Below are 50,559 nucleotides of genomic sequence, written 5' to 3' on the forward strand. Positions count from 1 at the left end.
CACTGGCGGCGCTGACGGCCGGCTGCTTCCAGCCGATGTATGCCGAGCGCAGCGACGGCACCCCGGGCCTGCGCGAGAAGCTGATGGGGGTCGAGCTGCCCCCGATCAACAAGCCCAATGCGTCCCGCGAGGCCCGCGTCGGCGTCGAAATCCGCAACGCGCTGGCCTTCAAGCTTTACGGCACGGCGACGGGCATGCCGCCGACCCACCGGCTCGACATCCGCTTCACCACCAGCCGCTCCTCCCTGATCGTCAGCTCCGCAACGGGATTGCCGACCAGCGAAAATCTCGGCATCGACGCCCAGTACAATCTGGTCGAAGTCGTAACCGGCAAGTCTGTGATGACCGGCTCGACCTTCTCGCGCGTGTCCTATGACATGCCGGGGTCCTATCAGCGCTTCTCGCGCACCCGCGCCGTGCGCGATGCCGAAGACCGGGCCGCCAACGAGATCGCCGAGAACATCACCACCCGGCTCGCCTCGTTCTTCACCGCGGGAACGTAATACGCTTCCGTCATTTCGGATTCGCCTTCTGACGAGGCATTCCGGAATGACGAGTATCGGACGATATGGTCGCACTGCGCGGAAAAGAGATCGACGCCTTCCTCGCCCGCCCCGATGCGGGCCGTCCGATCATCCTGCTCTACGGTCCCGATGCCGGCCTCGTGCGCGAGCGCGCCGACGCGCTGATCGCGTCCGGCGTCGACGATCCCAACGATCCGTTCTCGCTGGTCAAGCTCGACGGCGACGAGCTCTCCGCCGAGCCTTCGCGCCTCGTCGACGAAGCCATGACCGTGCCGCTGTTCGGCGGCCGACGCGCCATCCGCGTTCGCGCCGGCTCGCGCAGCTTTGCCTCCGGCATCGAGACCCTGGCCGAGATGAACGTGAAGGATTGCCGCATCGTGATCGAGGCCGGCGAGCTCCGCCCGGAATCGCCGCTGCGCAAGACCTGCGAGAAAGCCAAGACCGCCGTGGCGATCGGCTGTTATCCCGACACCGAGCGCGATCTTGCCAAGCTGATGGACGACGAGCTGCGGATCGCGAATTTGCGCATCGCGCCGGACGCCCGCGCGGCGCTGATGTCGTTCCTCGGCGGCGACCGTCAGGCCTCGCGTAACGAGCTGCGCAAGCTGACGCTCTACGCCCATGGCAAGGGCGAGGTCACGCTGGATGACGTCATGGCCGTGGTCGCCGATGCCTCGGAGCTGAAGCTCGATCCGATCGTCGACGGTGCCTTCGCCGGGCGGCCCGACATCGTCGAGACCGAGTTTGCGAAAGCGATGATCGCCGGGACCTATCCTGGCGTGATCATCTCGGCCGCGCAGCGCCAGGCCGCGTGGCTGCACAAATCCGCGCTGGCGATTGCAGACGGCACGCCTGCCTCCGCCGTGCTCGACGGCGGCTTTCCGCGCCTGCATTTTTCACGAAAGCCCGCGGTCGAAACCGCGCTGCGCAATTTCAGCCCGGCGCGGCTCGCCGCTGTGATCGAGCAGCTGGCGACCGCCGCCCTCGACACGCGCAAGCAGTCCACCCTCGCCGCCGCCATCGCCCAACGCGCGCTGATGGCGATCGCCGCGAATGCGAAACGGCGGGGCTAGACCTCCGCTCTCTCCACGTCATTGCGAGCGCAGCGAAGCAATCCAGAGTCCCTACGCGGAAAGATTCTGGATTGCTTCGTCGCTTCAGCGCAAAATTGCTTCGCAATTTTGTCGCGAGCTCCTCGCAATGACGCGTGGAGAGAGTGGTGTGAAAATGGCTCTACAGCGCGCCCTTGGCCAGCCGCTTCATCACCTCGTCGAGCTGATCGAGGTTGCGGTAGTTGATCTGCACGGAGCCGCCGGGATCGCGGTGATTGACGGTGACCTTGAGGCCGAGCGCGTCGCTGACGCGCTTCTCCAGATCGATCGTGTCGGGGTCCTTCTCCTTGCCTCCGCTGGCGCGCGCCTTCTGCGGCTTGCGCTCCGGCACGCCCTCTTCATGCGCAAGCGCCTCGGCCTGGCGGACGTTGAGACCTTCCTCGACGATGCGCTTGGCGGCGGCGAGTGGATCGGGCACGCCGATCAGCGCGCGGGCGTGGCCGGCCGTCAGCTCGCCGGTCGCGATGAAGGCCTGCACTTCCGCCGGCAGCTTGGTCAGCCGCATCATGTTGGCGACGTGACTGCGGCTCTTGCCGACGACCTTGGCGATGTCCTCCTGGCTGCGTTTGAACTCGTTGGCGAGCGCATGATAGCCCTGCGCCTCTTCCATCGGATTGAGGTCCTCGCGCTGCACGTTCTCGACGATCGCGAATTCCAGCGCATCGCTGTCGCTGATGTCGACCGGGACGATCGGCACCTCGTGCAGCCCGGCCATCTGCGAGGCGCGCCAGCGTCGTTCGCCGGCAATGATCTCGAAGCGGTCCTGCGTGCCCTTCACCGGACGCACCACGATCGGCTGGATTACGCCATGCTGCTTGATGGACTCCGAGAGCTCCTTCAGCTCGGTGTCCGAAAAGGTGCGGCGCGGGTTGCGCGGATTGGCCTTGATGAATTCGATCGGCACCTTGCGCTGCGCGCGCGGACGATCGACATGCTGAGCCTCGCCGCCGACGTCACCGATCAGACTTGCAAGACCCCGGCCCAGTCGCGAACGCGCTTCGTCGGCCATCGCCAGCTCCCTTGGATTCACGGTGCAGCACTCCAGAACTGAATTATCGTAGGGTGGGTAAAGCGAAGCGTGCCCACCGATTGTGTGCGGAAGACGGTGGGCACGGCGAAGACGCCTTTGCCCACCCTACGGCATTGTCAATGCGTGGTGCGCAACTCGCGCTCGCGCTGGATCACTTCGGTGGCGAGGCGCAAGTAAGCTTCGCTGCCGACGCATTTGAGGTCGTAGACCAGCACCGGCTTGCCGTAGGACGGCGCTTCCGAGATGCGCACGTTGCGCGGGATCATGGTCTTGTAGACCTTCTCGCCCATGAACTGGCGGACGTCGGCGACGACCTGGTTCGACAGGTTGTTGCGCGAGTCGAACATGGTCAGCACGATGCCGTGGATCGACAGATTCGGATTGAGTGTCGAGCGCACCTGCTCCACGGTCTGCAACAATTGCGACAGACCTTCGAGCGCGAAGAACTCGCATTGCAGCGGCACCAGGATCGCATCCGAGGCCGCCATCGCATTGACCGTAAGCAGGTTGAGCGAGGGCGGGCAGTCGATCAGCACGTAGGTGTAGTCGGCGTCCGGCGAGACGTTGTTGTTGAGCGCGCCGATCGCATCGCGCAACTTGAAGGCGCGGCCGGGCGTGGTGCCGAGCTCGAGCTCGAGGCCGGAGAGATCCATGGTCGATGGTGCGATGTGCAGCCGCGGCACCGCGGTCGAGACCACCGCCTCGCGCAAGGCGGCTTCGCCGATCAGCACGTCGTAGGTCGAGCAGGAGCGGTTGCGGCGATCGATGCCGAGGCCGGTCGAGGCGTTGCCCTGAGGATCGAGATCGACGATCAGGACGCGCTCCCCGATCGCCGCGAGCGCCGTGCCCAAGTTGATCGCTGTGGTTGTTTTCCCCACCCCGCCCTTTTGATTCGCCAGCGCGAGGATGCGCGGATGGCCGTGGGGGACCTCGTCGGTCTTTTGGGCCGTCTGTTCTTGCTGCGGTTCGTCAATCACGCTCATCGCAATTCCCCACTCACCCCTCAACGCCTCAGTTGCGCCGTTCGGCGGCATTGAGCTCCACGATCCAGCCGTCGCCCGTGCGGCTTTGGTGGAGCTGCGGCCGAATATTCCAATATTTAGCGGCTTCGGTCAATTCAGCCTCTACATCTTGACCCTTGGGAAACAACGCTTTTGCGCCCTGGCTCATCAGCGGCTCCGCAAAGCCGATGAGTTGATGTAGCGGAGCCAGCGCACGCGCGGTGACGCAATCGACGGGGCCGGTGATTCTATCCACATTATCCCCGATCTCAGCGAGATGTACGACTCCCGGAGATGTGGTGACGCGGATCGCTTCGCGCAAAAAAGCGGCCTTCTTGGCGATTCGCTCGACCAGATGGACGCTCGCGCCAGGCGTGCCGGCCATGACGCAGGCGAGCACGACGCCGGGAAATCCGCCGCCGCTCCCGAGATCAGCCCACCGTTTTGCAGCCGGTGCGAGATCGACGAGCTGGAGCGAGTCAGCGATGTGCCGGGTCCAGAGGTTTGGCAAAGTCGATGGCGCGACGAGATTGGTCTTGGCCTGCCACTCCCGGAGTAGCGCGATGTAGCGATCAAGCCGCTCCTCGGTTTCACGTGAAACGGGAGCGAGCTTCATAGCGGCGGTCTTGTCAGCGGCGATGATCGAATCGAGCACCTTGTCGTTGGCCGCGGCCTTGCTGATCTTCGGGCCGGCCACTCCAGGTTCACTTCGCTGCCCGGCGCCCTCACCCGCTCCGGGTCTTCGCGATGGCGGTCGATCTCCGCCCGATCCGCGCTGTTTCACGTGAAACGCCTATGCGATTGGCTTTATGCGATTGCTTTGGAAGTCTTCCGTGCCTCGCGGCGGAGATAGGCCGCGAGAATGCCGAGCGCCGCCGGCGTCATCCCGTCGATCCGGCCGGCCTGGCCGACGGTGAACGGTCGTGCCTTCTCCAGCTTGGCGCGCACTTCATTGGAGAGACCGGGCACGAGCTGGTAATCGACATCCGCCAGCACCATGCCCTCGTCGCGCCGGAAGGCTTCGACGTCGGCGCTCTGGCGCTCCAGGTAGACGTCGTACTTGGCGTCGATCTCGAGATGGGTCGCGATGAGGGGATCGATGGCCGACAGCTCAGGCCAGATCGCGCGGACCTGGCTCCAGCCGATCTCCGGATAGGCCATCAGCTCGAACGCCGAGCGGCGTTGGCCGTCCCGGTTCAGCGACAGCCCGTGCTTGATGGCTTCGTTCGGGGTGATGGTCAGGGACTTCGACAACGTCCGGGCAGCGTTCAGGGCGTCCATCTTGGCGCGATGATGCCTGATGCGGGCGCTGCCGACACATCCCAGAGCGATCCCTTTCTCGGTCAGACGCTGGTCGGCATTGTCGGCCCGCAGGGTCAGCCGGTACTCGGCCCTGGAGGTGAACATGCGATAGGGCTCGCTGATCCCGCGGGTTACGAGGTCGTCGATCATCACACCGAGATAGCCGTCGGCACGGTCGAACACGGTGAGCGCGGCACCGCTGGCCGAGAGCGCGGCATTCAGGCCGGCGACGATGCCCTGCCCGGCGGCTTCCTCATATCCGGTGGTGCCATTGATCTGCCCGGCCAGGAAGAGACCACGCAGACGCTTGGTCTGGAGGGTCGGATCGAGCTCGCGGGGATCGATGTGGTCGTATTCGATGGCGTAGCCGGGACGGACCATCCTCACCCGCTCCAGGCCGGGGATGCTGGCGAGGATCGCGAGCTGGACCTCTTCGGGAAGCGAGGTCGAGATGCCGTTGGGATAGACGGTCGTGTCGTCGAGCCCTTCCGGCTCCAGAAAGATCTGGTGACCGTCGCGGTCGCCGAAGCGGACGATCTTGTCCTCGATCGAGGGGCAATAGCGCGGTCCGGAGCTCTTGATCTGGCCGGAGTACATCGGAGAGCGATGGACATTGGCCCGGATCACCTCATGGGTCGCGACCGTGGTCCGGGTGATCCCGCACTGGATCTGCGGCGTCGTGATCCGCTCGGTCATCACCGAGAACGGCTCCGGCGGCTCGTCGCCGGGCTGCATCTCGACTGCGGACCAGTCGATGGTAGTGCCGTCGAGACGCGGCGGCGTCCCGGTCTTGAGGCGTCCGAGGGTAAAGCCGGCACGCTCGAAGGAGCTGGAAAGGCCCATTGCAGGTGCCTCGCCGACGCGGCCGGCGGGCCAGTTCTTCTCACCGAGATGGATGAGACCGCGAAGGAAAGTGCCGGTGGTGACGACAACGGCCCCTGCCCGGAGCTCCCGGCCGTCGGCAAGACGCAGTCCCGTCACCCTGCTATCGGTCACGACTAGCTCGTCGGCTTCGCCCTCGATGACGGAAAGGCCTTCGGTCTGGCGGATCGCCGCCTGCATCGCCGCCGCATAGAGTTTTCGGTCGGCCTGGGCTCGGGGTCCACGTACAGCAGGACCTTTCCGGCGATTGAGAACGCGAAACTGGATGCCGCCGGCATCGCTCACACGGCCCATCAGGCCGTCGAGCGCATCGACCTCGCGGACCAGATGCCCTTTGCCGAGCCCGCCGATGGCGGGATTGCAGGACATCGCGCCAACGGTCGAGAAACGGTGCGTTACCAGAGCGGTCGTCGCACCCATCCGGGCAGACGCAGCCGCGGCCTCACAGCCGGCGTGGCCGCCGCCGATGATGATGACGTCGAAGCTCTCTCGCTCTGTTCGCATGGACGGACTTCTAGCTTAGCGGCGAGAAAGCCGGAAGTAGAAACTCTGCGGGCCGTGTTTCACGTGAAACAAGCGCGGGCCCAGGGCGGCAGCACTTTCGCGAAAACAACCCCATGCACAGTAGGAGGGGCATTGAGCCACATCGCGTTTCACGTGAAACGGAACGGGGCCTAATTCCACGACCATCGAACACAACCCCCGATACGTCCCATTGTCTCTTTGGCGGAGCTGCCAGTCGAACGCGGGGCAACCGCGTCATACTCCGTCATTGCGAGCGCAGCGAAGCAATCCAGAGTCTCGCGGCGGAGACAGTCTGGATTGCTTCGTCGCAAGGGCTCCTCGCAATGACCAGACTCGAAGCACGGCCGTCGCCTCGGCGCTCTCGCTGTAGATGGGAACGGCCGACCGACACGGGCCCCCGGCGCTGTTTCACGTGAAACGACCAGAAACCACCGTGCGGAACCGGAACCCCCGTTTCACGTGAAACAGAAGAAATGGAACAAGGGCCAGTTCTACAATGAAGAACTAGCGCTACTTTCCGATGCAGAACTTCTGGAAGATGGCCCCAAGGACGTCCTCGACGTCTACCCGGCCCAAGAGCCGGCCCAAGGCATAGGCGGCCGCCCGCAGCTCTTCGGCCGCGAGCTCCTCACCGTGTTCTACAAGGTCCAGACTCCGGCGCAAGCTGGCTGAGGCCCGGCTCAACAATTCGCGCTGGCGCGCCCGGGTCACCATGGCGCCCTCGGTGGTTCCGAAGAACTCCGAAGCGAATTTCACCAGGGCCTCGACCAGCTCAGGCATGCCGTCGCCCCGGCTTGCCGAGATCCCGAACTCGCTCGGCCTGGCTCCTTCGCCACCGCCGAGATCGATCTTGTTGCGCACGATCCAGACCGAGCCGCCGGGCGAAGCAGCGCCGGCCGCCGATGTCCAGCGCGAGCGCGTTGTATCAGGATCGACGGCTTGTCCGCCCTCCACCAGCCACAGCACCAGGTCGGCGTCCTCGGCGCGCGCGCGGGCGCGGCGCACGCCTTCCTGCTCGACCGGATCGTCGGTCTCGCGGATGCCAGCGGTGTCGATGACCGTGACGGGATAGCCGTCGAGGTCGAGCTGCACCTCGATGACGTCGCGCGTCGTGCCGGCATGCGGCGAGACGATCGCGACCTCGCGGCGCGCGAGCTGGTTGATCAGCGTCGACTTGCCAACATTCGGCTCGCCGGCGATGGCAACGACAAGGCCCTCGCGCAGCCGTTCAGAATGCCCCTGTGCCGCAAGCACTTTCGCGATTTCATCGTGAAGCGCTCTGATCGCTTTCACCGCCGGCGCCCGCAGCTCCGCCGGCACGTCGCCTTCATCGGAAAAATCGATGCCGGCCTCGATCAGCGCGGAGGCCTCGATGATGCGCTCGCGCCATTCGCGCGCGCGGTCGCCAAGCAGGCCCTGGAATTGGCGCAGCGCTTGGCGGCGCTGGCGGTCGGTGTCGGCGTGAATGAGGTCGTCGAGCCCCTCGGCCTCGGTCAGGTCGAGCTTGCCATTCTCGAAGGCGCGGCGCGTGAACTCGCCGGGGTCGGCCGCACGCGTATTCGGGATATCGGAAATTGCAGCGAAGAGCGCCGCGAGCACCGCCCGGCCGCCATGAACGTGAAACTCGGCAACATCCTCGCCGGTGGCGCTGGCCGGTCCTGGAAACCAGAGCACGACCGCATCGTCGATCGGCTGGCCCGCCCCGTCCCGGAGTAGCCGACGGCTCGCTTGTCGCGGCGCCGGCAGCCGGCCCGCAAGCGCCGTCAGCGCGGCGCCGGCTTGCGAGCCGGAGACGCGGACCACGGCGATCGCGCTGGGCGCCCGCCCGGATGACAGCGCGAAAATGGTCTGGTCTCGCGGATGCATAGCCTATTTGTCCGGCTGCGGCCGAAAACGCAAACGTCCGTTTCTCGCGATCGAGAGCACCGGATTTGCTGCACCAGGTTCTGCAGCAAATCGATTTTGCACCGCAATATAACCGCAGCATTGTGCTGCAGTTGGCCTGATCGCAGGAGGAGGCCGACTAGGATTTCAAGAATTACTTTTCAATATCAACAGTTTAGTGAGAAACCTAGGTCGAGCACCGGCTGCCGCTCATGCTGCACCTTCGCTGCAGCAAAACCGCAACAAAAAGGGCGCCCGAAGGCGCCCGGAAGTCTTTATTGCAGTGCACTCAGGTGTTCATGGAGTCGAAGAACTCCGAATTGCTCTTGGTCGAGCGCAGCTTGTCGAGCAGGAAGTCGATCGCGTCCATCGTCCCCATCGGATTGAGGATGCGGCGGAGCACGTACATCTTCTTGAGCACCTGCGGATCGGTGATGAGTTCCTCCTTGCGGGTGCCGGAGCGCGAGATATCGATCGCCGGGAAGGTGCGCTTGTCCGAGACCTTGCGGTCCAGGATTAGCTCCGAATTACCGGTGCCCTTGAACTCTTCGAAGATGACTTCGTCCATGCGGCTGCCGGTATCGACCAGCGCGGTCGCGATGATGGTCAGGGAGCCGCCCTCCTCAATGTTGCGGGCCGCGCCGAAGAAGCGCTTCGGACGCTGCAGCGCGTTGGCGTCGACACCGCCGGTCAGCACCTTGCCGGATGACGGCACCACGGTGTTGTAGGCGCGGCCGAGGCGCGTGATCGAATCGAGCAGGATCACGACGTCGCGACCGTGCTCGACCAGGCGTTTTGCCTTCTCGATCACCATCTCGGCGACCTGGACGTGGCGCACCGCCGGCTCGTCGAAGGTCGAGGACACGACCTCGCCCTTCACCGAGCGCTGCATGTCCGTGACTTCTTCCGGACGCTCGTCGATCAAGAGCACGATCAAATAGCATTCGGGGTGATTGTGCGTGATCGAATGCGCGATGTTCTGCATCAGCACGGTTTTACCGGTACGCGGCGGTGCCACGATCAAGGCGCGCTGGCCCTTGCCGATGGGCGCGACGATGTCGATCACGCGTGCAGACAGGTCTTTCCGCGTGGGATCGTCGATCTCCATGCGGAAACGCTGATTCGGAAACAGCGGCGTGAGGTTGTCGAAATTGACCTTGTGCTTGGCCTTTTCCGGATCCTCGAAATTGAGCGTGTTGACCTTCAGCAGCGCGAAGTAGCGCTCGCCCTCTTTCGGGCTGCGGATGTGACCTTCGATGGTGTCGCCGGTGCGCAGGCCGAAACGGCGGATCTGCGAGGGCGACACGTAGATGTCGTCAGGACCCGGCAGATAATTCGCGTCGGGCGAGCGGAGAAAGCCGAAGCCGTCGGAGAGAACTTCGACGACGCCCTGGCCGACAATATCGGTCTCGGCGAGCGCCAGCTGCTTGAGGATGGCGAACAGCAGCTCCTGCTTGCGCATGGTGCTGGCATTTTCGACCCCATTCTCCTCCGCGAACGAGACGAGCTCGGCCGGCGTTTTGGACTTGAGGTCTTCGAGTTTGATTTCCCGCATTGGGGTGGTCCTGTGGGGTAACCTGAAAAGAAGGGGGTGCGAGGAGGCTCTGAAATGCGGACGCGAGCAGGTGCAGGTAAGGTCCGCAGGTCTGGCAAGGTGAACGCCGGTGAGGCTTCAATCCTGATGCGGGGTCCGGCCTCTGGAAGGCTCGGACACAACCACATCCGCCTGCGTTGGGTGGGATATCGATAATATAGAAAATCGCCTAGCGCTCCGCAAGCCGAAGCGCTGAGCGAATCGTCGCGCAGTTTGCCTAGAACGGCTTCACGATCACCATGATAACGATGAAAATCATCAGGACGGTCGGCACCTCGTTGATAATCCGATAGAATTTCTGGCTTCGCGGGCGGCGATCGGCGGCGAAATCCTTGACCCAGCGTGAAAAATAGCCGTGGACCGCCGAGAGCACCAGGACCAGTGCCAGTTTGACGTGCAGCCAGCCGAACGAGAACCAATGGCCGGACCAGGCGAGATAGAGCCCGGCGAGCCAGGTGACCATCATCGCGGGGTTGATGATCGCCTTGAGCAGCCGGCGTTCCATCACCTTGAACGTCTCCGACTGCTTCGAGCCGATTTCGGCCTCGCAGTGATAGACGAACAGCCGCGGCAGGTAGAGCATGCCGGCCATCCAGGAGATGACGGCGATCACGTGCAGCGCCTTGATCCAGAGATAGACGTCTTCGAACATTTTCGGGGGTCCGGCTTGCTGCCCAGCGCGGGGAACGCTGGGGATAGTAAGAACCCGTTAAGGTCTTACCCCGCACACATATCCCTCTGTAGCGCCTTCCTCAAATCTAGAATCTTAGATTCTTAAGGTTTGAGTCTATGTGACCGTGGATTGGACTCACGCAATTCCGTCCGCGCGTTCACGCGCGCTTGTTCACATCCATCCACATATTCCGGACAGCCTTTGTCGACTTCCGATAAGTCAGCCGGCTTCAAAGGCTTGCGCGATTGTATCGGCAGCTTATCAAGGGACTTGTCCGCGCAATCCCGCTTCCCTCTCGGCGGGGCGTCGGATTTGTCCTGACCGGCAGCGGTGTGAAGAAAATCACGCCTTGTCCCGCCCCTGGTGTCGCACATCCCTTTCCGAGAGGTTAAGCTCCACAGAAATCCACAAACCGCCCCAACGAAATTCAAAGGGTTTTTGTGCCGACCTCGAACAATTATTTCCATCTCCACCTGGTCTCGGACTCCACGGGTGAGACGCTCATCACCGTGGCGCGCGCGGTCGCGGCCCAATACGCCAACGTGACGCCGGTCGAGCACGTCTATCCGCTGGTGCGCAGCCAGAAGCAGCTCGACCGCGTGCTTGATGAGATCGAGGAAGCGCCAGGGATCGTGCTGTTCACGCTGCTCGAGAAGGATCTGGTCGCCAGACTCGAGGATAAGTGCAAGCAGATCAATGTTCCGAGCCTGTCGATCATCGGACCGGTGATGCAGCTGTTCGAGGCCTATCTGGGAGCAGCGACCACCGGCCGTGTCGGCGCCCAGCACGTGCTCAACGCGGAATATTTCAAGCGCATCGATGCCTTGAACTACACGATGATCCATGACGACGGTCAGCATGTCGAAGGTCTCGACGAGGCCGACGTGGTACTGGTCGGGGTGTCCCGGACATCGAAGACGCCGACATCGATCTATCTCGCCAATCGCGGCATTCGCACCGCCAACGTGCCGCTGGTGCCGGGCATTCCGGTGCCCCCGCAATTGGAGACGCTGACGCGGCCGCTGGTGGTCAGCCTGCACGCGACGCCGGAACGCCTGATTCAGATCCGGCAGAACCGCCTGCTGTCCATGGGCGCCGAGTCCAGCAGCGGTAGCGATACCTACACCGACAAGCAGTCGGTCACGGAGGAGGTCGCGTTCGCGCGCAAGCTGAGCGCCAAGCATGACTGGCCGCTGCTGGACGTCACGCGCCGCTCCATCGAGGAAACCGCGGCGGCGATCATGAAGCTGTATAGCGATCGCCAGCGCAACCGGCCGTCCGAGTAAGTGTCGCCGATGAGTCTGTGGCGCGGCAAAAGTCCGTTGATCCTGGCCTCGCAAAGCAGCGCGCGCAAAATGCTGCTGGCCAATGCCGGGCTCGAATTCGAAGCCGTCACCGCTGATATCGACGAGCGTGGCATCCAGGCCGCGTCAAAGCTCTCCAACCCGCGCGAGATCGCCCTGCTGTTGGCCCGCGAAAAGGCCAAGGCTGTTTCTGCCTGTTATCCCGGACATTATGTGATCGGCGCCGACCAGACGCTGGCGCTCGGGAGCCGTCTCTTCAACAAGCCGGCAGGCCGCACCCAGGCGCTGGCGCAATTGCGCGATCTCGCCGGTCAGACGCACGAGCTGAATTCCGCCGTCGCCGTGGCGCAGGATGGCAGGATCCTCTTCGAGGACGTTTCCGTGGCGCGCATGACCATGCGGGGAATGAGCGAAGCCGATCTTTCAGCCTATCTCGACGCCGCGGGCGACGCTGTGACCAGAAGCGTCGGCGCCTATCAGCTCGAGGGCCTCGGCATCCATCTGTTCGAGCGCATCGAGGGCGACCATTTCACCATTCTCGGCCTGCCGCTGCTGCCGCTGCTTGCGTATCTGCGCAGCGAGCAGCTAATTGCGGTGTAGATGCGAGAGAAGGCTGGGTGCTGATGCGAATTCTCGGACTGACCGGCTCGATCGGGATGGGCAAATCCACCACCGCGACATTGTTCGCGGAGGCCGGCGTCCCCGTCTACGACGCCGATGCCGCCGTGCATCAGCTCTATGAGGGCGAGGCCGCCCCCGCGATCGAGGCGGCCTTCCCCGGCACCACCGCGAATGGCAAGGTCGACCGGCAAAAGCTGTCGGCGCGTGTCGTGCACGATCCCGCCGCGATCAAGCAGCTCGAGCAGATCGTTCATCCCATGCTCGGCGCTTCCCGGCAGAAATTCTTTGCCGACGCCGAGGCCGCCAAGGCGCCGGTCGTGGTGCTGGACATCCCGCTGCTGTTCGAGACCGGCGGCGAGAAGCGGGTCGATGCCGTGGTCGTGGTCTCGACCTCGCCCGAGCTGCAGCGCGAGCGGGTGCTGGCGCGCGGCACGATGGACGAGGCCAAGCTCGATGCCATCATCGCCAAGCAGATGCCGGATGCCGAGAAGCGCAAGCGGGCCGATTTCGTAGTGGATACCTCACACGGACTTGACCCCGTGCGGGCCCAAATCGCGCACATCCTGGCCGAGGTCGTTAAGATGCCGCAGCGGCGGACCTGATTCGCCGCCTCACACGGCTTCCAAGAGACATGCGCGAAATCGTCCTCGACACCGAAACCACCGGCCTCGATCCGCTGCGCGGCGATCGGTTGGTCGAGATCGGCTGCGTCGAGATCTTCAATCGCATGCCGACCGGACAGACGTATCACGTCTACATCAACCCCGAGCGGGACATGCCGGCGGAAGCGTTTGCGGTACACGGATTGTCGTCCGAATTCCTGGCGACCAAGCCGTTGTTCCACGAGGTCGCCGACGACTTTCTCGCCTTCATCGGCGACGCCCCGCTGGTGATCCACAACGCCTCGTTCGACATCGGCTTCATCAACGCCGAGCTCGACCGCATCAAGCGCGCTGCGATCCCGCGCGAGCGCCTGGTCGATACGCTGCTGCTGGCGCGTCGCAAGCATCCCGGCGTGTCCAACCGGCTCGACGATCTCTGCTCGCGCTATTCGATCGACAATTCACACCGTACCAAGCACGGCGCGCTGCTGGACGCCGAGCTGCTCGCCGAGGTCTATGTCGATCTGGTTGGAGCGCGGCAGTCGCAGCTGCTGCTGGCCTCGGACGCCGAGGAGATCAGGGTCAATAGCGCCGGCGATGCGCCGCGGCGGCAACGCCCGGTGCCGCTCGCGCCGCGGATTTCCGAAGCCGAGCGCGAGGCCCATCGGGCCTTCATCGCAACGCTCGGCGACAAGGCGATCTGGAACGAGTACCTGCCCGCTCCAGTCGCGCTGGCGGCGGCTCAGGCCTGACCGGCCTGTCCGCCCTGAGCGGCCATTTGCCGCTCCATGTTCTGGCGGTAGAGACCGACGAAGTCGACCGGATCCAGCATCAGCGGCGGGAACCCGCCATCGCGCACCGCCGTCGCAATGATCTCGCGTGCGAACGGGAACAACAGGCGCGGGCACTCGATCATGACCAGCGGGTGCAGGTTCTCCTTGGGCACGTTGACGATCCGGAACACGCCGGCATAGGCGAGCTCGAACGAGAACATCACTTTACCGGCGGTCTCGGCTTTGCCCTCGACCGACAACGTCACCTCGAATTCCTGTTCATTGAGATTGTTGGCGTTGACGTTGATCTGGATGTTGATCTGCGGCGGCTGGCTCTGCGGCTGCAGCGAGCTCGGCGCGTTGGGATTTTCGAACGAGAGGTCCTTGGTGTATTGCGCCAGCACATTGAGCTGGGGAGCCTGGGCCGCCTCGGGAGGGGTACCGTTACCGTTGGTCATGAAAGTGTCTCCTTACCCGATTGGGGCTGAATTTCGCGGCGGTTGGCTAACATAGGGCCGGCTCGTTCCACAAGGACGAACGGTCCCGGACCGGGAATTCGGGCCGCAATCGCGCCTTTGACGTTCCTCCTGCCTTTTCCGCGAAATTTCGCCTTAAACGATTGAAGATGCGCCATTTCCGGGCAGGATCGGGTTTCCCCTTAAGCATAAAACGCGCTACACTTGGCGCTGTGCCAAAAGGCGCCATTGGCCGGGCCAGATTTCGTGCCTACATCCCACGGACCTGACGTGGACCCAAAATGGTGATGTAGACTTGCCGTTTCCGTAAGGAACGGTCTACTGGCCGGATTGATTTTCCCGGCAACGAGCCCTGCAAAGACCAGAAAGCGAATAAGACGTGGACATCTACACCATCATATTCCTGGCGCTGGCCGTCTTCATCTTCTTGCGGCTGCGTAGCGTGCTGGGGCAGCGCACCGGCAACGAGCGGCCGCCGTTCGATCGCACCGCCGCCCGCAACGCGCTCGGAGGCGCCCAGGACAACAACGTCGTGACCATGCCGGGCAAGGTGATCGACCAGGCCCCGCTGGCGCCGACGGCCGAGCCGACCGCGCCGGCCGATCGCTGGAAGGGGCTGACCGAGCCGGGCACGCCGCTGGCGCAGGGTCTCGATGCTATCGTCGAGAAGGATTCCAGCTTCGACCCGCGCCATTTCCTCTCGGGCGCGCGCGGCGCCTACGAGATGATCGTGCTGGCCTTCGCCAATGGCGACCGCCGCGCGCTGCGCGATCTGTTGTCGTCGGACGTCTATGACAGCTTCGACGCCGCGATCAAGGAACGCGAGAAGAACGAGCAGAAGACCGAGACGCGGTTCGTGTCGATCGACAAGGCCGAGCTCGTCGGCGCCGAGTTGCGCGATCGCAGTGCGCAGCTCACCGTGCGCTTCGTCTCGCAGATGATCTCGGCCACCCGCGACAAGGCCGGCAACATCGTCGACGGCAGCGCCGACACGGTCGCCGATATCACCGATATCTGGACTTTCGCCCGCGACACCTCCTCTCGCGATCCGAACTGGAAGCTGGTTGGCACCGGAAGCGCGAATTAAGATCTTCCTGAAGAACGGCGCGACGGCGCTTTGCGCAGCCGCCGTCGCGCTGTCGTCGTTTTCGCTCGGTGCCGAGGCGGCGCGGCGTCACCATCGCAGCCACCACCATCTGCCGCGAACGCCTGCCGCTCCGCCGCGGGCCTTGCCCTATCCGCAGCTCACCCTGCCGTTCGAAATTCCCGGCGCGCAATATCTGCCGCTGGCCTGGGCGGACGTGAAGGGGTGGGGCGACGACAATCATCTCGCCGCGTACAAGACCTTTCGCGCCAGCTGCAAGCCGATCAATGCGCAGAACGGCGAAGCCAAGGCCGAGCCCAAAGCTTTGGGCACATCGCTGGGTGAGCCCTGCCGCGTCGCTAAAACGCTCGATCTCGCCGACGACGGCAAAGCGAAGACCTTCTTCGAGGAGAATTTCACGCCGCTGCGGATCTCGCGGCTCGGCGAGCCCGAAGGCTTCGTCACCGGCTATTACGAGCCGGTGCTGGAGGGGTCTCGCACGCAGTCCGATGTCTACAACGTGCCGGTCTATCGCCGTCCCTCGAACTTGTTTGTGCGCGGCTACAAGCAGGATGCGCTCAGCCTGCCCAACAAGGGCCCGGTCTATCGCAAGATCGGCCGCCGCAAGCTGGTGCCCTATTACGACCGCGGCGAGATCGAGGACGGCAAGATCGCCGGCCGGGGGCTCGAGATCGCCTGGCTGAAGGATCCGACCGATCTGTTGTTCGCGCAGATCCAGGGCTCGGCCCGCATCAAGTTCGACGACGGCAGCTCGGTTCGACTCAATTACGACGCCTATAACGGCTATCCCTACACGGCGGTCGGTCGCATCCTGATCGAGCGCGGCATCATCCCGAGAGAGGAGATGTCGATGCAGAAGATCAGGGAGTGGATGGCGCAGAACCCCGACGGCGCCAAGGAGCTGCGCCGCGCGAACCGCGCCTACATCTTCTTCCGCGAGGTCAACCTCTCCGACAAGGAGGAGGCAGTCGGCGCGCAAGGCATTCCCTTGACCGCGGGGCGCTCCATCGCCGTCGACAAATCGCTGCATGTCTACGGCACGCCGTTCTTCATCGAGGGCGAGCTTCCGATCGAGTCAGAACGCGCCAAGACGCCGTTCCGCCGGCTGATGATCGCGCAGGACACCGGCTCTGCCATCATCGGGCCAGCACGGGCCGATCTGTTTTTCGGCGCCGGCGCGGATGCCGGCCGTGTCTCCGGCCGGCTGCGCCACCCCATGCAATTCGTGATGCTGGTGCCGAAGAGCCTCGATCCCGCCCCGCGCGCCGCGAAGCTGCCAATCCCGGACCCAAGGCCCGCCGAGAAGATCGCAAAGCTGTTTCCGCAGACCGATCCGGCAAAGACCGGCACGCCCGTCGCCGCGGCGGCGCAAGGCAAGACCGAAACAGTCGCCGTCGCCGGCCCGGTTCCGCTGCCGGTGCCGCGTCCCGCGATCGAGCCTGCCCCTGAGCCGCGCCGTCCGGCAAAGAATCGTCCTCATCGCCCGCAATGAAACGGCCGTCCCGTCCGCCCGTGCTGGAGCCTCGCCCCTCGCCGCGCCGTCGCGCGCTGAGCGAGGAGGAGCGCGAGCTGTGGGATCTCGTCGCAAAGCATGTCAAGCCGCTGCGGAAGCATCGCGCGGCCAAGGCGCATGCTACCCCGCGCGCCGAATCTTCGCCCGGGTCCCAGGTGACGAGGACTTCGCCACCGTCAAGGCCGGTTGCCGCTGCACCGGCGCCGCGCGCTGCAAAGCCGTCGATTCCGCCGCTAGCGCCGCTCGGCAAGCGCGAGCGAACCAAGCTGTCGCGCGGCCGCAGCGAGATCGAGGCACGGCTCGATCTGCACGGCATGACCCAGATGCGCGCCCATCGCGCGCTGGCCGGCTTCCTGCACCGCGCCCATCAGGACGGCCTCACCTTCGTGCTCGTCATCACCGGCAAGGGACGCAGTGGCGGCGAAAGCGGCGTGCTCCGCCGCCAAGTGCCGGAATGGCTCAGCCTGCCGGAATTCCGCGCCTTCGTGGTCGGCTTCGAGGAAGCCGCGATCGGCCACGGCGGCGAGGGGGCGCTGTATGTGCGGATCAGGCGGGCGAGAGGGTAATGGCACTACATCTCTCCCACAAAGCTTGCGGGAGAGGGAGCGCACCTCCGATGCCGCCTAAGCAGAGCGCTAAAACGGCCGGATGATTCCGACGCGCGGGATCAGCGTGAGGATCAAACCGAAGATATTTGTCTTCCGATCCTCCGCCGGGATCAGCGCTGTCTCCCGTGCGGCCGGAAGCACCTTCACCGCGTGAAGGATCAGGAACATGCAGACCGCCCAGTTCGAGATCCAGCGTGAATAGTCGAACACCATCGCGAACATCACGAGATAGGCGACACTGATGCCGACCAGTGCTGCGATGACGAGCCGCTTGTGCAGATCGCTGGCGAGCGCGCCGATCAGGCTGGCAAAGAAGCGCCACAGCGGCGCGTGCAGCCAGATCAGAGCTGCGAACACGGGCACGCCGAGGATGTTGTGCGGCAGGCGGCCCCAGGTGTCGGCAACCTCCTTCGCCAGCGGCTGGTACCAGATGTAGGCGAATTGCAAGAGGTCGATGCGCGCAGGATCGGCCATCCGGCTTTTGAGATAGGCGACGAAGTCCGCTTCGGGGACCGGCATCGTTCCCAGAAACTGCGCGGCGAAGAACAGCGCGGAGACAATGGCGAGAGCGACCCCGCCGAAGACAACATTGCTGCGGTCACAACCGTAAGCAAGGTAATGCCGGATCACGACGATGGTGATGATCGTCGGCACGTACATCAAGAGATGAATGTGGTGGATCAGCACGAGAACGATCGAGAACAGCGCAGCCATGGCCACGAAGACCAGCGAGCCCGCCGGCATCAGCAGCAGGATGATCGCCAGCGCGCAGCCATAGATGTCGAAATGGCCGAGCGTGTGCATGAAGTTCTTGAGGAAGAACGGCGAGCCCGCGGTGAAGACGAACAGCGGCAGCGTTCTCGCCGAAAAACCGAACGTCTTCTGGAACAGCCTGGCATAGAGGCCCAGCGTTGCAAGCCACGTCGCCCCGCCCAGCGCGAACACCAGCCATACCGGCACCTTGTCGGTGAACAGCGCGACGATTGCCCCGATCAGCGCGCGCTTGATGAAGCCGAAATGATAGTCGACCAGGAGATGGATGTAGGGGACGTAGGGCGGCAGCTGGATCTTGTGAATGAGCACGCCGACGATGACCGCCGCGTTGATCGCGAGCAGGAGCCGCCAGGGATTTTGCAGGATGCGTACGGTCACGCCGCATCAATAGCGTGACCGCTCCGAATCACAAAATGAAGCGGCTCAGATCCGCATTCTTGGCGAGGTCGCCGATGTGCTTTTGCACGTAATCCGCATCGAGCCGGACCGTCTCGCCGTTGCGGTCGGGGGCGGTGAAGGAGATCTCGTCCAGCACCCGCTCCATCACGGTCTGCAGCCGCCGGGCGCCGATGTTCTCGACCGTTGAATTGACGGCAACCGCAATGTCGGCCAGCGCATCGATGGCGCTGTCGGTGATGTCGAGTGTCACGCCTTCGGTCTGCATCAGGGCGACATATTGCTTGATCAGCGAGGCCTCGGGCTCGGTCAGGATGCGGCGCATGTCGTCACGGGTCAGAGCCTGCAATTCGACCCGGATCGGCAGGCGGCCCTGCAATTCCGGCAACAGGTCGGACGGCTTGGCGACATGGAAGGCGCCGGAGGCGATGAAGAGGATGTGGTCGGTCTTGACCGCGCCGTGCTTGGTCGAGACCGTGGTGCCCTCGATCAGCGGCAGGAGATCGCGCTGGACGCCCTCGCGCGAGACGTCGCCGCCGACGCGGCCGTCGCGGGCGCAGATCTTGTCGATCTCGTCCAGGAACACGATGCCGTTGTTCTCAACCGCGCTGATCGCCTCCAGCGTCAGCTGCTCGGTGTCCAAGAGCTTGTCGGATTCCTCGTTGACGAGGATCTCGTGCGAGCTCTCCACTGTCAGACGGCGAGTCTTGCTGCGGCCGCCGAGCTTGCCAAAGATGTCGCCGAGCGAGATCGCGCCCATCTGAGCGCCCGGCATGCCCGGGATCTCGAACATCGGCATGCCGCCGCCCGACGACTGCGTCTCGATCTCGATTTCCTTGTCGTTCAGTTCGCCGGCGCGCAGTTTCTTGCGGAAGGATTCCCGTGTCGCCGAGCTCGCATTGGCGCCGACCAGCGCATCCAGCACGCGCTCCTCGGCGGCAAGCTGGGCGCGCGCCTGCACGTCCTTGCGCTTTCGCTCGCGCACCTGCGCGATTGCGACCTCGACGAGATCGCGGATGATCTGCTCGACGTCGCGGCCGACATAGCCGACCTCGGTGAACTTGGTCGCTTCGACCTTCAGGAACGGCGCATTCGCGAGCTTGGCGAGCCGCCGCGCGATTTCCGTCTTGCCGACGCCGGTGGGGCCGATCATCAGGATGTTCTTCGGCAGCACCTCCTCGCGCAAGGAGCCGGTGAGCTGCTGCCGGCGCCAGCGGTTGCGCAGCGCGATCGATACGGCGCGCTTGGCGTCGCCCTGGCCGACGATGAAACGGTCGAGTTCGGAAACGATTTCGCGGGGGGAGAAGTCTGTCATGTCTGATTAGCTAGGGCGGGAGACGGCCAAGGACAAGCCGCATTTTGGCTCAGATGATCGGCGGGCCGGATTGCCATTGCTTCACGGCCTCGATCGGATGGATCAGCATCAGGATATTGAGCGTCAGATTGTCGCGAATGTGGAGCGCCAGCACGATCTCGAAGGCGATGCCCAGCAGCACGGTCGTGGTGACAGGCAGCGCGCGTGCGGCCAGGAACCCCAAGATCATGGCCAGATTGTCCGAGACCGAATTGAGGATGCTGTCGCCGTAATAATCCAGCGAGATCGTGCCGGCGCGGTAGCGCTCGATGATGAAGGGCGAGTTCTCGACGATCTCCCAGGCGCCTTCGATCAGCATGGCGATGATCAGCCGTGCGGGCCAGGAGAGAGGCAGCAAGGGTAACCGCGCAAACAAAAGCCAAGTCAGGCCGTAGAACAGGAAGCCGTGCAGGACGTGTGAGAACGTGTACCAGTCTGCAATCTGCTGAGAATTCTCCGAGCTGTTCACCACGCCGTGCCACAGCTTGATGGTGCCGCAGGCGCAGATCGGCACCCGCCCCATCGCCAGCAGGATCGCGGCCTGCAGCGCCAGCAGCAACAGCGCGATGCCGGCCCAGGCGAGCGGCGGGAAGGTGGTCTTGGCGGCGGGAGTTGCGGCGAGCGTCATGTGTCTCGGATCATCAGGAGTGCGGGACCGTCGGGCGTGACGATCTCGTGCTGCGGCACGAAGCCAGCTTTCTCATAGGCACGAATCGCGCGCGCATTGGAAGGACTCGGGTCTATCACGATGCGCGGCACACCGCGCGCGAAGAGCTGGTCGATGAAGGCGCGGATGAAAGCGGAGCCGTGGCCGCATCCGAGCATGTCAGCCTCGCCGATGAACTGATCGAGGCCGCGAGTGCCCCCGGGCTGCGGGCCGAAGCTGACATGCCAATCGCCGAGCCGGTAGCACTGCAGGTAGGCGAAAGGCCGGCCGTCAAGGCTGACGATGAACTGCGCCAGGTCGGGATGATCGAGGTCGCCGCCGACGAATTCCAGCGTCTCCGGATCATGCCACCACTCGGCGACATGCGGTGCGGCGAGCCAGCGCCGGATCAGCGGCATGTCGGCCGCGGTCATGGGGCGGAAGGTGTAGCTTTGCGTCATCTAGCGCCCACAGCGGTGCTGCTCTCCCTCTCCCGCTTGCGGGAGAGGGTGTTTCCGCAATGGGCCAATCCCCCAGAGGGAAGAGCCCCCCACCCGGCGCTTCGCGCCGACCTCCCCCGCAAGCGGGAGAGGTTGCACCGACCGTGCGGAGAGGCACTCGGACAAATGACCCCTCCGCCCTACCCCGTAGCCAGGCTCTCGATCGTCAGATTCCGGTTGGTGTAGACGCAGATGTCCGCGGCGATGTCCAGCGAGCGGCGGACGATGGTCTCGGCGTCCTTGTCGGTGTCGAGCAGGGCCCGGGCCGCCGCCAGCGCGTAATTGCCGCCGGAGCCGATCGCCATCACGCCGGCCTCGGGTTCGAGCACGTCGCCGGTGCCTGTCAGCACCAGGGAGACGTCCCTGTCAGCCACGATCATCATGGCCTCCAGCCGCCGCAAATAGCGGTCGGTGCGCCAGTCCTTGGCGAGCTCCACCGCCGCCCGGGTCAGCTGCCCCGGATATTGCTCGAGCTTGGATTCGAGCCGCTCGAACAGCGTGAAGGCGTCAGCCGTGGCGCCGGCAAAGCCGCCGATCACGTCGCCCTTGCCAAGCTTGCGGACCTTCTTGGCATTGGACTTGATTACGGTCTGGCCGATCGAGACCTGGCCGTCGCCGCCGACCACCACCTTGCCGCCCTTGCGGACCGTTAGAATCGTGGTGCCGTGCCAGCCCGGCGAGCTGTTCTGGGAGTCCTGCATGAATACCTCACTGTCCGGCCTGATTTAGGCGGTCGGGACGAAGGGCACAACGGGCCGTTCCGGGCCGAATTTCGCTCACCATAGGCAGAAGTAGAGGTCCGGCCGGCCGTTCCCGCAGTAGCGAAGGTGTCATTTGGCTGTTAAGAGACTGGCGTTTTCGGCTCCCTAGCTAGGATGAAAGCCAGCTTTCAATGCGCACCGCGACGATCAAGCGCAAGACCAAGGAAACCGACATCGAGGTCTCCGTGAACCTCGATGGCACCGGCGTGGCCAATATCGCGACCGGCATCGGCTTTTTCGACCATATGCTCGATCTCCTCGCCCGCCATTCCCGCATCGACCTCACGGTCAAGGCGGTGGGCGATCTGCACATTGATTATCACCATACCACCGAGGACACCGGCATCGCGCTTGGCCAGGCGGTCAAGCAGGCGCTCGGCAACATGGCGGGTATCACCCGCTACGCCGGCGTGCACATGCCCATGGACGAGACGCTGACGCGCGTGGTGATCGACATCTCGGGCCGCCCGTTCCTGGTGTTCAAGGCCGACTTCCCCCGGCACAAGATCGGCGAGTTCGACACCGAGCTGGTGCGCGAGTGGTTCCAGGCTTTTGCCATCAACGCCGGCGTGACTCTCCACGTCGAGACCCTATATGGCGATAACAGCCATCATATCGCCGAGTCCTGCTTCAAGGGTCTGGCGCGGGCGCTCCGCGCGGCCGTGGCGATCGATCCGAAGGCGGCGGGCGAGATCCCCTCCACCAAGGGCTCGCTCGGCGGCTGACATCTTCCGTCTTGCGGCGAACGCTGCTGGCGGCATCACTGAATTTCAAGAACGGGGCATCACCATGCCTGTCTACACAGTTCACGCTCCCTCACCCGCAGGAGCCGACCCGCGCGCGACCGACAGGTTCGTGTTCGTGCGCGACGGCTTCCATTTCTGGGCGATGATCTTCGGTCCGTTCTGGCTGTTGTGGAATCGGCTGTGGCTGGCGCTGATCGGCTATCTGATCTTCCTGGTCGCGTTCAACGCGGGGCTGTCGAGCCTCGGCGTCGGGCGCTCCTCGATCTTCTTCGCCGATTGCATCGTCGCGCTGCTGATGGGCCTCGAAGCCTCGAGCCTGCGCCGCTGGACCTTGTCGCGCGGCAAATGGCGCCAGCTCGACATCGTCGTCGCCGACGACAGCGATACTGCGGAGCGCCGCTTCTTCGAGCGCTGGAGCCAGAAGCAGAACGGCAGCGCTGGCGATCAATGGGCCGTCGATCGCGGCGGCCCGCCGCCGACCCGCAATGTGCCGGGTCAGCCATTCTCGAACCCGCCGCCGCTTCCGGCCGGCGGCATCATTGGGTTGTTTCCAGAACCGGGAGGATCAAGGTGAGCGTCGCCATCATCGATTACGGTTCCGGCAATCTGCATTCCGCCGCGAAAGCCTTCGAGCGCGCCGCGCGCAGCCTGGAGAGCCCGCAAAAGGTCTTTGTTACCAGCGATCCGGACCAGGCTTACGAGGCTGACCGCCTGGTGCTGCCCGGCGTCGGCGCCTTTGCCGATTGCCGGCGCGGGCTCGATGCCGTCAACGGCATGGTCGAGGCCATCACCGAAGCGGTGCGCGTCAAGGCGAGGCCGTTCTTCGGCATCTGCGTCGGCATGCAGCTGATGGCGAGCCGCGGCAAGGAGCATGTCGTCACCGAAGGCCTGAACTGGATCGGCGGCGACGTCGAGAAGATCACGCCGCGCGATGAAAGCCTGAAGATCCCGCACATGGGCTGGAATACGCTGGACCTGCTGCAGGAGCATCCGGTGCTGAACAAGCTGCCGCTCGGTCCCAAGGGCCAGCACGCTTATTTCGTGCACTCCTACCATCTCAACGCCGCCAGCGAGGCGGACGTGCTTGCGCGCGCCGATTACGGGGGGCCCGTCACCGCGATCGTCGGCAAGGACACCGCCATCGGCACGCAATTCCACCCCGAGAAGAGCCAGCGCTTCGGGCTGGCCCTGATCTCGAATTTCTTGCGATGGAAACCGTGATTCTCTTTCCCGCGATCGACCTCAAGAACGGCCAGTGCGTGCGCCTCGAGCAAGGCGACATGGCGCGCGCGACCGTGTTCAATCTCAATCCGGCCGCACAGGCGCAGAGCTTTGCCGCGCAGGGCTTTGAATATCTCCACGTCGTCGACCTCGACGGCGCCTTCGCCGGCAAGCCTGTGAATGCCGGGGCCGTCGAGGCGATGCTGAAGACGATCAAGATTCCGGTGCAGCTCGGCGGCGGCATTCGCGATCTCGCGACCGTCGAAGCCTGGCTCGACAAGGGCATCACCCGCGTCATCATCGGCACCGCCGCGGTGCGCGATCCCGAGCTGGTGAAGTCCGCCGCGAAGACATTCCCCGGCCGCGTCGCGGTCGGGCTCGACGCGCGCGACGGCAAGGTCGCGGTCGAGGGCTGGGCCGAGACGTCGCAGGTCACGGTGCTCGAGATCGCCAAGCGCTTCGAGGATGCCGGCGTTGCCGCCATCATCTTCACCGACATCGCGCGCGACGGCTTGCTCAAGGGCTTGAACTTAGAGGCGACCATCGCGCTGGCCGATGCCATTTCGATTCCCGTGATCGCCTCCGGCGGCCTCGCCTCGATCGAGGACGTGAAAGCCATGCTGACGCCGCGCGCGAAGAAGCTCGCCGGCGCGATTGCCGGGCGCGCGCTCTATGACGGCCGGCTCGATCCCGCCGCCGCCCTCACCTTGATCCGCGACGCGCGCAGGAGCTGACCCATGTTCAAGGTGCGCGTGATCCCCTGCCTCGATGTCAAGGACGGCCGCGTCGTCAAGGGCGTCAACTTCGTCGATCTCAGGGATGCCGGCGATCCCGTCGAAGCCGCCATCGCCTATGACGCCGCCGGCGCCGACGAGCTCACCTTCCTCGACATCACCGCGACCCACGAGAACCGCGGCATCATGCTGGACGTGGTCCGGCGCACGGCGGAAGCCTGCTTCATGCCTGTCACCGTCGGCGGCGGCGTGCGCGAGGTCAACGACATCAAGACGCTGCTGCGCGCCGGCGCCGACAAGGTGTCGATCAACAGCGCCGCGGTGTCGCGGCGCGAATTCGTCAAGGAAGCCGCTGAAAAATTCGGCGAGCAGTGCGTGGTGGTCGCGATCGATGCCAAGCGCGTCAAGCGTCCGGGCGGCGACCGCTGGGAGATCTTCACCCATGGCGGGCGCAACTCGACCGGCATCGACGCGATCGAATACGCGCAGGAGGTGGTTTCGCTCGGCGCCGGTGAAATCCTGCTCACCTCGATGGACCGCGACGGCACAAGGCAGGGATTCGATATTCCGCTGACCCGCGCGATCGCCGACAGCGTTCCCGTTCCCGTGATCGCCTCGGGCGGCGTCGGCAATCTCGACCATCTCGTCGACGGTATCCGCGACGGGCACGCCACCGCGGTGCTGGCGGCTTCGATCTTCCATTTCGGGGAATTCACCATTCGTGAGGCCAAGGAGCACATGGCGCGGCGTGGGCTGCCGATGCGCCTGGATGCCTGACGACTCCGGTTCGTAACGATGCTAACATTGGCGGACGGGGATGGCCGCCGTGGCCAAATCTGTTGCCAAGCTTGCTTTCAAGCGTGTTTCCGAGTGAGTCCGATGCCGCGTTTCACGATCCATGATCTGGCCGAAACCATCGACGTCCGCGCAGCGTCCGGCGGCGAAGCATCCTATACCCGCAAGCTGCTCGACAAAGGCCCCGAGCATTGCGCCAAGAAGTTCGGCGAGGAAGCAGTCGAAACCGTAATCGCTGCAGTCGAAAACGATCGCGCGCATCTGATCGCTGAAAGTGCCGACCTGCTCTATCATTTCCTTGTGCTGCTGAAGGCGCGCGGCATAAAGCTGGAAGAGGTCGAGGCCGCGCTGGACAAGCGGACCTCGATGTCGGGGCTGGAAGAGAAGGCGTCGCGCAAGGGCGGCTAGGCAAGGGCGAATAGATCGCAACGGAAAGGCGGCGTCATGGATATCCGCGCACCCGAGCAGCAGTACAATCCCTACCGCGTTTATACGCGTGAGGAATGGGCGCGACTGCGCGACGATACGCCGATGACGCTCGAGCCGGGCGAGTTCGACCGGCTGCGTTCGCTGCACGATCGCCTCGACCTGCAGGAGGTCGAAGACATTTATCTGCCGCTGTCGCGCCTGTTGTCGATCTACGTCGATGCCATGCAGCGGCTGTATTACGCCGAGCGCCAGTTCCTCAACATCAGGGACCGCAAGGTGCCCTACATCATCGGCGTCGCCGGCTCGGTGGCGGTCGGGAAATCCACCACGGCACGCGTGCTCCAGGCCCTCTTGGCGCGCTGGTCGCCGCGGCCGAAAGTCGAGCTGATCACCACGGACGGATTTCTCTATCCCAATGCGGTGCTCGAGCGGCACGGCATCATGCAGAAGAAGGGTTTTCCGGAGAGCTACGATCTGCCGATGCTGCTCAACTTCCTCTCCGACATCAAGGCCGGCCGCCGCCACGTCCGTGCGCCGGTCTATTCGCATCTGACCTACGACATCGTGCCGAACCAATGGGCCGAGATCGACCAGCCCGACATCCTGATCGTCGAAGGCGTCAACGTGCTGCAGACCGGCAAGCTGCCGCGCGACGGCAAGGCGGTGCCGGTGGTTTCCGACTTCTTCGATTTCTCGGTCTATATCGACGCCGACGAGGCGGCGCTGCGGCAATGGTACATCAAGCGCTTCCTGGCGCTGCGCGACACCGCATTCACCAATCCAAAATCCTACTTCAACCGCTATGCTCTGTTGTCGGACGAGGAAGCCACCGCGACCGCGATCGCGATCTGGGAGCGTACCAACCTCGCCAATCTCGAGGACAACATCCTGCCGACCCGGCCCCGTGCGACGCTGATCCTCAAGAAGGGCGCCGACCACACGGTGGAGAGCGTGGCGCTCAGGCGGCTGTAATCGCCTTGGTGCCCGGGCCCTGCCCATTCGCGCAGAGTATCTTTTGATGCAGACCAACGATGGGTATTCCGCTATTCCTTGGAAAACGGCGGGGGCACACCATGGTTGATCGTCTCAGGAGCGCTGCGGAGCAGCTGGAAGCTCCGGTCTGCCCGGACTGCCATGTCGAGATGAAGTGGTTCCGCTCGGAATTGCTCACGGACGAGCCGACCCCGGTCATCGCGCATCTCTTCGTGTGCCCCCATTGCAAGCGCGCCGCGCAGGCAAATACCGTCTTCCGGGGAGGCCAGACGACGCCGGACAAGCTGTCTGCACCGCGCTTTATTGTCTCTGCTGCATGAGATTGCGCATCGGCCGGATCGCCCGCTCCAGGCCCGGCATGACGATCATTTCGGGGCCCCCTGTTTCGACTTCGAGACGACGAAGATGTGCCACGTCGTCAGAAACATTGCAGCGACGAGCGGGCCGATCACGAACCCGTTCGCTCCGAACGTCGCAAGGCCGCCCAGCGTGGCGAGCAGCACGATATAGCTCGGCATCTGGATCGACTGGCCGACCAGGATCGGGCGGAGAAAATTGTCCGCAAGGCCGATCACGAAGGTGCCGAAAGCGAGCAGGATGAGTCCCTTCGTGACCGAACCTGCCACAAGCAGGTAAAGCGCAACCGGAACCCAGACCAGCGCGGAGCCGAGCACCGGCAGCAGCGAGAGCAGCGCCATCAGCGCGCCCGCCAGCAGCGGCGCGGTGAGGCCGAGCAGCCAGAAGATGAGCCCGCCGAGTGCTCCCTGTATCAACGCGACGAGAACGATCCCCTTGATCGTTCCACGAACCGCCAGGGTGAAGACATCGAGAATTTCCGCGGTATGGTTCGGGCTCAGCGGGAGCGCCTCGCGAATGCGGGCATTGAGCTCGTCACCGTCGCGCAGCAGGAAGAACAGCAGGTACAGCATCACGAGCAGGCTTGCGACGAACTCCAGCGTCACCTGACCGATGTTGATCGCATGCCCGGCCAGCTGTTGTCCGGCAGGGACGACCAGACCCGACAGGCGTTCCCTCAGGGCCGAAAAATCGATGCCGGCCAGGCGGTCTCCGAGCGACACAGCCCAGGCGGGCAGCGCGGATTTCAGCTGCTGCAGGGGATGAGAGAGGCTGATCTCCCCGCTCTGAACGCGCTGATACAGCTCCCCGCCCTGGTCGATCAGCGACGCGATGATGACCGCCACGGGGATCAGGACCATGACGACCACCACGATGACGGTGACGAGGGCGGCAAGGTTGTGCTTTTCGGGCACGGATCTCAGCACCCGCCGATAGAACGGGGCGAAGATGATGGCCAGCAGCGTGGCCCACAACACGGCACCGGAGAACGGCCAAAGCACCCAGACGAACGCGACGGAGATCGCGCCAAGCAGGATGAGGAATGAACGGTTCTCCGATGTTCTCACGTGTTCGCCAGCTCTTCGCTCGTTCGCCAGATGATGTCCGTAGCACAACATCGTGGCGGAGCGGCAGGTCCTCACCTGCCCGCTTTCGCGATCCAATCCGCAAGCGTGATGCGCCCTGCGAAGGTGGCGGGGCCCGAGCTGCCGGCCTTGTAGACGAAGGCCTCGCCTTCCCCGACGTTGCCGGCGTCCTTGCCGAAGGCGTCGGCGATGTTGGTCTTGTGGGTGACCAGGACCGTGTTGGTGCCGGCCTGCGGCGGCGCATCGACGAGCTGACGCACGGCCTGCCCGGCCTTGGCATTGGCGCCGGTCGGGTTTGCCATTCCCGATGCGCTGGCGTTGCTGCTGTCGGTCAGGGCATCGACCGGCTTGACCTCACGGCCGGAGATCAGCTTGCCGGCCTCGACCGCGCGGTTCAGGCGGCTGGTGTAGACGTCGCCGATGGGGATCGCGAGGTCCTTGATTGCCGTCCCGAGCTGGCGCGCCGCGTCCCTGCCCTTCTCGCTGAGCTGACGCTGGGCGCTCATGTCGTCGAATTTGAAGGGATAGACATCCTTCTGGCTGTCGTCAGTCGCGGTGTGCCGGAAGATCAGGACGTAGCCGCCCTGCTTGAGCGACGAGATGAGGTCCGGTGTGTCGGCGGCTGCGTGGCGGGAGATTCCAGCCAGGAGAACAATCAGGGCGAGGCGGCAAAGCACGTTCATGCGCAAATCCTTTGGTTGCAAAATGCCCCCGGTGGGATCGTGACGCGCAACGCGCTCAATTTCAATTGCGATCGTCAGACGAGATCAGGTTCCCGTGAGATCCGGAACCGTCTGGTGCCGGGATGCGGCGAGGCCCGCCAGAGCCTCCTCGAGTTTCTCACGGTCGACCGGCTTGATCAGAAATCCGTTCATGCCTGCCTCGAAGCAGGCATAACGATCCTCCACCAGCGTGTTGGCGGTGAGCGCCAGGATCGGCGTCTGGGAATCGCCCAGCGCGGCCTCGTGCGCGCGGATGCGCTTTGTCGCCTCGATGCCGTCGAGCTGCGGCATCTGGATGTCCATCAGCAAGAGATCGTAGGGCGTGCCGGCCGATGACGCGGCGAGCCAGGATTCCAGCGCGGCCTCGCCATGGACGGCAATGACGACGCGATGGCCGAGCTTGGTCAGCAGCGAGCGCATCAGCAAGGCGTTGATTTCGTTGTCCTCGGCGACGAGAATCGACAGGCCTTTCGCCGGCGCGGGGCCGGCGGAGGCCGGCGGCGGCTCCGGCGCGAGATCGGGCGAGGCGACCTCCGGCGTCAGGGCAAGGCGTGCGGCGAGCGAGGCCGCGCGCAGCGGCTTCACCAGAAAGCCGGTGAAAGCCGGCGACAGCTTCTCGTGGCGCGAGCTCGACGTCAGCAGAACGAGGCGCTGCAAGGCATGCGCGCGGGCGGCCTCACCGAGCTGATCGGCCGCGGCTGGGCCGATCGCCCGATCGATCAGCACCGTGTGCCAGGAGCGTTCCGGCAGCAATGCTTCGGCGACCGCCGCATCTGCAACCAGGCAGGTCTGGCCGCCCCAGCGTTCGAGGCGCCGCGCGATGAGCGAGGCTTCGATGCCGTCGGCGACGAGGAGCATCGACTTGCCGGTGAGGTCGGGACTCGGAAATGCGGTCTGCCCAGCGCCGCCTTGCGACGGCGGAAGCGGCACCGCGACCTCGAAGGTCGAGCCCTTGCCCGGCTCGCTCGTGAGCGTGATCCGGCCGCCCATGCGCTTGACGATGCGCTCGCTGATGGCGAGGCCAAGTCCGGTGCCGCCATAGGTGCGGGCGACGCGCTCGTCGGCCTGCTCGAATTCGCGGAAGATGCGCTGCTGGGCTTCGGCTGCGATGCCGATGCCGGTGTCGCGAACCAGGAAGCTGATTTCGGTCGGCCAGATGCCGGGCTCGACGATCAGTGCCACGCCGCCGCTGCTCGTGAACTTGATGGCGTTGCCGGCGAGATTGAGCAGCACCTGGCGCAGCCGTGCGGCGTCGCCGACCACTTCGAGCGGCAGGCGCTCGTCGACATAGGCGGCGATCTCGAGCGACTTCGCCTGCGCGCGGGGCGCGAGCAGCTCGGTGATCTCCTCGACCAGGGTCGAGAGCGCGAAGGGACGTTGATCGAGGTCGAGTTTGCCGGCCTCGATCTTGGAATAGTCGAGCAGCTCCTCGATTAGCGCCATCAAGGCTTCGCCCGAGGTCTTCACCGCCCTGGCATAGGTCGCCTGCTCCGGCGTCAGATCGGTGTCGAGCAACAGGCCGCCCATACCGATGATGCCGTTCAGGGGGGTGCGGATCTCGTGCGAGGCCATCGCCAGGAAGCGCGACTTGGCGCGGTTGGCGGCGTCGGCCTGGTCGCGCGCGTCGGACAATGCGCGCTCGGTCTCGGTGCGGTCGGTGACGTCGCGTCCGACGCTCTGCAACTCGGCGGGCTGGCCGGCATCGAGGCGGACATAGCCCTCGCGCCAGGCGATCCAGCGCGCGCCGAGCGGGGTTGCGATCTTCTGGTCGTGGATGCGCGTGCCGCTGCTCTCGCGGGCACTGTCGCCCTGCTCCAGCACGTCGAAATCGAATCGCGTGCCGACCAGCGCGCTGCGCGCCTGTCCCGCGAGCGCGCAATAGGCCTCGTTGGCAAAGGTGATGCGGCCGTCGGTAGCGCGCAGCACGATGAGGTCGCCCTGCTGCTCGAACAGGCTGCGGGCGCGCTCTTCCGCTTCCTTCAGCTCCCAATTGCGGTCGATCAAGGCTTCGTTGTGGGCGGCGAGCGTCCGCAGCCGCTTATTGACGAAGCGCAGACGCATGCTCAGCGTCGCAAGGCCGAGGCAGGCGAGCGCGAACAGGAAGCTGGCGCCGATCGCAAAGGTGTGGGGATCGTAGCCGGAATTGTCGGACCGGCTGCCGGAGACGAAACCATAGGCGCCGCCGAACGTCGCCGAGAAGATCATGAAGGAGCGGATCGCGAAAGCGAGCCTCGGATGCCGTCGCCTGAAACGACGCATGCGCACCTTGATCCGGAACGTCCGACCCATCGCAACCGACCCTTGCCTGAAACCCCGCCGCCGCGTGCGACGATGGCCCGCCGACCTTGCGAACAAATTGCGGCGGTGGCGCCGCCTCCGAACAGGGTTGACGAGACGTTAACGGGTCAGAGCATGATCCGGACCGAAGGGCCGCGTTAGCGAAAGTGTGCAGCGGTTTTCCTTCGCGACAAACGCGGAACGCGTTTGCGCGGAGATCATGCTCAAACACAAAGCTCTAAAGCGATGCCGCCTGGAAGCGGCCATGGCGGCCGCGGGCGCCGACGATCAGCGCCGCCGCCTCGCGCGGCGAGAACGTCTTTGAGCGCACATAGATGCGGTAATCCGCCGGTCCTTCGCTGGAGAGATAGACCACCTGGCCGCCGTCGACCGGCTGCGCGGCGATCGAGACGAGACGCGTCGAAGGGCTGGCCTGGCAGGTGTCAGGCTCGGAGCCGAGGCCGTCGTCGACCACGGCAAAATCCGCGGCGTCGGCATCCTCGGTGATCTGAACCCGCACCGTTGCCCGCGCGGGATCGTCGGTGAAGGCGACATGCACACCGGCGGTCCAGAACAGCGAGGTGAGCTCGACCGATGTGTCGCCCAGCGCGATGCAGGGATGCGACACCGATCCGATCTCGGCGCGGGCGAACACCGCAGCCGCCAACAGGGGAACAGCCGAGGCCAGGAACTTGAAACGCAACATGACGCTCTACTCGCTAGGCCCCGGGAACTCACAACCGAAACGCGTCGGGCCTTATGGTTTGCAGAGCGTAAAGGAAAGTCGTTACCGCCGGGTTGATGCGCGGAATGATCAAGCCAGCTGGCGCACATCCTCCGCGAGTGCGCGGTACGACAGCGCTTCGGCGAGGTGCAGCCGGCCGATCTTGTCGGCATGGTCGAGGTCGGCCAGCGTGCGCGCCACCCGCAGCACGCGGTGATAGCCGCGCGCCGACAGGCGCATGGTCTCCGCGGCGTCGCGCAGCAGTTTTTGGCCCTGCGCGTCCGGCTTTGCGATCTCCTCCAGCACGGAGGCGGGGGCTTCAGCATTGGTGCGGACATGGGGCAGGCCTGCATCCGCATAGCGCGCCAGCTGGATGTCGCGCGCCGCCGCCACGCGGGCAGCGACCTCGGCCGATCCTTCCGACGGCGGCGGCAGGATCAGGTCGGCGGCCGTCACCGCCGGCACCTCGATGCGCAGATCGATGCGGTCCATCAGCGGACCGGAGATGCGCGCCTGGTAATCGCCGGTGCAGCGGTCGATGCGGCCGCGCTTGCAGGCATAGCCGGGCTCAAACGCATTGCCGCAGCGGCAGGGATTCATCGCCGCGACCAGCATGAAGCGGGCAGGGTAGGTGACGCGATGATTGGCGCGCGACACCGCGACCTCGCCGTTCTCCAGCGGCTGGCGCAGCGAATCCAGCACGCGCGGATCGAACTCCGGCAATTCGTCGAGGAACAGCACGCCCTGATGTGCCAGCGAGATCTCGCCGGGCTTGGCGCGCGCGCCGCCGCCGGTGAGCGCGGCCATGCTGGCGGAATGGTGCGGCGAGCGGAACGGGCGCCGCGCCGTCAGCGCGCCGCCTTCGATCTCGCCGGCGACCGAGGCGATCATCGAGACCTCGAGCAGCTCGCTCGGCGACAGCGGCGGCAGGATCGAGGGCAGGCGCGCGGCCAGCATCGATTTGCCGGCGCCCGGCGCGCCGATCATGAGCAGGTGGTGCCCGCCGGCGGCCGCGATCTCCAGCGCGCGCTTGGCGCTTTCCTGGCCCTTGATGTCGCGCAGGTCGAGCGGCGAGACGGCGGCCTCGTGCACCTTCGGCGTCGGCCGCGACAGCACCTGCGTGCCCTTGAAATGGTTGGCGATCTGGATCAGCGAGTGTGCGGCAATGATCTGGATGTCCGGGCTCGCCCATGCCGCTTCGGAGCCGCAGGACGCCGGGCAGATCAGACCTTCCTCGCGCATATTGGCGCCGATCGCGGCGGGAAGGACGCCGGCCACCGGCGCGATCGAGCCGTCGAGGCCGAGCTCGCCGAGCACGGTGAAGCCGGTCAGCGCATCCGGCGGGATGGCGCCGATCGCGGCCATCAGCCCGAGCGCGATCGGCAGGTCGTAATGGCTGCCCTCCTTCGGGAGGTCGGCCGGGGCCAGATTGACGATGATCCGCCGCGCCGGCAGCGCCAGCCCCGAGGCGATCAGCGCCGAGCGCACCCGCTCGCGCGCCTCCGACACCGCCTTGTCCGGCAGGCCGACGATGGCAAAGGCCGGCAGGCCGGGCGCGACCTGCACCTGCACGTCGACCGCGCGGGCCTCGATCCCCTCAAAGGCGACGGTAGAAACCCGCTGAACCATGCCGAACCAGCCTGCCCTTTGCTGCAATTAGGGGTAGCAGAGCGCGGCCGTTTCCGCAAGAACAATACGGGAACAATCGCTTGGCGGCCGGTCAAATCCTAACCAATCGTAAACGCAGCCCAGACACTACGTCTCGAATGCCCCCTTCTCTCCTCAGCACATTCCAACGAATGTCCGCTACTCCTAGGGCTGCGGGATGGGCCGTGGTCTAACGGGTGAACAGTTCAAATGCTTGCAAATCGCCGGAGAAGCGAACGTCGGGTGTGCAGCCGTCTCGCCAAGATTCATTTTGGCGCGGGCTCGCTGCCGCGGGATTGCACGATCACGGACATTTCGGATGGCGGCGTGAAAGTGGTGGCGGAATTTCTGGAAGTGCCGCCGCAATTCACCATCATCTTCGCGCCTGATTATTCCCGCCAATGCCGCCTGCGCTGGCGCATCGGCTGCGAATTCGGCGCCGAGTTCGTCGACTGAACCTCAACAGGCGCGCCTCCTTAACGGGACTTTAGCGTTAATGGGTAAGCATCTCTGATCAGTTGCCGAGTGATCAGAGTATGCCCAAGCGTTCGTTCCTCGCCTTATCCCCGGCGGGATATCTGTGTTCCGCCGTCCTGATCCTCGCGCTCGGCGGCTGTCAGACGGCCGGCATCGACGACGTCACCGGTGCGCTCGGCGGCAAGCGGGAGTCCGCCGCCAAGCTTGACGGCAAGTCCGACAGCAAGGCCGACCCCACGCCGGAGATGGACGCACTTCGCGAGCGTTATCGCGCCAAGCCGAGCGATCCCGCCATTGCTCTCGAATACGGCAAGGCGCTGCGTGGCAGCGGCCAGCGCGCGCAGGCGGTCGCAGTGCTGGAGCAGGCCGTGCTCGCCCGTCCTGGCAACAAGGCGCTGCTCGCCGGCTACGGCCGCGCGCTCGCCGACAACGGCAATTTCCAGCAGGCCTTCGACGTCCTCGGCCGGGCGCATTCGCCCGAGGATCCCGATTGGCGCATCCTGTCGGCGCAGGGCGCTGTGCTCGACCAGCTCGGCCGCAACGAGGAAGCCCAGCAATATTACGCCGCGGCGTTGAAGATCGTGCCGAACGAGCCGACCGTGCTGTCCAATCTCGGCCTGTCCTACATGCTGCAGAATAATCTATCGAAGGCGGAACAGGTGCTCGGCCGCGCCCATCAGCGCAATCAGAACGATGCGCGGGTCCGCGCCAATCTGGCGCTCGTGCTGGGATTGCAGGGTCGCGAGGCCGAGGCCGAAATCCTCGTCAAGGCAGATCTGCCGCCGGACCAGGCCGCGGCCAAGGTCGCGGCGCTGAAGCAGCTGCTGGCGAAAAAGCAGCAGCGGGCGGACAGGTAGTCCGCCCTAGAGCATGATCCGGACCCGAAGGGCCGCGTCAGCGCAAAGTGTGAAGCGGTTTTCCCTCGCGACAAACGCGGAAGGCGTTTGCGCGGAGATCATGCTCAAATAAGCCGCGCCTACGACGCCTTGCGATGCGGGGCCGAGCTGCGTCCTGACTTGCCCTTCAGCTTCTTCAAAAGCGGCTCGAGCAGCGAGCGCTTCGGCTTCTTCACCTCGCCGCGGCCGGCGAGGCGGTTCGCCATATTCTGGAACAGAACGGTGGTGCGGTGGGTCCTGGAGACCTCCGCGATCATCTGGCCGTTATTGGCCGCGGTCGAGAACAGTTTCGAATCGAACGGGATCACCGCGATCGGCTGGCTCTCCATGGTCTTGGCGAAGGCCTTGACCTCGATCTCCGCACGCTTGTGCATGCCGACCTGGTTGAGGCAGTACAGCGGCGGCCGGTCGTTCGGTCGCGCCGCCTTCAGCACGCTCAGCATGTTCTTGGTGTTGCGTAGATTGGCGAGATCGGGCTCGGCCACGATCACGATGTCGTCGGCGTTCACCAGCGCGCGCCGGGTCCAGCCGGACCATTGATGGGGCACGTCGAGCACGATGCAGGGCGTCGTCATGCGCAGCGTGTCGAACACGGCATCGAAGGCTTCGGCACCGAAATCGTAGACGCGGTCGAGCGTGGCGGGCGCTGCCAGGAGGCTGAGGCGATCGGTGCATTTGGCGAGCAGGCGCTCCATCAGCGCCGTGTCCGGCCGGTCCTGCGACAGCACCGCGTTTGCGATGCCCTGCACCGGATCCTGGTTGTAGTCGAGGCCCGCGGTGCCGAAGGCGAGGTCGAGATCGATCACGACGGAATCGAGCGAGAGATCGCGGGCGATGGTCCAGGCCAGATTATGCGCGACGGTGGACGCGCCGACGCCGCCTTTGGCGCCGACCACGGCGATGACGCGGCCGGTGATGATGGCTTCCGAGGCCGAGAACAGGCTGCAGATCGAGCGGACCACGTCGATGGTTTCGACCGGGCCGACCACGTAGTCGTTGACGCCGCGGCGCACCAGCTCGCGATAGGGCGCGGTGTCGCTGGGGCTGCCGATCACGACCACGCGTGTGCCGGGATCGCAGACGCCGGCGAGGTCGTCCAGTCCTTCGAGGATGTCGCGCGTGCCGTCGGACTCGATGACGATCACGTTCGGCGTCGGCATCGATTCATAGGCTTCGATCGCCGCGGCGAGGCCGCCGTCCTTGGCGCTGAGATGGGCCTTGGCGAGCCGGCGATCCTGGCCAGCCGCCGTCACCGCCTTGAGCGTCTGCTCGGTCTCGCAGAAGGCTTGCACCGAAATGCGAGGAACCGGCGCGATGTGTTCCTCGGGGTGCTGCGGATCGTCCGCGTCTTCGTCGTCGATGCCTGTCATTTGGCGGTATCGCTGAGTTTGGCCTTGTCGGATTCGGGATAGGTGGTCGTCGTCGTCGTGCCCTTGCGATAGCGATCGAACGCGATGTCGCGCCGTGCGGTATAGGCGGGCGTCTCGGCGCGCGGTTGCTCGAGGTCAGCCGGGTTGTCGATCATCGCGGCGAGATTGCGCTGGCTGGCGCAGCCCAGATTGAAATAGGGGCGGTTCTCGGTGTAGCCGGGGTTGAGGATGTTGGGACCGACGTCTTCGGGCCACAGCCCGCAGGGGCCGGCGACCGCGGTGATCTTGGAATAGCTCAGGCGGATGGTGGGCAGCAGCCCGGGATCATCAGGGCGATAGGGCCGCTGGACGATGGCGCGCGACGGCACGCCGCCGGACATGAGCACCGAGCGGATCTCCTGATAGGTTGCGGCGGCCGCGCGCGAATTGGCGGTGTCGACCGGCACATCGACGACGACCGAGCCGGTGCCTTCGCGCATCCAGTCCCGCGCGATGCCCGCGACGTCCGAATGCTGCGCAGCCGAGAGGCCGCCTCTGCTCTTGCCGACGAAGATCACGATCGACTTCTTGCCTTCCTGCACCGCAATCGGATGGCGCTGGCGATAATCGGTCGGCACCGTCTGGGTGACGATCTCGGTGGTGTTGCAGGCGCCGAGCATGACGGAGAGGCCCGTCAGTGCCAGCGCGAGCCGCAAATTGCGACGTCGATCGGCTGATGTTGTCCTCATCCCCTGATCCCTCCTGCCCCTGCCTTGCCCGGTCCCCAAACCGTTCGTCTCAGTCGATGATGAAGCCGAAATCGCCCGGCGTGCCGGCCACCGGATCGACACGGCTCGCGATGCCGTAGAGGCGGTTGACCCGGCCGAGCAGCGCCCTCTGTGCGTCCGAGGCCGGCGCGAAGCCGTCGTCGGGCCGCGACAATTCCTTCTGGGCAACCGCGCGCACCACATAGGGCGTCACGATCACCATCAGCTCGGTCTCGTTGTTGACGAAGTCCTGGCTGCGGAACAGCGCGCCAATGATCGGCACCTGGTCGACACCAGGCAGTCCGTTGATCGCCTGCTTGGTCTGCTGCTGGATCAGGCCAGCCATCGCCATCGAGCCGCCCGAGGGAATTTCCAGGGTCGTTTCGGCGCGGCGGGTCTGGATCGATGGAATGGTGATCGAGTTGGTCGAGGACCCGGTCACGGCCTGCGTCAACGTGATCGAGTTGGTGTTCGACAGCTCCGAAACCTCGGTCATCACGCGCAGGCTGATGCGGCCTTCGCTGAGCACGACCGGGGTGAAGTTCAGGGAGATGCCGAACTTCTTGTAGGTGACCTGGGTGGTACAGACGTGAGTGACCGGATCGCAGGCGTAGCCCCCGGGAATCGGGAATTCGCCGCCGGCGATGAAAGTGGCGGATTCGCCCGAGATCGCGGTCAGGCTCGGTTCGGCCAGGGTCCGCATAACGCCGGCGCTTTCCATTGCCCGCATCGTGGCGTTGACGGTGGCGACGCCCTTGGCGAGGCCGGTGACGCCGAGCCCATTGCTGCTGACGATCGGTCCGCCAGAGACCGAGAACGGGTTGGAGTTGTTGAAATTCACCACCGCCGTGCCGGCATTCAGGCTGGCGCTGAGATCGACGCCGAGCTGCTTGACGATGTCGCGGCGCACTTCGCCGACCACGACCTTGAGCATGACCTGGTCGCGGCCGCGCACGACGATGTTGTTGACGACCTTGTCCGCGCCGCCGACCAGCTTTGCGGCGACGTCGCCGGCCTGCTGGGCCTCGACCGGGCTCGACACCGAGCCGGTCAGCATCACGCTGTCGCCGACGCCTTCGATCTGCACGCCCGGCAGCGACTGGCGCAGCGCCGAACGCATGCCGTTGAGGTCGCGCTTCACCGCGATGTCATAGGAGGCGACCTGCTGGCCGTCGGCCGCGAAGAACACGACGTTGGTCTGGCCCACCTGGCCGCCGATGATATAGGCGCGCTGGGCCGAGCGGATCACCGCATTGGCGATCTTGGGATCGGCCACCAGCACGTCCTTGACCTCGCGCGGCAGGTCGATGACGACGGACTTGCCGATGCCGAGCGACAGAAAACGCGACCGCGCCGGTGCGATCGTCCCAACCGACGATAGGCCGAGATCCGATGCCTGCATCGGCGCCTGGTCGCCGACCGGCGCCTCCGCAGCGCTGAGGACGCCGGGAGCCGCGAGCAGCCCCAGCATCAACATCGTCCCCATCAGGAACGAGCGCGCGCGCTTCCCCCGAATGCGCAGGCCCGTCCGATCACCCCCATAGTTCATGCTGTCCCCATCACTTCTGTGACGTCAGTTGTCGTGCCTGGACGCCGTAACGGATTACGTTCACGCCGCCCGGGCGCTTGATCGCCTGGTCCTCGGGCGTGCCGTCGACTGCGTTGGCATCGACGATGCTGCGCAGCGCGAGTGTCAGAGTGCCGCCCTGCCGTGCGGCCGAAAGCGTGGCGATCTGGTCGGGCCGCAGCTCGAGCGTGACGGTCTTGCCGACGACCGCGTTCTGGCCCTCCTTTTCCTTCGGAGCCTGGTCGATCGCGAGCACGCGGATGTTGGTGAGAATGACCTCGGACAGGATGAGGTCGTTACCCCCGGTCGGGCCGTTGGTGTTGCCGCCGTCCGGATTCTTCAGCCGGCGGGTCAGGACGATGTCGACGCGGTCATTCGGCAGGATGAAGCCGCCGGCGCCGGTCTCGGCTGAAATCTCGGTGGAGACGGCGCGCATCCCGGACGGCAGGATCGCGGCCATGAAGCCGGAGCCTTCGGCCTTGACCAGCTTCTGCTCGCGGATCGGCTCGCCCTGCATCAGCGGCACGCGCGCGATCGAGCCCGCGATCTGGGTCGGGGCCTCGGGCCTGCTGTCGCGGCGGATGAAGGCGCTGCTGGCGGTTGCCGCGGGCCAGGCCTGCCATTGCAGGTCCTCGGGCTTCACGGCCTGGCCGAGCTGGATGTCGTTCTTGGCGATGAGGACCTCGACCGTCGGCAGCTTCTCGGCGACGGGCAGGACGGCCGCGGGCGGATTCTGATAGCCGCTCGCCAGATACGCAGCGACGCCGCCGGCGCCGAGAGCGATGACGAGGACGATAATGCGTGCGGTATTCATACGCTTCTACTCTTACGCGGGGCACTCGAACCGCACCTGGCGTGTTCCCCCGCATCGATGAGTAGGCAGCAAAAGTATAAGGGGTGTTGCGAGGCCGAACGCGATCGCCGGCCGCGATGCTGGTTTTCGGCAGATGGTGAACGCGGCGTTATTGGGTCGGCCAACGGCCCCGTAGTTTCACGTACGGCGGCGCGTGCGTTCACACGAAGCGCGCGCCGTCATGGTGAACGGGTGGTTAGTGATGGGAAAGGCTCGAAGTCGCTCGTCATCGCAGTGTGCACGAGGCTCGTCCAGCTATGCAGGACGAGCACCTCAGGATGACGGTGAAAAATTGAGGCCTGCGTAGCCTGAAGCTATTTCTTCCGCTTCGCTTCGATCACGTCCCAGATCTTCGCCGCGACATCCGGGCCGCCGAGCCGCGCGATGGCGCGGATGCCGGTGGGTGAGGTCACGTTGATCTCGGTGAGGTTGCCGTTGATGACGTCGATGCCGACGAACAACAGGCCGCGCTCGCGCAGCGCCGGGCCGACGGTGGCGCAGATCTCGCGCTCGCGCGGCGTCAGCTCGGTCTCCTGCGCCGCGCCGCCGCGCACCATGTTGGAGCGGAGGTCGTCGGCAGCCGGTACGCGGTTCACCGCGCCGGCGAACTCGCCGTCGACCAGGATGATGCGCTTGTCGCCGTGCTTCACCTCCGGGATGAATTGCTGGATCACCCAGGGCTCTCGGAACGTCACCGAGAACATGTCGAACAGCGAGCCGAAATTCATGTCCTGCGGCATCACGCGGAACACCGCCGCGCCGCCATGGCCGTGCAGCGGCTTCATGACGACCGCGCCGTACTTGTCGCGGAACGCGTTGATCTCATCCAGGTCGCGCGAGATCAGCGTCGGCGGCATCAGCTGCGGAAAATTCATCACGAACAGCTTTTCCGGCGCGTTGCGCACCGAGGCGGGATCGTTGACGACCAGCGTCTTCGGATGGATGCGCTCGAGGAAATGCGTCGAGGTGATGTAGGCGAGGTCGAACGGCGGATCCTGGCGCAGCAGCACCACGTCGAAGCCGTTCAGCGCCTCGCGCTTGGGCTCGCCGAGGGTGAAATGGTCGCCGGGCTCGTCGCGCACGGTCAGGAGCTGAACCGGCGCGACCAGTTCCTCGCCGACCATCGAGAGCTTGTCGGGCGTGTAATAGGACAGGCCATGGCCGCGCTTCTGCGCCTCCAAGAGCAGCGCGAAGGTGGAATCGCCCTTGATGTTGATGCGGGCGATGGGGTCCATCTGGACGGCGACGTTCAGTTTCATGGGCTGCCTTTCAGGTCGAGGCGTCGAATGCCGCCAACACATGGCGCGGAAGCGAGCGCGGCGCAATCAGCATGGCGTCGAATCGCAATTCGAATTCGGCATGCTCGGGATGCGCTGCGAGCCAGCCTTGCGCGGCGTCGATGATGCGCTGCTGCTGGCGCGGCGTCACGGCGAATGCGGCCTCGTCCAGCGTGGCGCGGGCCTTGACCTCGACGAAGGCGATCAGGTTGCGGCGCCGCGCCACGATGTCGATCTCGCCATGCGGGGTGCGGTAACGTTTGGCGAGAATGCGGTAGCCCTTGGCCATGAGGTAGGCGGCGGCGCGGCTCTCCGCGGAAATACCGGTCTGGAACGCCGCGACGCGCTCGGGCGACGCGACCTTCGGTTCCGCAGGAATCTCAGTCTTCGCCATCGCTGCCCCGCGAGTCCTTTGCGAGCTCGAGCGCGCGGGCATAGACCTCGCGGCGCGGACGGCCCGACAACGCGACCGCGTGCGCCACGGCATCCTTGACGCTGTGCGCGGCAAGCTGCTCGCGCAACAGACTATCGAGCGCGTCCGATGTCAGAACCTCGGCGTCGGCCGCGGGCGGAGCGATCACTAGCACGAATTCGCCGCGTGTCTCCAGCGTTGCAGCCTCGCGCGCCAGCTCGCTCAGCGTTGCGCGCGAAATCTCCTCATGCAGCTTGGTCAGCTCGCGGCAGATCGCGGCCTCGCGCGGCCCCATGATCTCGGCGAGATCGGCCAGCGTATCCTGCACGCGGTTGCCTGACTCGAACATCACCAGCGTCGCGTCAATGCGGGCGAGCTCGGTGAGACGGCTGCGCCGCGCGGCTGATTTCGCCGGCAAGAAGCCTTCGAAGAAGAAGCGGTCGGTCGGCAGCGCGGCGACCGACAGCGCGGCCAGCACCGAGGACGGGCCGGGCAGCGCATACACCGCATGGCCGGCGGCGCAGACCTCGCGCACCAGCTTGAAGCCGGGATCGGAGATCAGCGGCGTGCCGGCGTCCGACACCAGCGCGACCGAGCCGCTTTGCCCGAGGGCTTCGAGGATTTTGGGACGCGCGGCCTCCGCATTGTGCTCGTGATATGGCTTGAGCTGGGCCGTGATCGCATAGCGCTCGGTCAGGCGGCGCGTGATGCGGGTGTCCTCACAGGCGATGACGTCGACGCCGGCGAGCGTCTGCAGCGCCCGCAGGGTGATGTCGCCGAGATTGCCGATCGGGGTCGCGACCAGATGGAGGCCCGGCGCGGCCTTCGGCGCCGCGAGCCGATGGGCATCGATGGAGAAACCGCGCGAGGCGGCGTCTTGAGCTTCAGGCGTATTTATCGGGGCCGGCTTTGCACGCATAATGGAGCCAACTTAGGCACGATCGCTAAGGCTGGGAACCGGCTCGCCGAAAAAGATCGTGCCCAAAGATCGTATCCAGGTGAGGGGCGAGGAACGGACGGGAATGTGATCGGTCGAGATCGCGCCGGGAGGCAGGAGGGGCCCTCGCGCCATATTCGCGACGGAAACGCCGCCTTGATGAGTGAATGAGTGACGGCGAAGAGCTGCCGGGACGGGATTGCGGCCGCGTTAAGCGGTTGTTATCCTTTTGTTTTGGTTAACTATTTGCCGACACACTGCCTGAATCCGCGGCCCCCCGTCGCGGAAAGCAATGTCGTGATCAGCCGGCGACGGCGGGTCGGAAGAGAAGCTGCCATGGTCGGCCCGCGTCATCCAAAGTCTCACCTTCCGGGATCCCCATCGCCAGGGGCGACCCGGCGGACTGCGCTCGGCCTGTTGCTCGGCGCGCCCGTGCTGTCGGCCTGCGCCGGCGTGCAGCAAAGCCTCAGCCAGTTCTCCAACCCGTTCTCGAGCTCCGCGCCGCCGGCCCAGCCGGCAGGACCGCAGCAGCAGGCGACGACCGCCGGCACCGGCGGCGTGAAGGTCGGCCTGATCCTGCCGCTCTCCGCGGCCGGCAATGCCGGGCTCGCCGCGCAATCGATGCGCAACGCCGCCGAGATGGCGCTGGCCGAGTTCCAGAACCCGAACATCCAGCTCCTGATCAAGGACGACAATGGCAGCCCGCAAGGCGCGCAGGCCGGCGCGCAGCAGGCGGTCGACGAGGGTGCCGAGATCATCCTCGGGCCGCTGTTCGCGCAATCGGTGCCGGCGGTGGCGCAGGTCGCGCGCACGCGCGGCATTTCCGTCATCGCCTTCTCGACCGATTCCAGCATCGCCGGACGCGGCGTCTATCTGCTCTCGTTCCTGCCGGAGTCCGACGTCAACCGCATCGTCGAATATTCCGCCGGCATCGGAAAGCGCTCCGTCGCGGTGCTGGTGCCCGACAACGCCTATGGCAATGTCGTCGAGGCCGCGGTGAAGGCGGCGGTGCCGCGGCGCGGCGGGCGCATCGTTGCGTTCGAGAAATACGGTGCCGATCGCGCCACGCCCGCGCGCACCGTGGCGCAGCAGCTCGGCAGTGCGGACGCGCTATTCATTGCCGATGACGGCGATGCCGTCGTGTCAGTGGCGGATGCGATGACGGCCGCGGGCGCGAACCTGCGCAACATCCAGCTGCTCGGCACCGGCCTGTGGGACAATCCGCGCGTCTATGCCAGCGCCGCGCTGCAGGGCGGCCTTTACGCCGCGCCCGATCCGGCCGGCTTCCGCGCCTTCTCCGGCCGCTACCGCACGAAATACGGCGCCGAGCCGATCCGCACCGCGACCCTTTCCTATGACGCGGTCGCGCTCGTTGCCGCGCTGGCGCGCACGCAAGGCGGCCAGCGCTTCTCCTCCGACGTGCTCACCAACCCCTCAGGCTTCGCCGGCATCGACGGCCTGTTCCGCTTCCGTGCTGATGGCACGAATGAACGCGGACTTGCCGTGATGAAGGTGACGCAAGGCGGCGGCGTTGCGGTGGCGGGCTCGCCGAAGAGCTTTGGGGCGTAATGGTTTCGTAGCCCGGATGGAGCGCAGCGCAATCCGGGTTCTGTCCACGCGGTGAGACCGTCCCGGATTGCGCTACGCTCCATCCGGGCTACGAGATCCGCTAAGCCGCCAAATCCGCGACCACGGCATCCAGCACCGGAAAACCGCTGCTGGTCACGCGCAGCCGTCCCGTCGCATCCACGGTGATCGCGCCTTCCTCGCGCAAGAGCGCGATGCGGCGGGGGTCGAGCGGGCGGCCGGCGAGGGCCTTGTAGCGCTCGGGATCGATGCCTTCGGCGAGACGCAAACCCATCAGCAGGAATTCGTCGGCGCGCTCCTCGCTGTTGAGGAGCTCGTCGCTGACGACACCGTCGCCGTTGGTCTCGACCCGCATCAGCCAGGCCTCGGGACGCTTCTCGGTGGCGGTGGCGTGGCGCACGCCGTCGATGTCGAGACGGCCATGTGCGCCCGGGCCGATGCCGGCATATTCCTCGCCGCGCCAGTACACCAGATTGTGCCGGCATTCGGCGCCGCGCCGCGCGTGATTGGAGATCTCGTAGGCGGGCAGCCCGAGCTTGTCGCAGGTCTCCTGCGTGACGTCGTAGAGCGCGCGGGCGACCGCTTCGTCCGGCGTCTTCAGCTTGCCGGCCTGGTGCAGGCCGAAGAAGGGCGTGCCTTCCTCGATCGTCAATTGATAGAGCGACAGATGCTCGGCCGCTTCATCGATGGCGTGCCGCAGCTCGCCCGCCCACATCGCCGGCGTCTGGTCGGGGCGGGCGTAGATCAGGTCGAACGAATAGCGGTCGAACGCGCGGCGCGCGATGGCGACGGCATCGAGCGCTTCGCGCGCGCTGTGCATGCGGCCGAGCGCCTTGAGCGAGGCGTCGTCGAGCGCCTGCACGCCGAGCGAGACGCGGTTGACGCCGGCGATGCGATAACCGGCAAAGCGCGTGGCTTCGACGCTGGTCGGGTTGGCTTCCAGCGTCACCTCGACGTCGCCTGCGACGGTCCAGTGCTTGCCGATCGCGTCTAACACCGCGCCGACGGTGGCGGGCTGCATCAGTGACGGCGTACCGCCGCCGAGGAAGATCGAGGTGACCTCGCGGCCGGGCGCGCGCTCGGCGGTCGTTGCGATCTCGCGCGCAAAGGCGGCGGCGAAGCGCGTCTCGTCGATCGCGGCATGGCGGACATGGCTGTTGAAGTCGCAATAGGGGCACTTCGACAGGCAGAACGGCCAGTGCACATAGACGCCAAACGCATCCTTGTTAGCGCGGCTCAAGGCAGATCTCCGCCAGTTTCCGAAAAGCGCGGGCGCGGTGCGACAGGCCGAGGCCAAGCGGCGGCAGGCCGTGCTTCTCGATGCTGGTCATCTCGCCGAAGGTGCGGATGTGCCCGTCCGGCAGGAACATCGGGTCGTAGCCGAAGCCGGCCGTGCCGCGCGGTGGCCAGATCAGCGTGCCGTCGACGCGCGCCTCGACCTCCTCGCGATGATCGTCGGGCCAGGCCACGCAAAGCGCGGAGACGAAGTGGGCCTTGCGCTTGTCCGGCGTGGTGGCGCCGCGCTCCTGCAGCAGGCGCTCGATCTGCGCCATCGCCGCGTTGAAATCCTTGGTCGGGCCGGCCCAGCGCGCGCTGTAGATTCCCGGCGCGCCATCGAGCGCATCGACCACGATGCCGGAATCGTCGGCGAAGGAGGGCAGCTTGGTCGCCTCCGCCGCGGCGATCGCCTTGATCGCGGCGTTGCTGCGGAAATCGTTGCCGGTTTCCTCGGGCTCGTCTAGGCCGAGCTCGCCGGCCGACACCGCCTCGATCCCGTACGGCGCGAGCAGCTCCCTCATCTCGGCGAGCTTGCCGGGATTGTGGGTGGCGATGACGAGCTTGTCGGTGATTCGGCGGTGCATGGGCCTATTGACTACGCCACGGCCAGTTTCTGCAAGTCCACCAGACGCGCAATGCCCTTCTGCGCCAGGGCGATCAGTTTCAGGAACTCGTCCTGCGTGAACGGCTCGCGTTCCGCGGTGCCCTGCACCTCGATGATGCGGCCATCGCCGGTCATGACGAAATTGGCGTCGGTCTCGGCTTCCGAATCCTCGGCATAGTCGAGATCGAGCACCGGCGTGCCGTTGTAGATGCCGCAGGAGATCGCGGCGACGTTGTCGCGCATCACGTTGGCCTTCACCATGTTGCGCGCCTTCATCCAGTTGAGGCAATCGGCAAGCGCGACCCAGGCGCCAGTGATCGAGGCCGTGCGCGTGCCGCCGTCGGCCTGGAGCACGTCGCAATCGACCGTGATCTGGCGCTCGCCAAGAGCTTCGAGATCGACGATGGTGCGAAGCGAGCGGCCGATCAGGCGCTGGATCTCGACGGTGCGGCCGCTCTGCTTGCCGGCGGAGGCCTCGCGGCGGGTGCGTTCGGAGGTCGCGCGCGGCAGCATGCCGTATTCGGCGGTGACCCAGCCGCGGCCCTGCCCCTTCAGCCACGGCGGCAGGCGATCCTCCAGTGTGGCGGTGACCAGCACATGGGTGTCGCCGAATTTAACGAGGCACGAGCCTTCCGCATATTTGACCACGCCGCGCTCCAGCGTCACGGGGCGCAATTCGTCGGGCGCACGGCGGCTTGGCCGCATGGGAAATCTCCAAAACTCACGGGAATAGGCTGTTCGCGGTGCTTGTAGGTGGGGCGGGGGTGGGCGGCAAGGGCTTATTCACCCCCTGACCGTCGGCCTGCAAACGCCACGCTTGTCAGACGCGGCCCGGATGGACAAATTATAAGGATCCGAGAGGAGTTACCGTCTGTGGCCCATCACGATCCGATCCATCTGATCGCGCCGCGCGCAGGCCTTGCCCAGCTCAACGAGCGTTCCCGCGACATCTTTCGTCAAATTGTCGAAAGCTATCTCGCGACCGGTGAGCCGGTCGGCTCGCGCAACATTTCCCGCCTGATTGCGATGCCGCTGTCGCCGGCATCTGTGCGCAACGTCATGGCCGATCTGGAACAGCTCGGCCTGATCTATGCCCCGCACACCTCCGCCGGCCGGCTGCCGACGGAACTGGGCCTGCGCTTCTTCGTCGATGCCCTGATGCAGGTCGGCGACCTCAACGAGGCCGAGCGGCAGGCGATCCAGAGCCAGCTCTCGTCCGTCGGCGAGGCGCAATCGGTCGAGGCGGCGCTGGACCAGGCCTTGATGCGGCTCTCCGGCCTGACCCGGGCCGCCGCCGTCGTGCTGACGCCGAAATCCAATGCGCGGCTGAAGCACATCGAATTCGTCCGCCTGGAACCGGAAAAAGCGCTGGTGATCCTGGTCGGCGAAGACGGCCAGGTTGAAAACCGCGTGTTGACGCTGCCGCCCGGAGTTCCCTCTTCGGCGCTGACAGAGGCCGGCAATTTCCTCAATGCGCGGATCCGCGGCCGGACCTTGGCCGAAGCGCGGCTCGAGCTCGAGACCGCACTCGGCGAGGCCCGTGCCGAGCTCGATCAGCTGACACAGAAAGTGATCTCGGCCGGCATTGCCAGCTGGTCCGGCGGCGAGAGCGAGGACCGTCAGCTCATCGTCCGCGGCCACGCCAATCTGCTCGAAGATCTGCACGCGCTGGAGGATCTGGAGCGGGTTCGCCTGTTGTTCGACGACCTCGAGACCAAGCGCGGCGTGATCGATCTGCTCGGCCGGGCCGAGACCGCCGAAGGCGTGCGCATCTTCATCGGCAGTGAGAACAAGCTGTTCTCGCTGTCGGGGTCCTCCACCATCATCTCGCCCTATCGGGATGCCGCCGGCCACATCGTCGGCGTTCTCGGCGTGATCGGCCCGACGCGGCTGAATTATGCCCGCGTGATCCCGACCGTGGACTACGCCGCCCGCATCGTCAGCCGCCTGTTGGGGGGCTGACCGGCCTTTCTGCAGATCACGGGCGCTTGATTTTCGCGGGCTTAAGCACGATATCCGGGCAAACATCCCTGAAACGAGTTCGAGATCAGAGCCGATGACCGAGCAAGACCGGCAACCCCAAGACACGACTGCAGCGACCGGCGAGCCCGTGGTGTCGAAACCCTACATCATGCCCGACGATCCCGAGCCGGGTTCGGTCGAAACCCTGCAAAAGGAAGCGGCTGAAGCGCGCGACCGCATGCTGCGGACGCTGGCCGAGATGGAGAATTTGCGCAAGCGCACCGCAAAGGAAGTCGCCGACGCCCGCCTCTACGGCATCACCGGCTTCGCGCGCGACGTGCTCGACATCGCCGACAATCTCCAGCGCGCACTCGATGCCGTTCCGGCGGAGGCGCGTGCTGCGGCCGATCCCGGCCTGGTCTCGTTGATCGAGGGCGTCGAGCTCACGGAGCGCGCGCTGCTCAACGCGCTGGAAAAACACGGCGTGAAGAAGCTCGATCCTCAGGGCCAGAAGTTCGACCCGAACTTCCACCAGGCAATGTACGAAGTGCCTGACGCGTCGGTGCCGTCGGGCACCGTGGTGCAGATCATGCAGGCCGGCTACACCATCGGTGACCGCGTGCTGCGCCCGGCGCTGGTCGGCGTCGCCAAGGGCGGCGCGAAGACTGCGCCCGCGGCGAACAACAACGAATCGAGCAGCGCGGCGAACTGAGTGTTGGCGTCATTCCGGGGCTCGACGAAGTCGAGAACCCGGAATCCATTGAACAGCAGAGACAACCGCACAATGGATTCTCAGGTGCGCAAATTGCGCACCATAGCTCGCGCTGAAGCGCGCCCCGGAATGACGGAAGGATAGCGCGCCGCCTACGCGCTCACCGCGATATCCGCAGACTGAATCCGCTTCACGCCCGCCTTGGCCATGTCGGCCCAGGCCTTGGCGAGCGAGCCCTGCGTGTCGATGCCGCGGCAGGCGTCTTCCACCACATAGACCTCGAAGCCCGCCTTGCGCCCGTCGAGCGCGGTCCAGGCGACGCAGAAGTCTGTCGCAAGACCAGCGACGAAGACGCGCTTGATCTTGCGGCCCCTCAGGTAGCCGGCGAGCCCGGTCGAGGTCTTGCCGTCGGCCTCGAGGAAGGCCGAATAGCTGTCGACGTTCTTGTGAAATCCCTTGCGGATGATGAGCTCGGCGTGCGGGATCGACAGGTCCTTCGACAGCGCCGCGCCCTCGGTGCCCTGCACGCAATGGTCCGGCCACAGCACCTGCTTGCCGTAGGGCAGGTCGACCGTTTCGAACGGCTTCTTGCCGGAATGAACCGACGCAAACGAAACGTGGCCCGGCGTGTGCCAGTCCTGCGTCAGCACCACATTCGCAAATGCCTTCGAGATCTTGTTGATGACCGGCACCACCTGCTCGCCTTCCTTCACGGCGAGGCTCCCGCCGGGCAGGAAGCAGTTCTGCACGTCGATCACGAGCAGCGCGGACGCTTCGTCCGGCTTGATCGGTGCGGCCGCGAACAGCGCGCTTGGCGCGAGCGTCGCCAGCGCCGTCGTTCCAAGCATTGCCAAGACCTGTCGCCGAACCAGCATGTCTACCTCCCCTCCAGGATGATCCAACGGGAGGAAGCCTAGTTCCGTTCGTATACGAACAGAAGCCTGAAAATGCAGCGGGTTCTGTCCAGCGCGTGGGCTGACAAAGCCCATAGCGCCGTCATCCCGGGGCGCGCAAAGCGCGAACCCGGGATCCATAACCACAGGGAGAAGTTGGGCGAAGGTTCTTCGTGAAACTGCGACCAACCACGATTAGCGCCGGCTTCGCCCTACCCCTTCGGCTGAATCCCGTCGCGTACGGTGCGGAAGCGGGTGAAGGCGGCTTGCCATTGGTCGCGCGGGGCGCTGGCGATGATGCGCAATGATGCGCCGCCGCTCGAGAAGCGGATCCACTGCACCACCGTCACCGGGACCTTGTCCTTGCCGCTGACGCCGTCGATCCGGGTCTCGAAGCCTTGCTGGCCGTTGATGCGGATCGGCTCGGACATGGTGATGCGCGACTCGCGCACGCCGGGAATCTGGAGCGCCGCCTCCTGGGCGAAGCGGGCGCGGTCGTCGGCGGCTTGCGGGGTGGCGCCGATCAGGCCGAGGATCATGAACGGCCTCGCCTCGTAGCCCACGCTCTCATCGCCGTCGGCCAGGATGATGCTCGAGCCCGGTGCCAGGGTCTTGATGTCCTTGAAGTCGGCGAGATCGGTGATCTTGAACGGCAGCAGCGCGATCTGCTCTTCGGCCGAGACCTGCCTGCGGGTGGTGGCGCTCGCGAACATCTGTCGCACCGCCTCGTCCGTGTAGATCTTGGTCGCATTCTCCGGGATCTGTACCGCGACATAGCCGGAGAAGCCGGCGCCGGGCACGATCATCGAATAGCGCTTCACCGGGGTATCGCCGGCCTTGCCGCTTTCGGTGGTGAAATAGGCAAGGCCAGCGGGGGTCTCGACCTTGTCCTGCTTGACGCCGCCGGTCCCGCCGGGATTGGAATTGAAGGCGCTCACGACCTCGCCATAGGCGGCCGGCGGCAGCTCGGTGACCAGCACCTTGACGTTGCCGTCCTCGCTCTCGAAGCCCGGAAAGGTCTTGGCCGTGCTGAGGCCGATCAACGGCACCATGCCGAGACGCAAGCCGGGTGGGAAAACGACGTCGGCGGCGAAGGCCGGAAGCGCTGTTACGGCGAGGAGGGCGAGCGCGGCGAGGGGGCGGGTCAGCTTCATGGCCACTCTGATTGGTTCACATTGAGGCCGTTCGATGGTCGGCCACCGGGCCGCTTTGTCGCGCGAAGCAGCTGCGCTGGCTGTGCGGTCGGTCCGCCTTTTAGCCGGTTTGGCCTCGCCGCAACAGGGCGGGCGGGCTTGCGG

52 protein-coding genes (1 of these 52 only partly in view) are annotated in these 50,559 nt (G+C 65.3%); 22 read left to right on the forward strand and 30 right to left on the reverse strand.

Going from position 1 to position 50,559, the window contains the following annotated elements:
- Positions 1-503 carry the 3' portion of an LPS assembly lipoprotein LptE gene (lptE, locus tag I6F31_RS28280; RefSeq protein WP_036003091.1) on the forward strand. The gene continues 49 nt to the left of window position 1, outside the view, so the window shows 503 of its 552 coding nt (coding positions 50-552); the start codon falls outside the window, past its left edge; its stop codon occupies positions 501-503.
- A 65-nt stretch (positions 504-568) separates the two neighbouring features.
- A complete protein-coding gene (gene holA / locus I6F31_RS28285) occupies positions 569-1,597 on the forward strand; it encodes a DNA polymerase III subunit delta (RefSeq protein WP_036024285.1) in 1,029 nt (342 codons plus the stop codon).
- Positions 1,598-1,757: 160 nt separating this feature from the next.
- Here the strand turns inward: holA and I6F31_RS28290 are convergent, their stop codons facing one another.
- The 7 genes from I6F31_RS28290 to hemJ form a co-directional block, all read right to left on the reverse strand.
- Positions 1,758-2,645, reverse strand: coding sequence for a ParB/RepB/Spo0J family partition protein (locus tag I6F31_RS28290; protein ID WP_225148205.1), 888 nt, complete (start codon positions 2,643-2,645; stop codon positions 1,758-1,760).
- A 137-nt stretch (positions 2,646-2,782) separates the two neighbouring features.
- Complete coding sequence (locus I6F31_RS28295) at positions 2,783-3,649, reverse strand: ParA family protein (protein WP_025033064.1); 867 nt, start codon at positions 3,647-3,649, stop codon at positions 2,783-2,785.
- A gap of 28 nt (positions 3,650-3,677) precedes the next feature.
- Positions 3,678-4,283, reverse strand: coding sequence for a 16S rRNA (guanine(527)-N(7))-methyltransferase RsmG (gene rsmG / locus I6F31_RS28300; RefSeq protein WP_225142354.1), 606 nt, complete (start codon positions 4,281-4,283; stop codon positions 3,678-3,680).
- A gap of 191 nt (positions 4,284-4,474) precedes the next feature.
- Entirely contained in the window at positions 4,475-6,355 is a 1,881-nt protein-coding gene (mnmG, locus tag I6F31_RS28305; RefSeq protein ID WP_225148204.1) for a tRNA uridine-5-carboxymethylaminomethyl(34) synthesis enzyme MnmG, read from the reverse strand.
- A 531-nt stretch (positions 6,356-6,886) separates the two neighbouring features.
- Positions 6,887-8,242, reverse strand: coding sequence for a tRNA uridine-5-carboxymethylaminomethyl(34) synthesis GTPase MnmE (gene mnmE, locus I6F31_RS28310; RefSeq protein ID WP_225186459.1), 1,356 nt, complete (start codon positions 8,240-8,242; stop codon positions 6,887-6,889).
- 307 nt (positions 8,243-8,549) lie between these two features.
- Entirely contained in the window at positions 8,550-9,815 is a 1,266-nt protein-coding gene (rho, locus tag I6F31_RS28315) for a transcription termination factor Rho (protein WP_008133567.1), read from the reverse strand.
- Positions 9,816-10,071: 256 nt separating this feature from the next.
- A complete protein-coding gene (hemJ, locus tag I6F31_RS28320) occupies positions 10,072-10,506 on the reverse strand; it encodes a protoporphyrinogen oxidase HemJ (protein WP_036003118.1) in 435 nt (144 codons plus the stop codon).
- A gap of 461 nt (positions 10,507-10,967) precedes the next feature.
- On the opposite strand from hemJ, the gene I6F31_RS28325 reads away from it, so the two are divergent.
- Genes I6F31_RS28325 through dnaQ form a run of 4 tightly spaced genes read left to right on the forward strand, consistent with a single transcriptional unit; the run spans position 10,968 to position 13,806 of the window.
- On the forward strand, positions 10,968-11,813 hold the full coding sequence (locus I6F31_RS28325) for a pyruvate, water dikinase regulatory protein (protein WP_036003121.1): 846 nt from the start codon (positions 10,968-10,970) through the stop codon (positions 11,811-11,813).
- A 9-nt stretch (positions 11,814-11,822) separates the two neighbouring features.
- A complete protein-coding gene (locus tag I6F31_RS28330; protein WP_036024366.1) occupies positions 11,823-12,431 on the forward strand; it encodes a Maf family nucleotide pyrophosphatase in 609 nt (202 codons plus the stop codon).
- A gap of 23 nt (positions 12,432-12,454) precedes the next feature.
- Complete coding sequence (coaE, locus tag I6F31_RS28335) at positions 12,455-13,054, forward strand: dephospho-CoA kinase (RefSeq protein ID WP_225153172.1); 600 nt, start codon at positions 12,455-12,457, stop codon at positions 13,052-13,054.
- A 29-nt stretch (positions 13,055-13,083) separates the two neighbouring features.
- Entirely contained in the window at positions 13,084-13,806 is a 723-nt protein-coding gene (dnaQ, locus tag I6F31_RS28340; protein ID WP_036024295.1) for a DNA polymerase III subunit epsilon, read from the forward strand.
- Here the strand turns inward: dnaQ and secB are convergent.
- A complete protein-coding gene (gene secB / locus I6F31_RS28345; RefSeq protein WP_109141965.1) occupies positions 13,797-14,285 on the reverse strand; it encodes a protein-export chaperone SecB in 489 nt (162 codons plus the stop codon). The genes dnaQ and secB overlap by 10 nt on opposite strands.
- Before the next feature lie 397 nt (positions 14,286-14,682).
- Here secB and I6F31_RS28350 point away from each other — a divergent pair, with 397 nt between their 5' ends.
- From I6F31_RS28350 to I6F31_RS28360, 3 genes are read left to right on the forward strand one after another with little or no spacing between them, the layout of a single operon-like run.
- Positions 14,683-15,390 (forward strand): Tim44/TimA family putative adaptor protein, encoded by a 708-nt coding sequence (locus tag I6F31_RS28350; protein ID WP_036044972.1) that lies wholly within the window; start codon positions 14,683-14,685, stop codon positions 15,388-15,390.
- The gene (locus I6F31_RS28355) at positions 15,368-16,900 is read left to right on the forward strand and encodes an MltA domain-containing protein (protein WP_225186460.1); all 1,533 of its coding nucleotides are present in this window, start codon (positions 15,368-15,370) and stop codon (positions 16,898-16,900) included. Before I6F31_RS28350 ends, I6F31_RS28355 begins: the two co-directional genes overlap by 23 nt.
- On the forward strand, positions 16,897-17,487 hold the full coding sequence (locus tag I6F31_RS28360) for a Smr/MutS family protein (RefSeq protein WP_036003140.1): 591 nt from the start codon (positions 16,897-16,899) through the stop codon (positions 17,485-17,487). The genes I6F31_RS28355 and I6F31_RS28360 overlap by 4 nt, the downstream gene beginning before the upstream one ends.
- Positions 17,488-17,556: 69 nt before the next feature.
- Here I6F31_RS28360 and I6F31_RS28365 read toward each other — a convergent pair whose 3' ends face one another.
- The 5 genes from I6F31_RS28365 to hslV form a co-directional block, all read right to left on the reverse strand.
- The gene (locus I6F31_RS28365) at positions 17,557-18,681 is read right to left on the reverse strand and encodes a hypothetical protein (protein WP_036003142.1); all 1,125 of its coding nucleotides are present in this window, start codon (positions 18,679-18,681) and stop codon (positions 17,557-17,559) included.
- Between the two features lie 28 nt (positions 18,682-18,709).
- Positions 18,710-20,014, reverse strand: a complete 1,305-nt coding sequence (hslU, locus tag I6F31_RS28370; protein WP_036003145.1) for an ATP-dependent protease ATPase subunit HslU — start codon at positions 20,012-20,014, stop codon at positions 18,710-18,712.
- A 49-nt stretch (positions 20,015-20,063) separates the two neighbouring features.
- The gene (locus I6F31_RS28375) at positions 20,064-20,681 is read right to left on the reverse strand and encodes a DUF2585 domain-containing protein (protein ID WP_036003148.1); all 618 of its coding nucleotides are present in this window, start codon (positions 20,679-20,681) and stop codon (positions 20,064-20,066) included.
- Entirely contained in the window at positions 20,678-21,160 is a 483-nt protein-coding gene (locus I6F31_RS28380) for a GNAT family N-acetyltransferase (RefSeq protein WP_036003151.1), read from the reverse strand. The genes I6F31_RS28375 and I6F31_RS28380 overlap by 4 nt, the downstream gene beginning before the upstream one ends.
- 179 nt (positions 21,161-21,339) lie before the next feature.
- Positions 21,340-21,900: an ATP-dependent protease subunit HslV gene (gene hslV / locus I6F31_RS28385; protein WP_036003154.1), complete on the reverse strand. Its 561-nt coding sequence runs from the start codon at positions 21,898-21,900 to the stop codon at positions 21,340-21,342.
- Between the two features lie 191 nt (positions 21,901-22,091).
- On the opposite strand from hslV, the gene hisB reads away from it, so the two are divergent.
- The 8 genes from hisB (at position 22,092) to I6F31_RS28425 (ending at position 27,198) form a co-directional block, all read left to right on the forward strand.
- Positions 22,092-22,685, forward strand: coding sequence for an imidazoleglycerol-phosphate dehydratase HisB (hisB, locus tag I6F31_RS28390; RefSeq protein WP_036003156.1), 594 nt, complete (start codon positions 22,092-22,094; stop codon positions 22,683-22,685).
- Positions 22,686-22,749: 64 nt separating this feature from the next.
- Positions 22,750-23,280 (forward strand): DUF2628 domain-containing protein, encoded by a 531-nt coding sequence (locus tag I6F31_RS28395; RefSeq protein WP_036003159.1) that lies wholly within the window; start codon positions 22,750-22,752, stop codon positions 23,278-23,280.
- Complete coding sequence (gene hisH, locus I6F31_RS28400; RefSeq protein WP_036003163.1) at positions 23,277-23,927, forward strand: imidazole glycerol phosphate synthase subunit HisH; 651 nt, start codon at positions 23,277-23,279, stop codon at positions 23,925-23,927. Before I6F31_RS28395 ends, hisH begins: the two co-directional genes overlap by 4 nt.
- Positions 23,915-24,661: a 1-(5-phosphoribosyl)-5-[(5-phosphoribosylamino)methylideneamino]imidazole-4-carboxamide isomerase gene (gene hisA, locus I6F31_RS28405; RefSeq protein ID WP_193375105.1), complete on the forward strand. Its 747-nt coding sequence runs from the start codon at positions 23,915-23,917 to the stop codon at positions 24,659-24,661. The genes hisH and hisA overlap by 13 nt, the downstream gene beginning before the upstream one ends.
- A gap of 3 nt (positions 24,662-24,664) precedes the next feature.
- Entirely contained in the window at positions 24,665-25,438 is a 774-nt protein-coding gene (gene hisF, locus I6F31_RS28410) for an imidazole glycerol phosphate synthase subunit HisF (protein WP_018646048.1), read from the forward strand.
- A 102-nt stretch (positions 25,439-25,540) separates the two neighbouring features.
- Positions 25,541-25,864, forward strand: a complete 324-nt coding sequence (locus I6F31_RS28415) for a phosphoribosyl-ATP diphosphatase (protein WP_036003183.1) — start codon at positions 25,541-25,543, stop codon at positions 25,862-25,864.
- A 36-nt stretch (positions 25,865-25,900) separates the two neighbouring features.
- Complete coding sequence (gene coaA, locus I6F31_RS28420) at positions 25,901-26,857, forward strand: type I pantothenate kinase (protein ID WP_036003185.1); 957 nt, start codon at positions 25,901-25,903, stop codon at positions 26,855-26,857.
- A gap of 101 nt (positions 26,858-26,958) precedes the next feature.
- Positions 26,959-27,198, forward strand: a complete 240-nt coding sequence (locus I6F31_RS28425) for a hypothetical protein (protein WP_036003274.1) — start codon at positions 26,959-26,961, stop codon at positions 27,196-27,198.
- A gap of 45 nt (positions 27,199-27,243) precedes the next feature.
- Here I6F31_RS28425 and I6F31_RS28430 read toward each other — a convergent pair whose 3' ends face one another.
- From I6F31_RS28430 to I6F31_RS28450, 5 genes are all read right to left on the reverse strand, one after another.
- Positions 27,244-28,302 carry an AI-2E family transporter gene (locus I6F31_RS28430; RefSeq protein ID WP_036003187.1) on the reverse strand — a complete coding sequence of 353 codons (1,059 nt, stop codon included), beginning with the start codon at positions 28,300-28,302 and terminating at the stop codon, positions 27,244-27,246.
- Between the two features lie 71 nt (positions 28,303-28,373).
- The gene (locus tag I6F31_RS28435; RefSeq protein WP_036003189.1) at positions 28,374-29,003 is read right to left on the reverse strand and encodes a histidine phosphatase family protein; all 630 of its coding nucleotides are present in this window, start codon (positions 29,001-29,003) and stop codon (positions 28,374-28,376) included.
- Positions 29,004-29,087: 84 nt separating this feature from the next.
- A complete protein-coding gene (locus tag I6F31_RS28440) occupies positions 29,088-31,331 on the reverse strand; it encodes a PAS domain-containing hybrid sensor histidine kinase/response regulator (protein WP_225186461.1) in 2,244 nt (747 codons plus the stop codon).
- Between the two features lie 226 nt (positions 31,332-31,557).
- The gene (locus I6F31_RS28445; RefSeq protein WP_225186462.1) at positions 31,558-32,025 is read right to left on the reverse strand and encodes a hypothetical protein; all 468 of its coding nucleotides are present in this window, start codon (positions 32,023-32,025) and stop codon (positions 31,558-31,560) included.
- 108 nt (positions 32,026-32,133) lie between these two features.
- Positions 32,134-33,672: a YifB family Mg chelatase-like AAA ATPase gene (locus I6F31_RS28450; RefSeq protein ID WP_225186463.1), complete on the reverse strand. Its 1,539-nt coding sequence runs from the start codon at positions 33,670-33,672 to the stop codon at positions 32,134-32,136.
- Positions 33,673-33,900: 228 nt separating this feature from the next.
- Between I6F31_RS28450 and I6F31_RS28455 the strand changes: the two genes are divergently transcribed.
- Positions 33,901-34,146, forward strand: coding sequence for a PilZ domain-containing protein (locus I6F31_RS28455; protein WP_018644993.1), 246 nt, complete (start codon positions 33,901-33,903; stop codon positions 34,144-34,146).
- 80 nt (positions 34,147-34,226) lie between these two features.
- Positions 34,227-35,024, forward strand: a complete 798-nt coding sequence (locus I6F31_RS28460; protein ID WP_128265741.1) for a tetratricopeptide repeat protein — start codon at positions 34,227-34,229, stop codon at positions 35,022-35,024.
- A gap of 119 nt (positions 35,025-35,143) precedes the next feature.
- On the opposite strand, the gene I6F31_RS28465 is transcribed toward I6F31_RS28460, so the two are convergent.
- The 7 genes from I6F31_RS28465 to rsmI all read right to left on the reverse strand — a co-directional run bounded on the left by I6F31_RS28465 (position 35,144) and on the right by rsmI (position 42,207).
- On the reverse strand, positions 35,144-36,433 hold the full coding sequence (locus tag I6F31_RS28465) for an AAA family ATPase (RefSeq protein ID WP_225186464.1): 1,290 nt from the start codon (positions 36,431-36,433) through the stop codon (positions 35,144-35,146).
- The gene (locus tag I6F31_RS28470; protein ID WP_225186465.1) at positions 36,430-37,161 is read right to left on the reverse strand and encodes a CpaD family pilus assembly protein; all 732 of its coding nucleotides are present in this window, start codon (positions 37,159-37,161) and stop codon (positions 36,430-36,432) included. Before I6F31_RS28470 ends, I6F31_RS28465 begins: the two co-directional genes overlap by 4 nt.
- 49 nt (positions 37,162-37,210) lie before the next feature.
- Entirely contained in the window at positions 37,211-38,728 is a 1,518-nt protein-coding gene (locus I6F31_RS28475) for a type II and III secretion system protein family protein (protein ID WP_036003211.1), read from the reverse strand.
- Positions 38,729-38,738: 10 nt separating this feature from the next.
- Positions 38,739-39,560 (reverse strand): Flp pilus assembly protein CpaB, encoded by an 822-nt coding sequence (cpaB, locus tag I6F31_RS28480; RefSeq protein WP_036003214.1) that lies wholly within the window; start codon positions 39,558-39,560, stop codon positions 38,739-38,741.
- A 353-nt stretch (positions 39,561-39,913) separates the two neighbouring features.
- Entirely contained in the window at positions 39,914-40,858 is a 945-nt protein-coding gene (gene gshB, locus I6F31_RS28485; RefSeq protein WP_036003217.1) for a glutathione synthase, read from the reverse strand.
- A 10-nt stretch (positions 40,859-40,868) separates the two neighbouring features.
- A complete protein-coding gene (locus I6F31_RS28490; protein ID WP_036003220.1) occupies positions 40,869-41,270 on the reverse strand; it encodes a YraN family protein in 402 nt (133 codons plus the stop codon).
- Positions 41,257-42,207, reverse strand: coding sequence for a 16S rRNA (cytidine(1402)-2'-O)-methyltransferase (gene rsmI, locus I6F31_RS28495; RefSeq protein WP_225186466.1), 951 nt, complete (start codon positions 42,205-42,207; stop codon positions 41,257-41,259). Before rsmI ends, I6F31_RS28490 begins: the two co-directional genes overlap by 14 nt.
- 354 nt (positions 42,208-42,561) lie before the next feature.
- Between rsmI and I6F31_RS28500 the strand changes: the two genes are divergently transcribed.
- Entirely contained in the window at positions 42,562-43,794 is a 1,233-nt protein-coding gene (locus I6F31_RS28500) for a penicillin-binding protein activator (protein ID WP_051056860.1), read from the forward strand.
- 100 nt (positions 43,795-43,894) lie between these two features.
- Here the strand turns inward: I6F31_RS28500 and hemW are convergent, their stop codons facing one another.
- Genes hemW through rph form a run of 3 tightly spaced genes read right to left on the reverse strand, consistent with a single transcriptional unit; the run spans position 43,895 to position 46,399 of the window.
- The gene (gene hemW, locus I6F31_RS28505; protein ID WP_036024335.1) at positions 43,895-45,052 is read right to left on the reverse strand and encodes a radical SAM family heme chaperone HemW; all 1,158 of its coding nucleotides are present in this window, start codon (positions 45,050-45,052) and stop codon (positions 43,895-43,897) included.
- On the reverse strand, positions 45,039-45,674 hold the full coding sequence (rdgB, locus tag I6F31_RS28510) for an RdgB/HAM1 family non-canonical purine NTP pyrophosphatase (protein ID WP_057030547.1): 636 nt from the start codon (positions 45,672-45,674) through the stop codon (positions 45,039-45,041). The genes hemW and rdgB overlap by 14 nt, the downstream gene beginning before the upstream one ends.
- 11 nt (positions 45,675-45,685) lie before the next feature.
- Complete coding sequence (rph, locus tag I6F31_RS28515) at positions 45,686-46,399, reverse strand: ribonuclease PH (protein WP_036024340.1); 714 nt, start codon at positions 46,397-46,399, stop codon at positions 45,686-45,688.
- Positions 46,400-46,567: 168 nt separating this feature from the next.
- Between rph and hrcA the strand changes: the two genes are divergently transcribed.
- Together hrcA and grpE are read left to right on the forward strand one after the other, a co-directional pair.
- Positions 46,568-47,656, forward strand: a complete 1,089-nt coding sequence (hrcA, locus tag I6F31_RS28520) for a heat-inducible transcriptional repressor HrcA (protein WP_036003234.1) — start codon at positions 46,568-46,570, stop codon at positions 47,654-47,656.
- Positions 47,657-47,750: 94 nt separating this feature from the next.
- Entirely contained in the window at positions 47,751-48,368 is a 618-nt protein-coding gene (gene grpE, locus I6F31_RS28525; RefSeq protein WP_036003237.1) for a nucleotide exchange factor GrpE, read from the forward strand.
- 152 nt (positions 48,369-48,520) lie between these two features.
- Here grpE and pncA read toward each other — a convergent pair whose 3' ends face one another.
- Positions 48,521-49,243, reverse strand: a complete 723-nt coding sequence (gene pncA / locus I6F31_RS28530; protein ID WP_036003240.1) for a bifunctional nicotinamidase/pyrazinamidase — start codon at positions 49,241-49,243, stop codon at positions 48,521-48,523.
- Between the two features lie 230 nt (positions 49,244-49,473).
- Positions 49,474-50,415 carry a hypothetical protein gene (locus tag I6F31_RS28535; protein ID WP_225186467.1) on the reverse strand — a complete coding sequence of 314 codons (942 nt, stop codon included), beginning with the start codon at positions 50,413-50,415 and terminating at the stop codon, positions 49,474-49,476.
- Positions 50,416-50,559 lie beyond the last annotated feature (144 nt).

Source organism: Bradyrhizobium sp. NBAIM01 (genome assembly GCF_020194115.1).
GTDB classification, from domain to species: Bacteria; Pseudomonadota; Alphaproteobacteria; order Rhizobiales; family Xanthobacteraceae; genus Bradyrhizobium; species Bradyrhizobium yuanmingense.

Excerpts from the sequence above, each read along its gene's own strand:
- holA (WP_036024285.1), top strand. The coding sequence starts at position 569 with ATGGTCGCACTGCGCGGAAAAGAGATCGACGCCTTCCTCGCCCGCCCC.
- I6F31_RS28290 (WP_225148205.1), bottom strand. The coding sequence starts at position 2,645 with ATGGCCGACGAAGCGCGTTCGCGACTGGGCCGGGGTCTTGCAAGTCTG.
- I6F31_RS28295 (WP_025033064.1), bottom strand. The coding sequence starts at position 3,649 with ATGAGCGTGATTGACGAACCGCAGCAAGAACAGACGGCCCAAAAGACC.
- rsmG (WP_225142354.1), bottom strand. The coding sequence starts at position 4,283 with ATGAAGCTCGCTCCCGTTTCACGTGAAACCGAGGAGCGGCTTGATCGC.
- mnmG (WP_225148204.1), bottom strand. The coding sequence starts at position 6,355 with ATGCGAACAGAGCGAGAGAGCTTCGACGTCATCATCATCGGCGGCGGC.
- mnmE (WP_225186459.1), bottom strand. The coding sequence starts at position 8,242 with ATGCATCCGCGAGACCAGACCATTTTCGCGCTGTCATCCGGGCGGGCG.
- rho (WP_008133567.1), bottom strand. The coding sequence starts at position 9,815 with ATGCGGGAAATCAAACTCGAAGACCTCAAGTCCAAAACGCCGGCCGAG.
- hemJ (WP_036003118.1), bottom strand. The coding sequence starts at position 10,506 with ATGTTCGAAGACGTCTATCTCTGGATCAAGGCGCTGCACGTGATCGCC.
- I6F31_RS28330 (WP_036024366.1), top strand. The coding sequence starts at position 11,823 with ATGAGTCTGTGGCGCGGCAAAAGTCCGTTGATCCTGGCCTCGCAAAGC.
- coaE (WP_225153172.1), top strand. The coding sequence starts at position 12,455 with ATGCGAATTCTCGGACTGACCGGCTCGATCGGGATGGGCAAATCCACC.
- dnaQ (WP_036024295.1), top strand. The coding sequence starts at position 13,084 with ATGCGCGAAATCGTCCTCGACACCGAAACCACCGGCCTCGATCCGCTG.
- secB (WP_109141965.1), bottom strand. The coding sequence starts at position 14,285 with ATGACCAACGGTAACGGTACCCCTCCCGAGGCGGCCCAGGCTCCCCAG.
- I6F31_RS28360 (WP_036003140.1), top strand. The coding sequence starts at position 16,897 with ATGAAACGGCCGTCCCGTCCGCCCGTGCTGGAGCCTCGCCCCTCGCCG.
- hslU (WP_036003145.1), bottom strand. The coding sequence starts at position 20,014 with ATGACAGACTTCTCCCCCCGCGAAATCGTTTCCGAACTCGACCGTTTC.
- I6F31_RS28375 (WP_036003148.1), bottom strand. The coding sequence starts at position 20,681 with ATGACGCTCGCCGCAACTCCCGCCGCCAAGACCACCTTCCCGCCGCTC.
- I6F31_RS28380 (WP_036003151.1), bottom strand. The coding sequence starts at position 21,160 with ATGACGCAAAGCTACACCTTCCGCCCCATGACCGCGGCCGACATGCCG.
- hslV (WP_036003154.1), bottom strand. The coding sequence starts at position 21,900 with ATGCAGGACTCCCAGAACAGCTCGCCGGGCTGGCACGGCACCACGATT.
- hisB (WP_036003156.1), top strand. The coding sequence starts at position 22,092 with ATGCGCACCGCGACGATCAAGCGCAAGACCAAGGAAACCGACATCGAG.
- I6F31_RS28395 (WP_036003159.1), top strand. The coding sequence starts at position 22,750 with ATGCCTGTCTACACAGTTCACGCTCCCTCACCCGCAGGAGCCGACCCG.
- hisA (WP_193375105.1), top strand. The coding sequence starts at position 23,915 with ATGGAAACCGTGATTCTCTTTCCCGCGATCGACCTCAAGAACGGCCAG.
- hisF (WP_018646048.1), top strand. The coding sequence starts at position 24,665 with ATGTTCAAGGTGCGCGTGATCCCCTGCCTCGATGTCAAGGACGGCCGC.
- I6F31_RS28415 (WP_036003183.1), top strand. The coding sequence starts at position 25,541 with ATGCCGCGTTTCACGATCCATGATCTGGCCGAAACCATCGACGTCCGC.
- coaA (WP_036003185.1), top strand. The coding sequence starts at position 25,901 with ATGGATATCCGCGCACCCGAGCAGCAGTACAATCCCTACCGCGTTTAT.
- I6F31_RS28425 (WP_036003274.1), top strand. The coding sequence starts at position 26,959 with ATGGTTGATCGTCTCAGGAGCGCTGCGGAGCAGCTGGAAGCTCCGGTC.
- I6F31_RS28435 (WP_036003189.1), bottom strand. The coding sequence starts at position 29,003 with ATGAACGTGCTTTGCCGCCTCGCCCTGATTGTTCTCCTGGCTGGAATC.
- I6F31_RS28440 (WP_225186461.1), bottom strand. The coding sequence starts at position 31,331 with ATGGGTCGGACGTTCCGGATCAAGGTGCGCATGCGTCGTTTCAGGCGA.
- I6F31_RS28445 (WP_225186462.1), bottom strand. The coding sequence starts at position 32,025 with ATGTTGCGTTTCAAGTTCCTGGCCTCGGCTGTTCCCCTGTTGGCGGCT.
- I6F31_RS28450 (WP_225186463.1), bottom strand. The coding sequence starts at position 33,672 with ATGGTTCAGCGGGTTTCTACCGTCGCCTTTGAGGGGATCGAGGCCCGC.
- I6F31_RS28455 (WP_018644993.1), top strand. The coding sequence starts at position 33,901 with ATGCTTGCAAATCGCCGGAGAAGCGAACGTCGGGTGTGCAGCCGTCTC.
- I6F31_RS28460 (WP_128265741.1), top strand. The coding sequence starts at position 34,227 with ATGCCCAAGCGTTCGTTCCTCGCCTTATCCCCGGCGGGATATCTGTGT.
- I6F31_RS28465 (WP_225186464.1), bottom strand. The coding sequence starts at position 36,433 with ATGACAGGCATCGACGACGAAGACGCGGACGATCCGCAGCACCCCGAG.
- I6F31_RS28470 (WP_225186465.1), bottom strand. The coding sequence starts at position 37,161 with ATGAGGACAACATCAGCCGATCGACGTCGCAATTTGCGGCTCGCGCTG.
- I6F31_RS28475 (WP_036003211.1), bottom strand. The coding sequence starts at position 38,728 with ATGAACTATGGGGGTGATCGGACGGGCCTGCGCATTCGGGGGAAGCGC.
- cpaB (WP_036003214.1), bottom strand. The coding sequence starts at position 39,560 with ATGAATACCGCACGCATTATCGTCCTCGTCATCGCTCTCGGCGCCGGC.
- gshB (WP_036003217.1), bottom strand. The coding sequence starts at position 40,858 with ATGAAACTGAACGTCGCCGTCCAGATGGACCCCATCGCCCGCATCAAC.
- I6F31_RS28490 (WP_036003220.1), bottom strand. The coding sequence starts at position 41,270 with ATGGCGAAGACTGAGATTCCTGCGGAACCGAAGGTCGCGTCGCCCGAG.
- rsmI (WP_225186466.1), bottom strand. The coding sequence starts at position 42,207 with ATGCGTGCAAAGCCGGCCCCGATAAATACGCCTGAAGCTCAAGACGCC.
- I6F31_RS28500 (WP_051056860.1), top strand. The coding sequence starts at position 42,562 with ATGGTCGGCCCGCGTCATCCAAAGTCTCACCTTCCGGGATCCCCATCG.
- rdgB (WP_057030547.1), bottom strand. The coding sequence starts at position 45,674 with ATGCACCGCCGAATCACCGACAAGCTCGTCATCGCCACCCACAATCCC.
- rph (WP_036024340.1), bottom strand. The coding sequence starts at position 46,399 with ATGCGGCCAAGCCGCCGTGCGCCCGACGAATTGCGCCCCGTGACGCTG.
- grpE (WP_036003237.1), top strand. The coding sequence starts at position 47,751 with ATGACCGAGCAAGACCGGCAACCCCAAGACACGACTGCAGCGACCGGC.
- pncA (WP_036003240.1), bottom strand. The coding sequence starts at position 49,243 with ATGCTGGTTCGGCGACAGGTCTTGGCAATGCTTGGAACGACGGCGCTG.
- I6F31_RS28535 (WP_225186467.1), bottom strand. The coding sequence starts at position 50,415 with ATGAAGCTGACCCGCCCCCTCGCCGCGCTCGCCCTCCTCGCCGTAACA.